Source organism: Alterinioella nitratireducens (genome assembly GCF_013155465.1).
GTDB classification, from domain to species: domain Bacteria; phylum Pseudomonadota; class Alphaproteobacteria; order Rhodobacterales; family Rhodobacteraceae; genus Alterinioella; species Alterinioella nitratireducens.
On record NZ_JABJVX010000004.1, the window covers coordinates 331,483 to 386,872 of the forward strand.

At 65.8% G+C, this 55,390-nt stretch carries 57 protein-coding genes (1 of these 57 cut by a window edge); 30 read left to right on the forward strand and 27 right to left on the reverse strand.

What is annotated here, in order from left to right; all coding sequences use genetic code 11:
• Window positions 1–669, reverse strand: the 5' portion of a protein-coding gene (gene lgt / locus HNS34_RS09400; RefSeq protein ID WP_172319795.1) for a prolipoprotein diacylglyceryl transferase. 246 nt of this gene lie to the left of the window's left edge; the window shows 669 of its 915 coding nt (coding positions 1–669); its start codon is at window positions 667–669; its stop codon lies off the left edge, out of view.
• 120 nt (window positions 670–789) lie between these two features.
• Between lgt and HNS34_RS09405 the strand changes: the two genes are divergently transcribed.
• From HNS34_RS09405 to HNS34_RS09430, 6 genes are all read left to right on the forward strand, one after another.
• Window positions 790–1,038 carry an accessory factor UbiK family protein gene (locus tag HNS34_RS09405; RefSeq protein ID WP_172319796.1) on the forward strand — a complete coding sequence of 83 codons (249 nt, stop codon included), beginning with the start codon at window positions 790–792 and terminating at the stop codon, window positions 1,036–1,038.
• Between the two features lie 151 nt (window positions 1,039–1,189).
• Window positions 1,190–1,378 carry a hypothetical protein gene (locus HNS34_RS09410; RefSeq protein ID WP_172319797.1) on the forward strand — a complete coding sequence of 63 codons (189 nt, stop codon included), beginning with the start codon at window positions 1,190–1,192 and terminating at the stop codon, window positions 1,376–1,378.
• A 247-nt stretch (window positions 1,379–1,625) separates the two neighbouring features.
• Window positions 1,626–2,129 (forward strand): type III secretion system chaperone family protein, encoded by a 504-nt coding sequence (locus HNS34_RS09415; RefSeq protein WP_172319798.1) that lies wholly within the window; start codon window positions 1,626–1,628, stop codon window positions 2,127–2,129.
• A 69-nt stretch (window positions 2,130–2,198) separates the two neighbouring features.
• On the forward strand, window positions 2,199–3,008 hold the full coding sequence (proC, locus tag HNS34_RS09420; RefSeq protein WP_172319799.1) for a pyrroline-5-carboxylate reductase: 810 nt from the start codon (window positions 2,199–2,201) through the stop codon (window positions 3,006–3,008).
• On the forward strand, window positions 3,005–3,346 hold the full coding sequence (locus HNS34_RS09425; RefSeq protein ID WP_172319800.1) for a tRNA-binding protein: 342 nt from the start codon (window positions 3,005–3,007) through the stop codon (window positions 3,344–3,346). Before proC ends, HNS34_RS09425 begins: the two co-directional genes overlap by 4 nt.
• On the forward strand, window positions 3,343–4,287 hold the full coding sequence (locus tag HNS34_RS09430; protein WP_172319801.1) for a 2-hydroxyacid dehydrogenase: 945 nt from the start codon (window positions 3,343–3,345) through the stop codon (window positions 4,285–4,287). Before HNS34_RS09425 ends, HNS34_RS09430 begins: the two co-directional genes overlap by 4 nt.
• Window positions 4,288–4,408: 121 nt before the next feature.
• Here HNS34_RS09430 and HNS34_RS09435 read toward each other — a convergent pair whose 3' ends face one another.
• Window positions 4,409–4,996: a thymidine kinase gene (locus HNS34_RS09435; protein ID WP_172319802.1), complete on the reverse strand. Its 588-nt coding sequence runs from the start codon at window positions 4,994–4,996 to the stop codon at window positions 4,409–4,411.
• 143 nt (window positions 4,997–5,139) lie between these two features.
• Here HNS34_RS09435 and HNS34_RS09440 point away from each other — a divergent pair, with 143 nt between their 5' ends.
• The 10 genes from HNS34_RS09440 (at window position 5,140) to HNS34_RS09485 (ending at window position 13,688) form a co-directional block, all read left to right on the forward strand.
• The gene (locus HNS34_RS09440; RefSeq protein ID WP_172319803.1) at window positions 5,140–6,309 is read left to right on the forward strand and encodes a cytochrome P450; all 1,170 of its coding nucleotides are present in this window, start codon (window positions 5,140–5,142) and stop codon (window positions 6,307–6,309) included.
• 160 nt (window positions 6,310–6,469) lie between these two features.
• Entirely contained in the window at window positions 6,470–7,222 is a 753-nt protein-coding gene (locus HNS34_RS09445) for a class II aldolase and adducin N-terminal domain-containing protein (protein ID WP_172319804.1), read from the forward strand.
• Window positions 7,194–8,279, forward strand: coding sequence for an FAD-dependent oxidoreductase (locus HNS34_RS09450; RefSeq protein ID WP_172319805.1), 1,086 nt, complete (start codon window positions 7,194–7,196; stop codon window positions 8,277–8,279). The genes HNS34_RS09445 and HNS34_RS09450 overlap by 29 nt, the downstream gene beginning before the upstream one ends.
• A 54-nt stretch (window positions 8,280–8,333) precedes the next feature.
• Complete coding sequence (locus HNS34_RS09455; protein ID WP_172319806.1) at window positions 8,334–9,305, forward strand: sterol desaturase family protein; 972 nt, start codon at window positions 8,334–8,336, stop codon at window positions 9,303–9,305.
• A gap of 84 nt (window positions 9,306–9,389) precedes the next feature.
• Window positions 9,390–9,941 (forward strand): RNA polymerase sigma factor, encoded by a 552-nt coding sequence (locus HNS34_RS09460; RefSeq protein ID WP_172319807.1) that lies wholly within the window; start codon window positions 9,390–9,392, stop codon window positions 9,939–9,941.
• The gene (locus tag HNS34_RS09465) at window positions 9,941–10,576 is read left to right on the forward strand and encodes a hypothetical protein (protein WP_172319808.1); all 636 of its coding nucleotides are present in this window, start codon (window positions 9,941–9,943) and stop codon (window positions 10,574–10,576) included. Before HNS34_RS09460 ends, HNS34_RS09465 begins: the two co-directional genes overlap by 1 nt.
• Before the next feature lie 26 nt (window positions 10,577–10,602).
• A complete protein-coding gene (locus HNS34_RS09470; RefSeq protein WP_172319809.1) occupies window positions 10,603–11,871 on the forward strand; it encodes a S8 family serine peptidase in 1,269 nt (422 codons plus the stop codon).
• 100 nt (window positions 11,872–11,971) lie between these two features.
• Entirely contained in the window at window positions 11,972–12,136 is a 165-nt protein-coding gene (locus HNS34_RS09475) for a hypothetical protein (RefSeq protein ID WP_172319810.1), read from the forward strand.
• Window positions 12,137–12,352: 216 nt separating this feature from the next.
• Window positions 12,353–12,535 (forward strand): hypothetical protein, encoded by a 183-nt coding sequence (locus tag HNS34_RS09480; protein WP_172319811.1) that lies wholly within the window; start codon window positions 12,353–12,355, stop codon window positions 12,533–12,535.
• A 112-nt stretch (window positions 12,536–12,647) separates the two neighbouring features.
• The gene (locus HNS34_RS09485) at window positions 12,648–13,688 is read left to right on the forward strand and encodes an AbrB family transcriptional regulator (protein ID WP_172319812.1); all 1,041 of its coding nucleotides are present in this window, start codon (window positions 12,648–12,650) and stop codon (window positions 13,686–13,688) included.
• Here HNS34_RS09485 and dtd read toward each other — a convergent pair.
• The 11 genes from dtd to HNS34_RS09540 all read right to left on the reverse strand — a co-directional run bounded on the left by dtd (window position 13,685) and on the right by HNS34_RS09540 (window position 23,636).
• Window positions 13,685–14,128 carry a D-aminoacyl-tRNA deacylase gene (dtd, locus tag HNS34_RS09490; RefSeq protein ID WP_172319813.1) on the reverse strand — a complete coding sequence of 148 codons (444 nt, stop codon included), beginning with the start codon at window positions 14,126–14,128 and terminating at the stop codon, window positions 13,685–13,687. The two genes, HNS34_RS09485 and dtd, sit on opposite strands and share 4 nt — an antisense overlap.
• Window positions 14,125–15,048, reverse strand: a complete 924-nt coding sequence (locus HNS34_RS09495) for a carbohydrate kinase family protein (RefSeq protein ID WP_172319814.1) — start codon at window positions 15,046–15,048, stop codon at window positions 14,125–14,127. Before HNS34_RS09495 ends, dtd begins: the two co-directional genes overlap by 4 nt.
• Window positions 15,049–15,120: 72 nt before the next feature.
• A complete protein-coding gene (locus tag HNS34_RS09500; RefSeq protein ID WP_172319815.1) occupies window positions 15,121–16,296 on the reverse strand; it encodes a TFIIB-type zinc finger domain-containing protein in 1,176 nt (391 codons plus the stop codon).
• A gap of 89 nt (window positions 16,297–16,385) precedes the next feature.
• Complete coding sequence (locus HNS34_RS09505; RefSeq protein WP_235952673.1) at window positions 16,386–16,784, reverse strand: RidA family protein; 399 nt, start codon at window positions 16,782–16,784, stop codon at window positions 16,386–16,388.
• 80 nt (window positions 16,785–16,864) lie between these two features.
• Window positions 16,865–17,416: a cytochrome b/b6 domain-containing protein gene (locus HNS34_RS09510; RefSeq protein WP_172319816.1), complete on the reverse strand. Its 552-nt coding sequence runs from the start codon at window positions 17,414–17,416 to the stop codon at window positions 16,865–16,867.
• 200 nt (window positions 17,417–17,616) lie between these two features.
• Entirely contained in the window at window positions 17,617–18,762 is a 1,146-nt protein-coding gene (locus HNS34_RS09515) for an SPFH domain-containing protein (RefSeq protein ID WP_172319817.1), read from the reverse strand.
• Between the two features lie 5 nt (window positions 18,763–18,767).
• Window positions 18,768–19,520 carry a DUF8453 domain-containing protein gene (locus tag HNS34_RS09520; protein WP_172319818.1) on the reverse strand — a complete coding sequence of 251 codons (753 nt, stop codon included), beginning with the start codon at window positions 19,518–19,520 and terminating at the stop codon, window positions 18,768–18,770.
• Window positions 19,521–19,579: 59 nt separating this feature from the next.
• A complete protein-coding gene (locus HNS34_RS09525; RefSeq protein ID WP_172319819.1) occupies window positions 19,580–20,521 on the reverse strand; it encodes a DUF2927 domain-containing protein in 942 nt (313 codons plus the stop codon).
• Between the two features lie 4 nt (window positions 20,522–20,525).
• Window positions 20,526–21,722, reverse strand: coding sequence for a toxic anion resistance protein (locus tag HNS34_RS09530; protein WP_172319820.1), 1,197 nt, complete (start codon window positions 21,720–21,722; stop codon window positions 20,526–20,528).
• A gap of 11 nt (window positions 21,723–21,733) precedes the next feature.
• Window positions 21,734–22,636: a 5-bromo-4-chloroindolyl phosphate hydrolysis family protein gene (locus HNS34_RS09535; protein ID WP_172319821.1), complete on the reverse strand. Its 903-nt coding sequence runs from the start codon at window positions 22,634–22,636 to the stop codon at window positions 21,734–21,736.
• Between the two features lie 148 nt (window positions 22,637–22,784).
• Complete coding sequence (locus HNS34_RS09540) at window positions 22,785–23,636, reverse strand: TerC family protein (RefSeq protein WP_172319822.1); 852 nt, start codon at window positions 23,634–23,636, stop codon at window positions 22,785–22,787.
• A gap of 398 nt (window positions 23,637–24,034) precedes the next feature.
• Here HNS34_RS09540 and metZ point away from each other — a divergent pair, with 398 nt between their 5' ends.
• The 3 genes from metZ (at window position 24,035) to HNS34_RS09555 (ending at window position 27,660) form a co-directional block, all read left to right on the forward strand.
• Entirely contained in the window at window positions 24,035–25,237 is a 1,203-nt protein-coding gene (gene metZ, locus HNS34_RS09545; protein WP_172319823.1) for an O-succinylhomoserine sulfhydrylase, read from the forward strand.
• 126 nt (window positions 25,238–25,363) lie between these two features.
• Window positions 25,364–26,101, forward strand: a complete 738-nt coding sequence (locus HNS34_RS09550; protein WP_172319824.1) for a glutamine amidotransferase — start codon at window positions 25,364–25,366, stop codon at window positions 26,099–26,101.
• Between the two features lie 110 nt (window positions 26,102–26,211).
• Window positions 26,212–27,660 (forward strand): TrkH family potassium uptake protein, encoded by a 1,449-nt coding sequence (locus tag HNS34_RS09555; protein WP_172319825.1) that lies wholly within the window; start codon window positions 26,212–26,214, stop codon window positions 27,658–27,660.
• Between the two features lie 109 nt (window positions 27,661–27,769).
• On the opposite strand, the gene glyS is transcribed toward HNS34_RS09555, so the two are convergent.
• Genes glyS through HNS34_RS09570 form a run of 3 tightly spaced genes read right to left on the reverse strand, consistent with a single transcriptional unit; the run spans window position 27,770 to window position 31,570 of the window.
• The gene (glyS, locus tag HNS34_RS09560; protein ID WP_172319826.1) at window positions 27,770–30,106 is read right to left on the reverse strand and encodes a glycine--tRNA ligase subunit beta; all 2,337 of its coding nucleotides are present in this window, start codon (window positions 30,104–30,106) and stop codon (window positions 27,770–27,772) included.
• A gap of 1 nt (window position 30,107) precedes the next feature.
• A complete protein-coding gene (locus HNS34_RS09565) occupies window positions 30,108–30,632 on the reverse strand; it encodes a DUF6446 family protein (RefSeq protein WP_172319827.1) in 525 nt (174 codons plus the stop codon).
• Window positions 30,629–31,570 carry a glycine--tRNA ligase subunit alpha gene (locus HNS34_RS09570; protein WP_172319828.1) on the reverse strand — a complete coding sequence of 314 codons (942 nt, stop codon included), beginning with the start codon at window positions 31,568–31,570 and terminating at the stop codon, window positions 30,629–30,631. Before HNS34_RS09570 ends, HNS34_RS09565 begins: the two co-directional genes overlap by 4 nt.
• Window positions 31,571–31,739: 169 nt before the next feature.
• On the opposite strand from HNS34_RS09570, the gene HNS34_RS09575 reads away from it, so the two are divergent.
• The 6 genes from HNS34_RS09575 to glmM all read left to right on the forward strand — a co-directional run bounded on the left by HNS34_RS09575 (window position 31,740) and on the right by glmM (window position 39,281).
• Window positions 31,740–33,503: a serine protease gene (locus tag HNS34_RS09575; protein WP_172319829.1), complete on the forward strand. Its 1,764-nt coding sequence runs from the start codon at window positions 31,740–31,742 to the stop codon at window positions 33,501–33,503.
• Window positions 33,504–33,638: 135 nt separating this feature from the next.
• On the forward strand, window positions 33,639–33,917 hold the full coding sequence (locus tag HNS34_RS09580) for a CopG family ribbon-helix-helix protein (protein ID WP_172319830.1): 279 nt from the start codon (window positions 33,639–33,641) through the stop codon (window positions 33,915–33,917).
• Complete coding sequence (locus HNS34_RS09585) at window positions 33,905–34,198, forward strand: type II toxin-antitoxin system RelE/ParE family toxin (protein ID WP_172319831.1); 294 nt, start codon at window positions 33,905–33,907, stop codon at window positions 34,196–34,198. The genes HNS34_RS09580 and HNS34_RS09585 overlap by 13 nt, the downstream gene beginning before the upstream one ends.
• A gap of 131 nt (window positions 34,199–34,329) precedes the next feature.
• Window positions 34,330–36,867 carry a putative PEP-binding protein gene (locus HNS34_RS09590; protein WP_172319832.1) on the forward strand — a complete coding sequence of 846 codons (2,538 nt, stop codon included), beginning with the start codon at window positions 34,330–34,332 and terminating at the stop codon, window positions 36,865–36,867.
• A 173-nt stretch (window positions 36,868–37,040) separates the two neighbouring features.
• Complete coding sequence (locus HNS34_RS09595; RefSeq protein ID WP_235952674.1) at window positions 37,041–37,730, forward strand: cell wall hydrolase; 690 nt, start codon at window positions 37,041–37,043, stop codon at window positions 37,728–37,730.
• Window positions 37,731–37,937: 207 nt separating this feature from the next.
• On the forward strand, window positions 37,938–39,281 hold the full coding sequence (glmM, locus tag HNS34_RS09600) for a phosphoglucosamine mutase (protein ID WP_172319833.1): 1,344 nt from the start codon (window positions 37,938–37,940) through the stop codon (window positions 39,279–39,281).
• Here glmM and HNS34_RS09605 read toward each other — a convergent pair whose 3' ends face one another.
• The 4 genes from HNS34_RS09605 to ilvC form a co-directional block, all read right to left on the reverse strand.
• Window positions 39,282–39,893: a secretin GspD/PilQ domain-containing protein gene (locus HNS34_RS09605; RefSeq protein WP_172319834.1), complete on the reverse strand. Its 612-nt coding sequence runs from the start codon at window positions 39,891–39,893 to the stop codon at window positions 39,282–39,284.
• Between the two features lie 62 nt (window positions 39,894–39,955).
• The gene (locus HNS34_RS09610; protein WP_235952675.1) at window positions 39,956–40,873 is read right to left on the reverse strand and encodes a DMT family transporter; all 918 of its coding nucleotides are present in this window, start codon (window positions 40,871–40,873) and stop codon (window positions 39,956–39,958) included.
• Between the two features lie 90 nt (window positions 40,874–40,963).
• Window positions 40,964–41,527, reverse strand: a complete 564-nt coding sequence (locus tag HNS34_RS09615; protein WP_235952676.1) for a hemerythrin domain-containing protein — start codon at window positions 41,525–41,527, stop codon at window positions 40,964–40,966.
• A gap of 224 nt (window positions 41,528–41,751) precedes the next feature.
• Window positions 41,752–42,774 (reverse strand): ketol-acid reductoisomerase, encoded by a 1,023-nt coding sequence (gene ilvC / locus HNS34_RS09620; protein WP_172319835.1) that lies wholly within the window; start codon window positions 42,772–42,774, stop codon window positions 41,752–41,754.
• Window positions 42,775–42,901: 127 nt separating this feature from the next.
• Here ilvC and HNS34_RS09625 point away from each other — a divergent pair, with 127 nt between their 5' ends.
• The 3 genes from HNS34_RS09625 (at window position 42,902) to HNS34_RS09635 (ending at window position 45,097) form a co-directional block, all read left to right on the forward strand.
• Window positions 42,902–43,357, forward strand: coding sequence for an Lrp/AsnC family transcriptional regulator (locus HNS34_RS09625; protein WP_172319836.1), 456 nt, complete (start codon window positions 42,902–42,904; stop codon window positions 43,355–43,357).
• Window positions 43,354–43,809: an Lrp/AsnC family transcriptional regulator gene (locus tag HNS34_RS09630; protein WP_172319837.1), complete on the forward strand. Its 456-nt coding sequence runs from the start codon at window positions 43,354–43,356 to the stop codon at window positions 43,807–43,809. The genes HNS34_RS09625 and HNS34_RS09630 overlap by 4 nt, the downstream gene beginning before the upstream one ends.
• Before the next feature lie 157 nt (window positions 43,810–43,966).
• Window positions 43,967–45,097 (forward strand): aminotransferase class V-fold PLP-dependent enzyme, encoded by a 1,131-nt coding sequence (locus HNS34_RS09635; protein ID WP_172319838.1) that lies wholly within the window; start codon window positions 43,967–43,969, stop codon window positions 45,095–45,097.
• Between the two features lie 10 nt (window positions 45,098–45,107).
• Here the strand turns inward: HNS34_RS09635 and HNS34_RS09640 are convergent, their stop codons facing one another.
• The 3 genes from HNS34_RS09640 to HNS34_RS09650 form a co-directional block, all read right to left on the reverse strand.
• A complete protein-coding gene (locus HNS34_RS09640) occupies window positions 45,108–46,079 on the reverse strand; it encodes a formate/nitrite transporter family protein (protein WP_172319839.1) in 972 nt (323 codons plus the stop codon).
• Window positions 46,080–46,151: 72 nt separating this feature from the next.
• Window positions 46,152–47,363: a UbiH/UbiF family hydroxylase gene (locus HNS34_RS09645; RefSeq protein WP_172319840.1), complete on the reverse strand. Its 1,212-nt coding sequence runs from the start codon at window positions 47,361–47,363 to the stop codon at window positions 46,152–46,154.
• Between the two features lie 79 nt (window positions 47,364–47,442).
• On the reverse strand, window positions 47,443–48,090 hold the full coding sequence (locus HNS34_RS09650) for a pyrimidine 5'-nucleotidase (protein WP_172319841.1): 648 nt from the start codon (window positions 48,088–48,090) through the stop codon (window positions 47,443–47,445).
• A gap of 71 nt (window positions 48,091–48,161) precedes the next feature.
• On the opposite strand from HNS34_RS09650, the gene HNS34_RS09655 reads away from it, so the two are divergent.
• Entirely contained in the window at window positions 48,162–48,803 is a 642-nt protein-coding gene (locus HNS34_RS09655) for a GntR family transcriptional regulator (protein ID WP_172319842.1), read from the forward strand.
• On the opposite strand, the gene HNS34_RS09660 is transcribed toward HNS34_RS09655, so the two are convergent.
• Window positions 48,749–50,695 carry a glycosyltransferase gene (locus HNS34_RS09660; protein ID WP_172319843.1) on the reverse strand — a complete coding sequence of 649 codons (1,947 nt, stop codon included), beginning with the start codon at window positions 50,693–50,695 and terminating at the stop codon, window positions 48,749–48,751. The two genes, HNS34_RS09655 and HNS34_RS09660, sit on opposite strands and share 55 nt — an antisense overlap.
• Before the next feature lie 115 nt (window positions 50,696–50,810).
• Window positions 50,811–51,965, reverse strand: a complete 1,155-nt coding sequence (gene carA / locus HNS34_RS09665) for a glutamine-hydrolyzing carbamoyl-phosphate synthase small subunit (protein ID WP_172319844.1) — start codon at window positions 51,963–51,965, stop codon at window positions 50,811–50,813.
• 143 nt (window positions 51,966–52,108) lie between these two features.
• On the opposite strand from carA, the gene HNS34_RS09670 reads away from it, so the two are divergent.
• Window positions 52,109–52,567 carry a GatB/YqeY domain-containing protein gene (locus HNS34_RS09670; protein ID WP_172319845.1) on the forward strand — a complete coding sequence of 153 codons (459 nt, stop codon included), beginning with the start codon at window positions 52,109–52,111 and terminating at the stop codon, window positions 52,565–52,567.
• A gap of 510 nt (window positions 52,568–53,077) precedes the next feature.
• On the opposite strand, the gene HNS34_RS09675 is transcribed toward HNS34_RS09670, so the two are convergent.
• Window positions 53,078–53,524: a DUF2244 domain-containing protein gene (locus tag HNS34_RS09675; protein WP_328700502.1), complete on the reverse strand. Its 447-nt coding sequence runs from the start codon at window positions 53,522–53,524 to the stop codon at window positions 53,078–53,080.
• An 86-nt stretch (window positions 53,525–53,610) separates the two neighbouring features.
• Window positions 53,611–55,284, reverse strand: coding sequence for a cytochrome c oxidase subunit I (locus HNS34_RS09680; RefSeq protein WP_172319847.1), 1,674 nt, complete (start codon window positions 55,282–55,284; stop codon window positions 53,611–53,613).
• Window positions 55,285–55,390 lie beyond the last annotated feature (106 nt).

The following is a 55,390-nucleotide window of genomic DNA, read 5'->3' on the forward strand; positions in this document are numbered from 1 at the left end:
TGCCAGCCACAGCAGAAGCGCGCCCAGGATCAGCCCCTCCAGGGCCGCCTCGTAAAGCTGCGAGGGATGGCGCGCGCAGACCAGTTGACCGGCCATTTCGACGATCCCCACCGGCCCTTCGCAATCCTGCGCCGCAAGTCCCGGAAACACCACGCCCCAGGGCGCATCGGTGGGCCGCCCCCACAGCTCGGCATTGATGAAATTCGCCACCCGGCCAAAGAACAGACCGAAAGGCGTGACCATCGCCATCGCGTCATGCACCTGCAACACCGGCAGCCGGTTGAGGCGGCAGAAGATGAGCCCCGCAACCATGACCCCGAGGAACCCGCCATGAAACGACATGCCGCCCTGCCAGATCTGCACGATCTCGGCAGGGTTTTGCCAGTAATAGGCCGGCTGGTAGAAGATCACGTAGCCAAGCCGCCCGCCCAGGATCACGCCCAGGATCACCCATGTCAGCAGGTTTTCGACCTGCGCGGGCGTCATCGGCGCGGTGTCACCTGGCCACAGCTCGGGCCGCTTCACCGCCCGCACGATCACCCGCCAGCCGAGGATCAGCCCCGCGATATAGGCCAGCGCATACCAGCGCAGCTCGAACATCATGAAGCCCAGGTCGAGCGAGAAGATCACCGGATCAATGGGCGGAAAGGGGAGCGCTGCGGGGAGCATGGGAAACCTTCCTTGGGAACGATTACGGCTTGGATGGCCCATGCCCTGCGGCGAAGTCAACCTTGATGCCCCGGCCCGGAAGGGCCATATGAAAGCCCAAGCCACCAGGAGGCACGCAAGATGCAGACCCGCAACAAGATCATGGAAGATATCGGCCAGCTGATGACCAACGCGATGGGCGTGGCGCAGGGGGCCAAGGACGAGGCCGAGACCGCGATCAAGTCGGCCATGGACCGCTGGCTCGCCGACCGCGATTTCGTCACGCGGGAGGAGTTCGACGCCGTGCGCGCCATGGCCCAGAAGGCGCGCGAGGAAAACGAGGCGCTCAAGGCCCGGATCGCGGCGCTGGAATCGGACGGTCAGGGCTGAGCCCGGCAAGGGTTCCCTCAACTGATTGTTTCCGGGGTCGGGAAATCGGTCCCTGAATCGTCAGATTTCGGCCCCCATTCCGCAGTTTTGATCTGTCACAACGGGGCTATGCCGCAGAGCGCAATCAATTCATTCCCCCGGATCGCCACCCATGTTCGGTTTCAGCCTCCCCGTCAATCTCCTGCTTCTGGTCGCCAGCCTGGCGTGCCTGATCGGCCTGCTTCAATGGCTGGCCCGCAGGGCGAAGCGGCGGCGCGACGAGGATGACCAGGATGTCGAACCCCTGACCACCAGCCTTGCCCGCACCCGCAGATTGCCCAGGGGCGGCGGCGGCACCTGATCCGGCGCATAAAGCCATCCACATGCCTGAAATTACTTGTGGATAGGTTGCATCGGCGGCCCGTTCCCCCCTGTCACAGGTAAAATTATCCTTTACAGGATGCCCCTGACCCTCCACCATATCTGGTATGGGGTCGGGCACGCTCCGGCGACCCATAGTACAAGACCCAGCTTCTAGTAGGGGCGGCGGATCTGTCGGGTCCGACACTCCTGCCGAGGCTGCCAACGAGAAAAAAGAGGCCTGGGCAATGTCACTCTCCGAGCAATATCTGGAGGTCGAAGACCTTCACCCCATCGACATCGTGGAAACGCTGGCGACGCATCACGACTGGGATTTCGACCGCGTCGCCGACGATCAGATCGCCATGGCGATCGAGGGCCAGTGGCGCACCTATTCCGTCACCCTGGCCTGGTCCTCCTATGACGAGACGCTGCGGATGATCTGCACCTTCGACATGGAGCCGCCCGAGGGCACGCTGCCCGCGCTTTACGAGACGCTGAACCTGACCAATGACAAATGTTGGGCGGGGGCCTTCAGCTACTGGCACGCGCAGCGGCTGATGGTCTATCGCTACGGCCTGGTCCTGGCCGGTGAACAGATGGCAAGCCCCGATCAGATCGCCTGCATGGTCGAAACAGCCGTCATGGCGGCCGAGCGCTACTACCCGGCCTTCCAGCTGGCCTGTTGGGGCAACAAGACCCCGGAACAGGCGATGCAGGTGGCCATCGCCCAGACCTACGGTCGCGCCTGACCCCCCATTGCAGCCGCCCCCGCCTGCGCATAGGCTCCGCGCCGATGCGCAGATAAAACGGGGGACGCGATGGGTTTCGATCAGATCAAGACGCGCGGGCTGGTGATGCTCGGCTGCGGCAAGATGGGGCAGGCGATGCTGGAGGGTTGGCTTGCCCGTGGCATCCCGGCTGACAGCGTCACCGTCATCGACCCGCGCCCCTCCGACTGGGTCAAGGCCAGGGGCATGCACGTCAACACGGAGCTGCCCGTTGACCCCGCCGTCGCGATCGTCGCCGTCAAACCGCAATTCATGGGTGAGGCGCTGCCGCAGCTGAAACCGCTTGGTGGCGGGGATTGCCTGATCGTCTCGGTCGCCGCCGGCACGCCGATTGCCACCTTCGAGACAACCCTCGGTGCAGGCACCCGCGTGATCCGCGCCATGCCCAACACCCCCGCCGCCGTGGGCCGCGGCATCACCGCGATCATCGGCAACGCGGCCTCCGGCCCCGCGGATGCCGACCTCGCCGAGGCGCTGCTCTGTGCCGTGGGGCAGGTGGTGCGGCTGGACAGCGAGGATCAGATCGACGCGGTCACCGGCGTCTCCGGCTCTGGTCCGGCCTATGTCTTCTACATGATCGACGCGCTTGCCGCCGCCGCGCGGGCGGAAGGATTGCCCGAGGAGATGGCGATGCGGCTTGCCAAGGCCACCGTTGCGGGCGCGGGCGCGCTGGCCGAGGCCGCCGACGACACCCCCGAACAGTTGCGCATCAACGTGACCAGCCCCAATGGCACCACGCAGGCGGGGCTTGAGGTGTTGATGGCCGAGGATGGCCTCATGCCGCTGATGCGCGCCACCGTGGCCGCCGCCGCGAACCGCAGCCGGGAGCTCAAGGCATGAGCGACGAGATCGGATTCGACGACTTCCTCAAGGTCGACATCCGCGTCGGCACCGTGACCCGCGCCGAACCCTTCCCCGAGGCGCGCAAACCCGCGATCAAGCTCTGGGTCGATTTCGGCGGCGAGATCGGCGAGCGGAAATCCTCGGCCCAGATCACCGCGCATTACACGCCCGAGGCGCTGATCGGGAGGCAGGTCATGGCAGTGGTGAATTTCCCAGCCCGCCAGATCGGCCCGATGCGGTCGGAAATCCTCGTGCTCGGCCTGCCCGACGCGGAGGGAGAGATCGTGCTGATCGGCCCCGACCACCCGGTGCCCACCGGGGGGCGGATGCATTGAAACTGCTGATCTCCCGCACCCTGACCGACGATGTCATGCGCCGCGCCCGCGCCGAATTCGACCTGCTGGAGCGCGACACCAGCACCTCGCTTGGACGGGCCGAGACAATCGAGGCTCTGCACAAAGCCGACATCCTCCTGCCCACGCTCGGCGATGCCCTGGGGGCGGAGGCTTTCACCGGCGACGGGCTGCGCTGCAAGCTGCTGGCCAATTTCGGCGTCGGCTATAACCATATCGACGTTGAGGCCGCCCGCGCGCACGGCATTGCCGTCACCAACACGCCGGGCGCCGTTACCGATGCCACCGCCGACATCGCCATGACGCTTCTGCTGATGACCGCGCGCCGCGCAGGCGAGGGGGAACGGCTGGTGCGTGCGGGCAAGTGGTCCGGCTGGCACCCGGTGCAGATGTTGGGCCAGCACGTCACGGGAAAGCGTCTCGGCATCGTCGGCATGGGCCGGATCGGGCAGGCCATCGCCAGACGCGCGCATTTCGGCTTTGGCATGCAGGTTGCCTATACCAGCCGCAGCCCCAAGGATATGCCCTTCCCGGCGGAGGCGCTGCCGCTGCCCGACCTTCTTGCCAGGTGCGATTTCGTGGCCCTCGCCGTGCCCGCCAGCCCCGAAACGCATCACCTGATCGGCGCGCGGGAACTGGCCCAGATGCAGCCCCACGCGGTGCTGGTCAATATCGCGCGCGGCGATGTGGTGGACGAATCCGCCCTGATCCATGCCCTGCAAAGCCACCGGATCGCAGGCGCGGGCCTCGATGTCTACGAGTTCGAACCGGACGTCCCCCCGGCCTTGCGCGCGCTGCAAAACGTCACCCTGCTGCCCCATCTCGGCACCGCCACCGAGGAGGTGCGCAGCGCCATGGGCCATATGGCCCTCGACAACGCCATCGCCTTCCGCGACGGCCACCCGCTGCCCAACCCGGTCTGACTGTCCCATCTTCTTGGTGGAAATACTCTGGGGGTTTGGGGGCGTCGTCCATTGGGCTTGAACCAATGGCGCACAATGAACGACCCCCAACCGGTCGGATTGCGAAGCAATTCGACCCCACTCAGCGCACCCGATCCCCGATCTCCTCGCGGAAATGCTTGCGGCAGAGCGACACATAACGGTCATTGCCGCCCACCTCGACCTGCGCCCCCTCGCGCATCGCGTGTCCGTCTGCATCCACCCGGATCACCATCGTCGCCTTGCGCCCGCAATGACAGATCGTGCGCACCTCGCGCATCTCGTCGGCCAGCGCCAGCAATGCCGCCGATCCCGGAAACAGCTCGCCCCGGAAATCGACGCGCAGCCCGTAGCACATCACCGGCACGCGCAGGTCATCGACCGCGCGGGCCAGTTGCCAGACCTGGTCGCGGGTCAGCCATTGCGCCTCGTCCAGCAGCACACAGGCGCAGGGTCCCGCCGTGAGCCGCGTCTCGATCATCTCGAAAAGGTCGGTCGAGGCGCCATAGGTATCGGCAGGCGCCGAGATGCCGATGCGGCTGGCGATCTGGCCCTTGCCTGCCCGGTCATCGAAATTCGCGGTCAGCAGATAGGTCTGCATCCCCCGCTCGTTATAGTTGTAGGAGGCCTGCAACAGCAGCGTCGATTTGCCCGCGTTCATGGTGGAGTAGTTGAAGAACAGTTTCGGCATGGTCAGGACGGGTCCGCTTGGGCGTGGATAAAGACAGCCCGGAGAGGGGCGAGAAAACCGATTCAATGTCAACCCGAAAGCCTCTAGGATGCGCGCGAAACGCCCTCATCGGGGGCCAGTGTTTGACGTCAATCGGGGGAAGAATGTCCGACGCGCCGATCTATGAAATTGACCCGGAGGCTTTCTGGTCCGATCCCTATCCGGACCTGAAACGCATGCGCGAGACCGTGCCCATCGCCTATGTGCCGCAGCTTGGCGCGACGCTGATCACCCGGCGAAACGACATCTTCGAGCAGGAAAAGCGCGTCGATGTGTTCTCCTCGGTGCAGCCCGACGGGCTGATGACGCTGCTGATGGGCCAGAACATGATGCGCAAGGACGGTGATCCGCATATGGCCGAGCGGCGCGCGATCTTCCCCGCGATCTCGCCCAAGACGGTCAAGGATGTCTGGCGCGCGCATTTCAAGGTGCGCACCATGGTGATCCTGGACGTGCTGGAGGAGCGCGGCGAATGCGACCTTGTCGCGGATTACGCGATGCCGGTCTCGGCCGAGGCGCTCAAGGTGCTGACGGGCCTGACCAACATGAGCTACCCCGAGATGGACCGCGTCAGCCAGGGGCTTATCGACGGCTGTTCGAACTACGCGGGCGACCTGGAGGTCGAGGCCTATTGCAAGGCCTGCACCACCTCCATCGACAACCATATCGACGCGCGGATGCCCGCGCTGCGGGCCAACCCCGACAGCTCGCTTCTGTCGGTGATGATGCAGGCGGGGCTCAGCTCCAGCCAGATCCGGGCCAATATCAAGCTGGCGATCTCGGGCGGGCAGAACGAACCGCGCGATGCCATCGCGGGCACCGCCTGGGCGCTGATGACCAACCCGGATCAGCGCTGGATGATCCGCGACGGCAAGGTCACCTGGCTCAAGGCGTTCGAGGAATATGCCCGCTGGATCTCGCCCATCGGCATGTCGCCGCGCCGGGTCGCGCGCGAGGAGGTGGTGAACGGCGTCACCTTCCACCCCGAGGATCGGGTGTTCCTGATGTTCGGCTCGGCCAATCGCGATGCCGATTGCTTCGCCCGCCCCGACGATTTCGACGTGACCCAGGACAGCAGCGCCGCGATCCCCTTCGGCGCCGGCCCGCATTTCTGCGCCGGGGCCTGGGCCGCGCGCTGCCTGATCGCCGATATTGCCCTGCCGATGCTGTTCGAGCGGCTCAAGGGCCTGCGCCCCGCCGACCCGAAACAGACGAGCTTCGGTGGATGGGCCTTCCGCGGGCCGCTCAAGATGCCGGTGGTCTGGGACAGCTGACCGATTGGTGCGCGCCGGGGCCGAAGAATTTTCCTTCAAAATTCTTCCGGTCCCAGAATTTTGAAGGAAAATTCTGCGCCCGCCTCCCCCGTCCGCGCATGGTCTTTCGCGCCGTTTCGGATCAGACTGGTGCAAACCCCACGAAAAGGAAGGAGCTGCCATGTCCCTCGACACCGCCCGCCCCAACATGACCCATATGCAGGAACGCATCGACCTCGCCGCCGCCTTCCGCTGGACCGCGCGGCTCAATCTGCATGAAGGCGTCGCCAACCATTTCTCGATGGCGATCAGCGACGATGGCTCCCGCTTCCTGATGAACCCCAACCAGATGCACTTCTCCCGCATCCGCGCCAGCGACCTGATCGAGATGGACGCCAACGACCCCGACGCGCTCATTGGCACCGATGCCGACATCACCGCCTGGGGCCTGCATGGCGGCATCCACCGGCATTGCCCGCATGCGCGCTGCGCGATGCATGTCCATTCGATCCACGCCACCGTGCTGGCCTGCCTCCAGGACAGCCGCCTGCCGCCGATCGACCAGAACTGCGCCACCTTCTACAACCGCATCGTCATCGACGACCATTACAACGGCTTGGCGATGGAGGACGAGGGCAACCGCTGCGCCGCGCTCTTCTCCGATCCGAAACACAAGGTGATGGTGATGGGCAATCACGGCGTCATGGTGATCGGCGCAACGGTGGCCGAGACCTTCAACCGCCTCTACTATTTCGAACGCGCCGCCGAGACCTATATCCGCGCGCTGCAAACCGGCCAGCCTTTGCGCGTCCTGTCGGACGAGGTGGCCGAGAAAACCGCGCGGATGCTGGAGGACTACCCCGAGCAGGACACCCGCCACCTGGCCGAGCTGAAGGCGATACTGGATGAAGAGGGCTCGACCTACGCGGACTGATCCGCGCGTCCTGATCGTGGGGGCGGGACCGACCGGCCTGACGGCGGGCGTCGAACTGGCGCGGCTTGGCATTATCCCGCGCCTGATCGAGAAACGCGAGATGGCCAGCGGCTTTTCCCGCGCTGTCGGCCTGCTGCCCGCCTCGATGGAGATCTTCGCCCGCTCCGGCACCGATGCGCCCATCCTGACGGAAGCGATCCGCTTTCGGGGCATCCTCTTTCACCGCGATGCGCGCCGCGTCGCCCGCATCCCGCTTCCCGATCCGCCCGCGCCCCCGCCGCTCCTCGGCCTGCCGCAGGACCGCACCGAGCATCACCTGGCCGAGACCTTCCGCCGCCTCGGAGGCGCGGTGGACCATGCCACCCCGCTGACCGGCCTGCGCCACGCCGACGACGGTGCAATCGCCGAGATCGACGGGCAGGACCACCGCTTCGACCACGTCATCGCCGCCGATGGTGTCCACTCCACGGCCCGCATGGCACTCGGGCTGGACTTCCCCGGCTTCGACCTCGATCAGGACTGGTCCATCGCCGATGTCGAGGCGCCGGACTGGCCCGATCCCGGCTGGTTCCAGGGCTTCCTGATGGACCAGGGCCGCATCGCCGTGGTCGTCCCGCTGGAAGCCGCGCGCTTTCGCATCATCGCCGACACGCCCGACGCGCTGGCGGCGCTGCCGGTGGATATGCCCGTGACGCGGATGCACAGGGCGGGGCGCTTTACCCTCTCGATCCGGCAGATGGCGCAATATACCCATGGCCGGGTCGCCTTCGCGGGCGACGCCGCGCATTGCCATTCGCCCATCGGCGGGCGCGGCATGAATATCGGTATCGCCGATGCCGCCGACCTCGCCGCCCGCATCACGCAGGGCGACATCTCCGGCTACCACGCCGCCCGCCATCCGGTCGCCAAGCGCACCATCGACCTGACCGAGGCCGCCCGCCGCCGTCTGACGGCAACCGGCGCGCTGTCGCGCATGACGATCACCGGCGCGCTGCGCATGGTCGCCCTGATCCCGCCGCTCAGACGCCGCCTGATCCGCACCCTGACCGATATCTGAGCCCTTGCCGCCACGCCGCCCGTGCGTAAACTGCAAGCGCGGGAGGGACGGTCCATGAGCGACACGAGACAGGAATGGAATCACGTGCCCGAGGTGCCGATCCGCGTCTCGCCGCTCTGGTCCTGGCCGCCGCAGCCCGTGGCCGCCCTGCGCTGGTATCTCGACAGCTGGTTCTTCCTGACGATCAACATGGCCATCGTCGCGATCTCCTTCGCCAGCCTCTATCTCGCCAGCCCGACGCTGGAGCAGACCGCACAACCCGCCCCCGGCTGGATCGCGCTGATCTTTCTGCGCAACGCCGTCATCGTCACCCTGGTCGCGGGCCTGCTGCACCTGTGGTTCCACAGCTATGCGCGCCAGGGAACGGCGCTCAAATACGACCCGCGCCCCTATCCGCGCCGGGGCCGCGTCTTCACCTTCGACCGCCAGCTTGCCGATAACGCCTTCTGGACGCTCGCCTCGGGCGTCACGGTCTGGTCGGCCTTTGAGTGCCTGATGTGGTGGGCCATGGCGAACGGGTATGCCGCCACGATCACGTTTCTGACCAACCCGATCTGGTTCATCGCCATCTTCTTCCTGATCCCGGTCTGGGAGAGCTTCTATTTCTACTGGATGCACCGCTTCCTGCACTTGGGGCCGATGTATCGCTTTCACGCGCTGCACCATCGCAACACCGATATCGGCCCGTGGTCGGGCCTCTCCATGCACCCGGTGGAACATCTGTTCTATTTCGGCTCGGTCCTCATTCATTTCGCCATCGCCAGCCATCCGGTGCATGTCATCTTTCACCTGATGTTCTACGGCCTTCTGGCCATCACCACCCATACCGGGTTCGAGGGCGTCCTCTTCCGCAACCGCAAGCGCCTGCATCTGGGCAATTTCCACCACCAGATCCACCACCGCTATTTCGAGTGCAATTACGGCAATCTCGATGTGCCCTGGGATCGGTTCTTCGGCTCCTGGCATGACGGCACGCCCGAGGCCAAGGCGCGGATGCGGGAACGTCTGGCGGCGCGGCGGCGCTGAAGCCCCGGGTCCGGTTTCCCCCACTTGGCGCAGCCCGGAAAACCGTCTAGACCTTTGCACCTGGGTTTGGACGGACCTTAACATATGGATAGCGATCACAAATTCCTGATGACGCGGATCGCGGGGGGCGACAGACAAGCCCTCGCCGCGCTTTACCGTGCGCTGGAACGGCCGGTCTACAAATTCATCGTCTCCAGATTGAACGATCCGCACGAAGCGAACGACATACTACATGAAGTCTTTATGGATGTCTGGCGTTCCGCCGATCGTTTCGAAGGGAGATCCAAAGTGCAGACCTGGATTTTTGGCATAGCCTACCGCAAGAGCATCGACGTGATGCGCAAGCGGGGCCGCGTGGATCTGACCGATGACAGTTTCGAGCAGGTCGATGACAGCCCCGATGCCGTCACCTGCCTGGCCGCGGGCCAGGAGGCGGACCATGTGCGCCACTGCATCGGGACGCTGAAGGACGACCACAGATCGGCCATCACATTGGCCTTCTACCAGGACATGACCTATGCCGAGATCGCCGAGGTCGCGGGCGTGCCCGAAGGCACCATCAAGACCCGCATCTTTCACGCCAAGAAACTGCTGATGCGCTGCCTCTCGGGCCGGGTCGAGCGGGGGGTGGCGTGATGAGCTATTCCCGTGACGATATCGAGGCCCTGCTGCCGTTCCACGCCAATGGCACGCTGGAGGGTGCGGACCGCGCCGCCGTCGAGGCCGCGCTTGAGACGGATGCCGAGTTGCGCGCCGATCTGGCCGCCTTGCAGGCCATCCGGCAGACCATGCAGGCCGAAGAGGTCGCCAGCCCCGGCGATTTCGGCCTTGCCCGCCTGATGCGCGATGTCGAGGCCGAGACGCCCGTGACCGCGCCTCCCGCCGCCGCCAATGACAACGTGGTCCCCGTGACCCGCCTGCGCCTCTGGCAGACCGCCGCCGCGGTGATCCTGGCCGTGGGGCTCGGGGTGAACCTGCTGCCCGGTCCGGGCGATGCGCCGGAGACCGGGCGCAGCATCGCCACCGATGAAGCCCCCACCACTGAGGAGGGCTTCTCCCTCGCCTCGGGCGGTGCCCCCGATTTCACCATCGCCTTCGCCCCCGACGCGCGTGAGGCCGAGATCCGCGCGCTGCTGCTGCAAGCGGGTGTCGAGATCACACAGGGCCCCTCGGCCCTTGGCCTCTACGGGCTAAGCCTGCTAGACTCGGTCTCGGACGAGACCGCGCGCCCCATTCTGGCCAATTCCGGGATCGTCGACGATTTGCAATAGACCCATAGTCGAAGGCCATCGCCCCCATGCCGCATATCGCCCGTCTCCTGACCCTGCTGTTCCTTGTCGTCGCCCTGCCGCAAATGGCGCTGGCCCAGACCAACCCCGATGACGGGCCGGGGGAGACGCAGGGTGACGATCAGACCAACCCGGAAACCCCGGCGGGCGCGGAAGGGGACCATGGCGGTTCGGAACCCGCCCTGCGCCATGTCGCGGATCCCTTCAACCGCTATGCCCGCGTCCGGTTCAATGCGCCTGAATATATCGTCTCGGGCCCCATCGCCCAGTTCGACGCCTCGCGCGCGGCGCTGACGGGGGGCGGCGCGACGCTGTTGCGCTACCGCGATCTGCCCGCGCTCGGGCTGCGCATCGCGATCTACGATTTCAACGGGTCGCTCAACCAGGTCACGGCGCAGGCCGTGCTGGACGCGAACGCCCCCGACAGCCATGTCGGCCTGCACAATCTCTACGCGTTGGCGCAGGGCCGCCCGCGTGTCTATGCCGCCTCGATGGTGGGAATATCCGATCCCGGCACCTGCACGCTTGGCCGCCGCCTGACCATCGGCCTGATCGACGGGCCGGTCGATGCGGGGCACCCGGCGCTGGCGGGCGCGACCGTGACCTCGGAAAGCGTGCTCTACCCCGATGACCGCGCGCCGACGGCCAGCCACGGCACCGCCGTCGCCGCCCTGATGGTGGGCGTAGACCCCGAAGGCGTTCTGGGCGGCCTCGCGCGCGGGGCCAACCTGCATGCAATCTCCGCGTTCAGCCGCTCGGGCAGCAATACCGATGCCGATGTCGAGCGGATCGCGGCGGCCATCGACCGCCTGCTGGCGCGCAATGTCCGGCTGATCAACATGTCCTTCGCCGGCCCCGAGAACCCGGTGATGGAGGAGGTGCTGACCCTCGCCGCCGCGCGCGGCGCGGTGATGATCGCGGCTGCCGGCAATGACGGGCGCGAACGCGCGGCCTATCCGGCGGCGCACCCGGATGTCATCGCCGTCACCGCCGTCGATGCCGCCTTCCGCCGCTACCGCGCCGCCAATTTCGGTGACCACATCGAATTTGCCGCCCCCGGTGTCGATCTCTACGTCGCCGACGGGCAGGGCGGCAGCTATGCCTCGGGCACCTCCTATGCCGCGCCCATCGTCACCGCGCTGGCCGCGCGTCTGGGTGCGGGCGGCGGTCTGTCCGTGGCGGCGCTGCGCGAGCGGATGCGCAGCTCGGCGGTCGATCTCGGCCCCTCGGGCTTCGATGCCGAATACGGCTGGGGCCTGGTGCGCGGCGGCTGCTGAGCGCGGCGCCCGATTTCCTAACAAAGCTGTCATTTTTTGAACCCCCGGCCCGGCGCGCGCGACCCATCATCAGACACATCCGATGATAAGCGAGACCGCCATGACCCGCCTTCTGCCCGTCCTCAAATCCTTCTTCACCGGCCCCGGGGAGGGCGCGGCCTTCGCCGACCTGACGCCCCACGCCGTCCACACCCGCCACGCCATCGGCACCGGCCCCGGCGCCCGCGCGGCACTCGCCAACCTGCGCGCCGCCAGCCGCCGCTGATACCCCTCTCTCCCCGGATCGGACCCTGCCTCCCGCCCGTCCGACCCGTCGCCTGGCCGGTGCCCTTCCCCATACGGATCGGCACCGGCCTTTTTTTGACCGCACCCCGCAAAAACCCGGAAAAAAGGCGAAACTCCTTTGAACCCGCGGGTGCCGTCACACGACCTACACATGTAACGCGCATGATGTCGCGCATGACCGAGGAAGCCCAAGACAATGTCCCGCACCGTTCGCTCGATCCTGACCTTCGCCACGGTCAGCCTGAACACCGCATCCTCGGCTTTTGCCCACGATCTCGGGCAATCGTCGGTCGCCTGTTATGGCCAGGTGGTCGATGGTTATGACGAAACAATTTTCCCCCATTGCGGCCGGGTCTTTTCCGTCCGACCCGCCGCATGAACGGCACTGACCGTCCCCCGTCCCAAACTTCAGTGCCTGCCCGGTCCTTCCCCCGAAGGACCGGGCCTTTTTTCCTGTCCGTGCCGTCTTTTCCCTCCCTCGCGAAGCGCGTATGGCTGATCGCATCATGCAAGGCCCTGTTCCGACCATCCTTCTGACCCTCGCGCTCGGTGCAGGCGGCGCGGTGCTGGCGCATCTGGCGGGCGTGCCAGCGCCCTACCTGACCGGGCCCGCCGCACTGGTGACGCTGGCCAGCGTCGCGGGGCTGCGCACGCATGTGCCTGATATCCTGCGCGATTTGTGCTTTCTGACCATCGGTATCGGCATGGGCGCGGGCCTCAACCCCGAGATGCTGCGCGCCGCCGCGACATGGCCATTGAGCCTCGTGGTGCTGAGCGTGGCGATGGTCGCGATCTTCCTGCCCGGCGCGGCCCTGCTGGAGCGGGTCTTTGTCTTCGACCGCCTGACCGCGCGGCTGGCGGCGTCACCGGGGCATCTGAGCTTCGTGCTGTCCCTCACCGCCGAGAGCCGGGCGGATATCGCCATCGTCACCGTCGTGCAATCGCTGCGGGTGCTGGCGCTGACGCTGCTGGTGCCCTTCGCGGTCGCCATGCTCAGCGGGGCCGACCTGAGCATCGGATTGCCGCCCGGTCCGATCCTGTCCATCGCATCGCTGGCCGGTCTCGCGGCGGTCTCGGCGGCGCTCGGGTGGGGGTTCAAGCGGCTGCGCCTGCCTGCGGCCTACCTGCTTGGCGGCTTCGTGGTCTCCTCGCTCGGCCATGCCAGCGACGTGACGCCGGGTCTGGTGCCGCTCTGGGTCTCGGTGCCGGGCTTCGCGATCATGGGCACGCTTATCGGCACGCGGTTCTCGGGCACCACGCCAAGCCTGATCGTGCGCGCTTTCGGGGCGGCGGCGGCGCTGGCGGTGCTGGCGCTTGCCGTGACCGTCCTGGCTGCCTTTGCCATGTATTGGGCGCTGGACATGCCGATGACCACACTGCTGATCGCCTACGCGCCGGGGGGGCTGGAAACCATGGCCGCGATCTCGGTGATGCTGGAGGCCGACCCCGCCTTCGTCGCCTTTCACCACACCTTCCGGGTGGTGTTCCTGACCTTCCTCGTGCCCGCCTGCCTGCCGCGCGTGAGGGCCTAATCCTCGGTGTCGATCCAGATCGTGACCGGTCCGTCATTGACCAGCGAGACCTGCATATCGGCCCCGAACACGCCCGTCTCGGTTGCCACGCCCAAACCCCGCATCGCATCCGCGAAACGCTCGTAAAGCGCGCGGGCCAGGTCGGGCGGCGCGGCGCGGGAATAGCCCGGTCGGTTGCCGCGCGATGTATCGGCGGCCAGCGTGAACTGGCTGACCACCAAGGCCCCGCCGCCGGTATCCAGAAGCGAGCGGTTCATCTTGCCCGCCTCATCGGTGAAGACGCGCAGCTTGGCGATCTTGGCGGCCAGCGCCTGCGCCACGGCCTCATCATCGCCCGGCATGGCACAGACCAGGATCATGAGGCCCGCGCCGCATTGCCCCACGACATCGCCCTCCACGCGGACGGCGGCCTCGCGCACCCTTTGGACGAGCGCCCTCATTCCAGCTCGGCGGCCCAGGGCGGGTTGGCCCCGGCGCGGCTCACGGTGATGGCTGCGGCTCGGGCGCCCAAGGTCAGCGCATCGCGCAGGTCCCCGTCGGACAGATCCGCCAGCGCCGCCTTGGTCAGCACACCGCCCCCGTGCAGCGACGCGAGGAAGCCCGCGTTGAACGTATCGCCCGCGCCGACGGTATCGACCACCTGCGCCTTTTGTGCCTCGACAAAGACCGACCCGCTGCCCGTGTAGCCCGTGACGCCGCTGGCCCCTTCCGTCAGGCAGAGCAGTTTTGGCCCGCGCGCCAGCACCTTTGCGGCGAGGTCGGGCAGGTCGCCGTCCCCCTCAAGCCACACAAGATCCTCATCCGACAGCTTGACGATATCGGCCACCGCCAGCATGCCGTTCAGCCGCTCGCGGTAGCGCGCCTCATCGGCGATGAAGCCGGGGCGGATATTGGGGTCGAGCATGACGGGCCGCGTCCCCGCCTCGCGCAGGCAGAGCGCGGCATAGGCTTCGGCGCAGGGCTCCACCGCAAGCGAAATGCCCCCGAAAAACAGCGCCGAGACACCCTCCAGCCGCCCCGGCATGTCCTCGGGCGCAAGCATCCGTCCGGCGGTGTTCTCGTCATAGAAGGCATATTGCGCCTGGCCGTCCTTGAGCGTCACGAAGGCCAGCGTGGTGGGCCGGTCGCTGCGGATCGCGAGGTCATACCCGACATGGCTGGCTTGCAGGGACCGCTCCAGCCGCTGGCCAAAGAGGTCGCGCGACAGCCCTGTCAGCAGGCCGACCGGCACGCCCAACCGGCCAAGCGCCACGCTGGTGTTGAAGACCGCGCCGCCGGGATAGGGGGCAAAGACGGCCTCGCCGCTCTCGGATTGCCGGGGCAGCATGTCGATCAGGGCCTCGCCGCAACACAGGATCATCTCGCCGGTCTCCAGTCAGGATATGTTTGCGCTAACAACTATCGTTTCCGCAGCGGCTTGACCAGTCCGACCTTACTGGTTCATCGCAACCAGATAGCCGACGCCCGCCGCCACGATCAGGCCCGCGATCACGGCCAGCGCGATCTTGATGGCGGAATAGGGCCGTTCGCCCTGCACCCGGCCGGTCTGGCCGTTGACCACGAAGCGGTAGCTCTTGCCGCGATACTTGTAGGCCGCCATCCAGACCGGCAGCAGGATATGCTTGAAGGTCACGTCCGACACGTCCGTCGCCACCTGGCTGATCCGTTGCCGGTCGCCGCCGATGTCGAACTTGATGTCGCGCCGGATCTGCGCGTCCATGATCTCGCGGGCCTCGTCAAAGCCTTCCTCAAGCTGGACCGTATAGCCCTCGGCCCGGAACCCGGCCAGGAAATGCGGCGTATAGGGCTCCAGCATGGTCAGGTTCCAGGGCGCTAGCCCGTCGGTGTAGCTTTTCGGCAGCGAACGCGACCCAAGCACCAGGACATCGTCGAAGAAGCGCTGCACCCGGCCCCGCACATTGGTCCAGCGGATCCTCTGCTCGCGCACGGTCCGGGTCTGGCCGTTCCGCGTCACGGTGCGGTTGACGTAGTAGACCGTGCCGCGCTGACCCTCGTAGCGGCTGCGCGTTTCGGCGTCATAGGTCCAGTAGGGCACATAGATGCCGTCCAGCTTGCGGCCCTTCCTGGAATATTCCTGCAAGCCGTTCGGCGCGAACCACAGCTTGCCGAGCCATTCATTCATCGCGTCATGCGCGCTGCGTTCGTCCAGTTGGAAGGGCAGCACGCCCTTGGGCTTGATATGGCGATGGGTGCCGGTATCGGCCACCACGGGGGTGGCGCAGAACGGGCATTCGGTGGCGTGATCGGCCTCGTTGAACTCCACCTGCGCGCCGCAATTGGGGCAGGAGGAGACGCGGATCTCCTCCATCTCTGCCTCGGGCAATTGCGCGCCGAGGGCGGCATGATAGTCCAGCTCGCGGATCGCGGGTGCGTCCTCGACCATGTCCATCGCGCGGGTATTGCCGCAATGGTCGCAGATCAGTTTGCCCTCTGCCGGCGCGAACCGCATGTCGGATCCGCATTGATCGCAGGGAAAGCGGTGTTCCTCGTTGCCCTGCGGGGCGTCGGTTTCGACCGCGTCATCCTCATCCTCCCACGGGCCGCGAGGGGGGGTGGCACCGGGGGGCAGGGGGGGAATATCGCTCATGATCGGGTCTCAAATATCTGGTGGTGCTATGAAACCGATCATGCGTGGGGGCCCGCGTCGATGCAAGCCCGATGGCCGCCAAGGGGGGCTTACTGCCATGCTTCGGCGGCGACGACCGCATCGACTTCGATCTCAACCAGCCATTCGGGGTTCACGAACCGGGTGACCGCCATGATCGTGTCCACGGGGCGTGCATCGACGCAATATGCCTTTCGCGCCTCGATCGCGTCCTTCCAGGTGTCGATATCCGTCAGGATGACCCGCGTCCGGACGATGTCATGCAGACCGGAGCCAGCCTGTTCCAGCGCCGCCTTGATGATTTCGAAACACCGCGTGGTTTGCGCGAAGACATCGCCGACGCCCACGGTCTTGCCGTCTGCGTCGACGGGCGCGGTCCCGCCTACGGAAATGCAGGGGCCAACGCGAACCGCGCGGCTGAATCCGACAATGTCCTCCATCGGATTGCCGTTTGAAATGAGCTGGCGCATGTGCTGATCCCCCCCCGTCCTGCGCCCAACATACAGGTATCGGGCTGGCGGGACAGCATTTCGGACCGACGCGCCCGGTCTTACAACCAGCGATGCAACACGCGCGGGGCCATGATGCGCAGCGCATTGTCCCTGAGCCGCAGGTGCCGCCAGATGTGAAAGCCTGCATGGATCACGACGATGCACGCGAGGATATAGAACTCGACGATATGGATCCGGCCCACGATCTCATTGGCGCGGTGCAGTCCCAGAGGCGGGGCAATGGGCAGGAACCCGCCCGCGCGCATCAGGGTCGACGAGGTCAGCCCAAGCAGGAACCCGGTGATCGCGACGCCGAACAGGCCATAGATCAGCACCTTGTGCAGCACCTGGTGAAACTGCCGCGCCCAGGGCGGCAGCTTCGGCCCCGGTCGGCCGGCCAGACCGCGGCGCAGGTAGGAGGCCGTCCACCACAGGGAAAGCGTCACGAAGACCAGCGCCACGTTGGAATGGATATGGAAAAAGGTCTCGCCGCCGATCCGCAGCACCACCTCGGGCGTCATGAACAGGAACCAGATCACCAGCGGCAGCATCAGCCAATGCACCGCCTTCAGGACAGTGCGGCGCTGCGGCAGGCGGATATGGCGGGTCATGCGCATGATCACAGGCACGGGAAAGGGGAGGGGAAAGTTTCACGGCTGAGGTCAGCGCAGCGGCGTCGGCACCGCGCTGCAAGGTTTTTCGAAAAACCTTGTCTCCCGCAAATTCGAATTTGCCGACAAAGCGCCTTCGAAGGCGCTTGGCCGCCCGCGAAACGAAAAGGGCCGGAAGGTATCCCCCCGGCCCCTGTGCCTCACACCCCCGGCGGCGGGGGCGGCGGCATGACGGTGAAGAGCTGTGCCAACTCATCGACCTCACCGGCCTTCTTCCAGCCATCCTGCCCGGCGGTCCAGACATGGGTTTCGCGGGTCAATTCACCGGCGCTGGCCATCTGCCCCATCGTGGCCTTGGAGAAGGGGCCTTTCGTCTGGCCGTTCTCGGCGACATGCCAGACATGTTCGACCGGCGGCGGCGGCGGGGCGGCGGCGGCGGGCTGCTGCTGGCCTTGCGGGTTCGCGCCCCAGGGGCCCGCGTTCTGGCCGCCAAGGGCGTTCGCCATCTGGCCCGCCATCGCCATGCCCATGCCAAGCCCCATGCCCGCGCCCATGCCGCCATCGCCGCCGGGATTGTTGGCCGCCGCCGTCATCGCCTCGGCCGCCGAATACTGGGTGTATTTCGAGAGGTCGCCCACAACGCCCATGGATGTCCGCTTGTCCATCGCGGCCTCGACCGCGGGCGGCAGGCTGATATTCTCGATATAGAGCTCGGGCAGCTCCAGCCCGTACTGGTCGATGGTGCCCGAGATCGCTTCGGCCATCAGGCGGCCCAGATCGCCGGTATTGCCCGCCATGTCGAGCACCGGAATCCCCGCGCTGCCGATGGTGCGCGAGAATTCCTGCACGATGATGTTGCGGATCTGGAAGGTGATCTCGTCGGTCGTGAACTCGCCATCCGTGCCGACGATCTCGGTCATGAACCGGCCGGCATCCTTCACTTTGACCGTATAGGTGCCATAGGCGCGGATGCGGGTCGGCCCGAACTCGGGGTCACGCAGCATGATCGGGTTCTTGGTGCCCCATTTCAGGTCGGTGAAGCGGTTGGTGTTGACGAAATAGATCTCGGATTTGAAGGGCGACTGGAAGCCGTGCGACCAATGCTGAAGCGTTGTCATGATCGGCATGTTGTTGGTTTCCAACATGTAGAGGCCGGGGCGGAACACATCCGCCAACTGCCCCTCATGGATGAACACCGCCGTCTGGCCCTCGCGCACAGTCAGCTTGGCACCGTACTTGATCTCGTGGCCGTGCCGCTCGAAGCGGTAGACCATGGTGTCGCGCGTGTCGTCGGTCCAGTGGATGACATCAATGAACTGGCCGGAGAGGAAATCGAAAATGGACATGGGGATCAATCCTTATGCTGTCTGGCTTCGTAGGCTGCCTTTTGTTCTTCGTACCTACGTTGCTCTTCTGAGCGAAAGTGGTCAATGTCTTGTGTAATTACATGGAATTTCCGGTCCTTCCGAGCCCTCTCTGATGAGTGCTTTTCGAGTTTCTTCAAGGATGCGGCGATGAGGGCGAGTGGGGCCTTGTCAGCGGTTTGAGCAGTCAATTCCTTTAGGTCGATCAGTTGATCTGAATGATAGCTCATCCCCTCGATGTCTTCATATTTCACGTGTATGTGTATTGGCGGAATCTGTGGGTCTTTGAGTAAGTTAGGCCCCGTACCAAAAAGGAAAGACACAGCCTGCCCTTGAGGAATGACCTTGATCGGGTAGAGGTCGTCTTCAAAATTAGTCATGATCCTATCAGGGGTGAACCTTGACAGATCGGTATTGAATTTCACATCCACATTGCATGCGGCACCGGCACCAACATTTGTGATTTCGGCGGTGACCAGAAGGGGTTCGTCTTCTCTACTTCCCAAGTGGACAAGGATTACAGGGTCAGTCCCCGCTTGTCTCATTCGATGTTGGATTTGAAGCGCTTGGTAGGAAAGCCACACGCTCAAAAACGCGACAGAAATTGCAATGATTGACGGAAAGAGGTCGATCCATTGATCTACTTCCAAAGCTGACCCCACCGAAGGCCAAAAAAGATAGATCAGTATTAATGCCAAGATACCAGCGATGAACCCAAACGCAAACTTTCCATCACCCAAGAATGAGCGCCTTGAGCGCGGCTTTCCGGTGTCTGGTTTGCTAGCTGTTTCAGTCATCGTCAGCTCGGCCCACCCACCAGCACATCGGCGAGCTCGCGCAGGATCGGGCGGGCCGTGTCGGGGGTCATGCCGGGCCGCAGGCGGCGGTCGTAGAGCATCGAAAGCAGCATCTCGTCATGCGTCGTCAAGAGCGCGAATTCCTCGTCATCGTTGAAGATCGAGGGGCGCGCGGTGGGGCTGTCATTGGGCAGGCCCAAACCTTGCGCGACCTCTTCATGGACGCAGGATTTGCGCAGCAGGTCGGGATGCTCGGTGCGAATGATTGCGATCGCGGCGACATAGACATTGGGGTTGCCCGCCTCGGAGACCGAGTAGACCGAGCAGAAATTGAACCGGGGCAGGCTGGTGATCTCGTTGATCGTGGCCTCGCCGATCCCCGGCATGATCCGGCGCAGAAGCGGCCCGGCCGCAACCTGTTCGTCGCGGTTGAGGTAGAGGACGTGGAAGTTTCCGCCCGACCCCACGGCGCGGATAGGGTGCCCCGTCACCCGCGCCAGCCGGTCGGCATAGCGCGACAGGAAGGCGCGGTCGGCGTTGCGCGTCTCTTCCGAAACCGAGGCCCCGAAATGCGCCTGCAGCCGCACCGGGCGTTCCCACCTGCGCAAGGCGGCCGGTGTCTGCTGCGCGATGAAACGCCCGCCGGAGAGGGTGTATTCGTCGTAAAGCGCGATGCGCTCGAAATTGGCCACAAGGTTGCGCGCGATGATGGGGGTGTCCGGCCCGCCGCCATCGGTGCGCAGCAAGCCTTGCGTCAACAGCCGCTGCTGCACGCCCGCGTAATAGCGTGCATAGGCCAGGCTTTCCTCGGAGGGCTCCACCGAGGGCGGGGCCACGACGGGCGGCGCGGGGCGCGGGGTGGGCGCGGGCGGGTCCGGCGCCTCACAACCCGCAAGACCCGCCAGGGCGATGCCTGCAAGTGCTGCCGGGACCCGGACCCGCATCGCCCTACCCTCGCGCGGGCACCGAGGTGCCCATGGTGTCGCCCACCCCGTCGCGGCGACCGGAGGCCGAGGCCAGCGTGTCGCGCAGCTCGGTCTCCATCTTCTCCATCTCGACCTCGGCGGCGGCGCGGCGGCGCTTGCCTTCATCGGCGATCTCCAGGCTTTCCTGGATGGTGGCGATCAGGTCGGCATTGGCCTGTTTCACGGCCTCGATGTCGAAGACGCCGCGCTCCATTTCCTCGCGCACCATCTTGTTCGATTCGCGCAGGTTCTTCGCGTTGGCGGTAAGCAGTTCATTGGTCAGGTCATTGGCCTCGCGCACGGCGGCTGCTGCCTCGGTCGAGCGCTGGATGGTCAGCGCCTGCGCCAGTTGGGTTTCCCAAAGCGGCACGGTGTTGACGAGGGTCGAGTTGATCTTGGTGACAAGGCTCTTGTCGTTCTCCTGCACCAGCCGGATCGAGGGCAGGCTCTGCATCGTCACCTGGCGGGTCAGCTTCAGGTCATGCACCCGGCGTTCCAGATCGTCGCGCGCCGCCCGCAGGTCGCGCAATTCCTGCGCCTTCATCACCTGGTCATCCTCGGGGGCCGCGTTGACCTCGGCCTCTTTCGCCGGGATCGCGTCTTCGTCCAACTCGCGGATCTTCTCCTCGCCCGCCGCGATATAGAGCGCCAGTTCGTCGTAGAAATTCAGCGTCTTGTCATAGAGCTGATCCAGCGACTTGATGTCCTTCATCAGTGTGTGTTCATGCGCCAGAAGGTTGTCGGTGATCTTGTCGATCTGGCCCTGCACATCCTCGTAGCGGGCCAGGAAATTGTGGATCGGCTTGGCCTTGCCAAAGAGACGCTCCCACCAAGACAGTTTTCGGTTGGGGTCCAGTTCGTCGACCGAGAAACCGCGGATGGTGCCGACGATCTCGCGCAAGGAGTTGCCCGCAGGGCCCACGTCCTTGTTGCGCACGCCGTCCAGCATGGCCTGGGAAATCTGCTGCAATTCCTCCTGCGCGGCGGAACCGAAGCGCACGATGGAATTGGTGTCGCTCATGTCCAGTTCGGCCATGCGCACACGGATTTCCTCGGCGGTCGGCGCGGGCGCCTCGGCCAGCGGCACCAGCTCGCCCGAGGGCTCGGGCAGCACCACGGCGTTGATCGCGTCCACTTCCTGCGCGACGGCCTCGGCCCGTTGGCGAATTTCTTCGGTCATGCGTTCGTTCCTTATCTGTCAATTACCAGGTTTTCGCGGTTCAATCGGTCCCGCAACACTTCAATTTCAACATCCAGGTCGCTTCGGTCGGTCAACAGCATCCGCTGTGTCCGGGCCGAGAAATTATGCTCAAGATCGTCCAGCAGCCGCACGTAATCGGCGCGCACGCCCGCGTCGCGGTTGCGGGCATAGAGATCGGCGAATTTCACCGTCGCATCGCGCGCGCCCTGCAAGTAGACGGTCAGGTACTTGCGCGCCTGCGTCAGGTCGCGGGGGTCTTCCTCGACGGTGCGGAACATGGTGCGGACCGTGTCCTGGAACGCCTCGACGCGGCCCTCCAGCATCCGGTCGCCCGCGCGCTTGATCGCGTCCTGCATGCCATCGAGCAGCTTTTCCGCCTCCTCCACTTTCCGCGCCACGCGGTCGGACTGGAAATGGTCGACACCCTCCAGCGATTTGTCCTTGAGCGGGTCCAGCCCGAAGGAAAACAGGTGCAGCCCGCCCGCGACGGCCCCGATCAGCGGCGCGGTCAGCGCGTTCCACTGGCCGCCAAAAACCAGCAGGCCGGTGCCGATTCCGGTCAGGACCGAGGAGAAGAACTTGCGCGGAATGGCAGGCCGCCGCGCCACCTTGCGTTCCTCATAGGCATCCTCGGCCCGGATCCCGTCGCGCAAGAGCCAGGCCGCCAGCAGCAGCGTCGCCGCGCCTGCCATATCGGTGAGCATGCCCGCGACGGGCTGGAAGAAGGACGCGGCCAGCGCGATCACCGGCAGCAGGAACAGGATATTGATCCGCGCGCCATAGCGCGCCGGGGCGCGGCCCTTGAAACTGGCCTCGACCAGTGGCGGGGCCTCGGCCTCCACCTCATTCGCCGCGGGATCGGGGCTGAACTTGCCGCCATAGCGCTGCGCCATCTCAGATCGCTCCGAATCCGCCGAAAATGGCGATCATGATGATTACCGTCAACGCCACGAAGGACACGCCCTGCAGGCCCTCTGAACTCATCTCGGTCTCCCTTGCTGCAGCATTAGGATAAGCACGCTGGTTCGCAAAAACCAGACGTTACACACCCTTGACCGGCAAAGGTCCGCGCGCGGCGGCCTCCTGCCGGGCACGGCGTTCCGCCTCCAGCTTGCGGTTGAAGCCCGATTGCAGCGCCTCGACCACGAAAAGCACCACGACCGCGAAGTAGAAGGTCGATTTCGACATCGGAATCAGGGCATAGCCGAAAATGTGGATCGCCATCGCCTCGTCCTGGGTGGCATGTTCGGCGGCAACGCCGGCCTCGCCAAGCAGCACTACGCCCACGATCAGCAGGATGAAGAGACCCAGAACCTCGTACATCCGGTTCTTCTCGATAAACCGCGTCACGCCATCGGCCAGAAGCAGCATCGCCGCGCCGGACAGCAGGATCGCGGCGGCGAGGATCGGGAAGACATCGGTGATCGCCAGCGCCGACAGGACGGAATCGAAGCTGAAGATCAGGTTCATGGCGACGATCAGCAACACCACCTGCGCCGCCGATTTCTTGTTCTTCTTGCCGACGCCATGGCCCAATTCGTCCAGTGACAGAAGATGCCCGATCTCCTTGACCGCCGTGTACATGATGAAGACGCCGCCGAAGACAAAGACCCCGGTGGCGAAGTTCACACCGCCCTCCAGCACGCCGGGCCAGTTGAAGACATAGAACGGCTCGGCCAGCGCGTCGATCAGGCGGACCATCGCGAACAGAAGCACCACCCGCAGCGCGACGGCCAGCACGATGCCCCAGAACCGCACCCGTTTCTGATGCTCCACCGGGGCGCGCTGGCTTTCGATCGAGATGTAGAGCAGGTTGTCGAACCCCAGGACCGCCTGCAAAAAGCAGAGCATGACGAGGTTGCCGAGATTTTCGAGGGTCAGAAGATCAGTCATCGTCAAAGGCCTTGATTTTTCAAAGTTTCCATCTGCCGCAGGGCGGTCGTCCGTGTCGCTGCGCGCAGTTTTTCCGGTTTTCCGCAGCGGGGCAACCCGGTTTCGATCCGTCTTGACGCCCCTCTGCCCGCCCGCTATGCGCTTGGGGCAGTGGCGATTTGTTTACCGGATTGCGGGCCACTATACACTTTGCGTTTACATGGGAAACGAAGGATCAGAATTCGCGTTCGCAATCAGCGGCAGCTGATGAAGAGGCAGAGAATTCTGATACGTCTCTAACGCAAAGTGTTGAAAACAAGCCGCTAAAGAGGTCGCGCATGGGGGCAGGGCCCCTCAAGCCCCGACCGTTCACCGGTGCGGGGCTGTTTCATGCCTCGCACCATCAGGAGACGAGAGACATGACAAAGGGCCCCAGACCCCTGCCCGAGACCCTCCACCCGCGCACCCGCGCCGTGCATGGCGGCACGCGGCGCAGCCAGTATGGCGAGGTCAGCGAAGCCATCTATCTGACGCAGGGTTTCGTCTATGACAGCGCCGAGGCCGCCGAGGCACGCTTCATCGAAAGCGGCCCGGACGAGTTCATCTATGCCCGCTACGGCAACCCCACCGTGCGCATGTTCGAGGACCGGATGGCGCAGCTTGAAGGCACCGAGGACGCCTTTGCGACCGCCAGCGGAATGGCCGCCGTCAACGGCGCGCTGACCGCGATGCTGCGCGCGGGCGATCACGTGGTGTCGGCCAAGGCGCTGTTCGGATCGTGCCTCTATATCCTGGAGGAGATCCTGACCCGCTTCGGGGTCGAGGTCACATTCGTCGATGGCACCGATCTGGACCAGTGGCGCAAGGCGATCCGCCCCGAGACCCGCGCGGTGTTCTTCGAAAGCCTCTCAAACCCCACGCTGGAAGTGATCGACATCAGGGGCGTATCCGACCTGGCCCATGCCGTCGGCGCTTTTGTCGTCGTGGACAATGTCTTCGCCACGCCGGTCCTGCAACGCTCGGCCGATCTGGGGGCGGATGTGGTGGTCTATTCCGCGACCAAGCATATCGACGGGCAGGGGCGCTGTCTTGGCGGTGTGATCTGCGCCAGCCGCGACTTCATCCGCAAGGTGGCGGAACCCTACCTCAAGCATACCGGCGGGTCGCTCTCGCCCTTCAACGCCTGGGTGATGCTGAAATCGCTGGAGACGATGGATTTGCGGGTCCGTGCGCAGGCCGAAACCGCGCAAAAGGTGGCCGAGGCGATGCAGGGCGCAGCGGGGCTGGCCCGCGTGATCTATCCGGGACTGGCCGACCACCCGCAGCACGATCTGAACGCGGCCCAGATGCAGGGCGGCGGCACGATGATGGCGCTGGAACTGGACGGCGGGAAAGAGGCCGCGTTCCGGTTCCTGAACGCGCTTCGGATCGTGTTGATCTCGAACAACCTGGGCGACGCGAAATCCATCATCACCCATCCCGCGACGACAACGCATCAGCGCCTGAGCGAGGATCAGCGCAAAGTGCTCGGCATCACGCCGGGGCTCTTGCGCCTGTCGATCGGGCTGGAGGATGCGGGCGATATCGTGGCCGATCTGAAAGGCGCGCTGGCGGCGGTTTAGCGGCAAGAATTTTGCCCGAAAAATCTTGCCGTCCGAAAAATCTTGCCCAAGATTTTTCGATCCGCTGGCCAAACCGTGGCCCTTGCCCCTAAAGAGGATCACCCGATTGCCGCGACGGACCCGCCCATGACGCCCTTTCTGATCCTGCAACTGCGCCCCGAGGATGAGGCCGCGGATGAGGAATATGCCAGCCTGCTGGCCCGCACCGGCCTGACGCCTTCGGACACGCATCGCATCCGCCTCGACAAACAGCCGCTGCCCGAGGATCTGGACCTCACCCGCTATTCCGGCGTCATCGTCGGCGGCGGCCCCGGCTGCGTCAGCGACCCGCCCGAAAAGAAGACCGCTGAGGAAGCCAGTATCGAGGCCGCGATCCTGGGGCTCATGCCCGAGGTCACCGCGCGCGACATTCCTTACCTGGGCTGCTGCTACGGGCTCGGTATCCTGGCCCATCATCTTGGCGGCGAGGTCAGTCAGGAGAGATACGGCGAGGCTATCGGCGGCGTCGATTGCACGCTCACGCCCGAGGGCGCGGCCGATCCGCTCTTTGCCGGCCTGCCGCGCCGCTTCCGTGCGCTCGTCGGCCACAAGGAGGCAGTGCAGGCCACCCCGCCGGGGGCCGTGCATCTGGCCGCCAGCGAGACCTGCCCGATGCAGGTGATCCGCTATGGCCGGAACGTCTATGCCACCCAGTTCCACCCCGAGGCGGACGGGCAGAGCTTTGCCACCCGCATCCGCATCTACCGCGCCAAGGGCTATTTCCCGCCCGACCAGGCCGAGGCCCTGACCGAGGCCTGCCTGGCCGAGGAGATCACCGTGCCGGAACGGATGCTGCGCAATTTCGTGACCCGTTACGCCCGCTGAAAGGGCCGCGAAATCTCTTCGCGAAGAGATTTGCGCGTTTCTTCGAAGAAACGCCGCCCCCCGCGAATGGACGTTGACAGCCCCGAGCCCACGGGCCAACGCTGCGCCCCATGATTGACCCGCGCCCCGTCGGATATGTGATTGGCCAGCTGGTGCTGGTGCTCGGGCTGACCATGCTGATCCCGATGGCGCTGGATTTCTATCTTGGCAATCCGCATTGGCAGGCGTTCTTCCAAAGCGCGGTGATGACGGCCTTCGCGGGGCTTTTGGTGGTGCTGGCCTGCGCCAACGGGGTCGAGCGGCAGTTGACCATCCAGCAGACCTTCCTCCTGACCACGCTCGTGTGGGTCGCGCTGCCGGTCTTCGGCGCGCTGCCCTTCGTCCTGGGCGCCACCGAGGCGCGCTATGTCGATGCGTTCTTCGAGGCGATGTCGGGCCTGACGACCACCGGGGCCACCGTCTTTACCGGGCTCGACGATCTGCCCGAGGGGCTGAACCTGTGGCGCGGGCTGATGCAGTGGTTCGGCGGCATCGGGATCATCGTCGTCGCCATGGTGTTCCTGCCCGAACTCAGGGTGGGGGGGATGCAGATATTCCGCTCCGAGGCGTTCGAGACCATGGGCAAGATCCTGCCCCGCGCCGCCGAGATCGCCAAGCAGATCTCGGTCATCTACCTGACCCTGACGGTGGTCAGCGCGTTGACCTACACGGCGCTCGGGATGCAGCCGTTCGAGGCCACGGTCCACGCCATGACCTCGATTTCGACGGGCGGGTTCTCCACCACCGACGATTCCTTCGGCGCCTTCCAGGGCCCGCTGGAATATGCCGCCGTGATCTTCATGATCCTCGCCAGCCTGCCCTTCGTGCGCTACGTGCAGATGGTCGCGGGCACGGCCAAACCCTTCTTCACCGACACCCAGACCCGCGCCTACCTGGCCACGATCGCGATCCTGACGCTGTTCTTCGTGATCTACCGCCTCGTCGTGAATGGCGACCAGCTGGAGCATGGGGTCCGCGAGGCGATCTTCAACGTCACCTCGATCATCAGCGGCACCGGCTATTCCAGCACCGACTACCAGCGATGGGGCCCCTCGGCGGTGGTGATCTTCTTCTTCATCGGCCTCATCGGCGGCTGCGCAGGGTCGACGTCATGCTCGATCAAGGTGTTCCGCTACCAACTCCTGATGACCTCGATCTCGACGCAGCTCAAGCGCCTCTACGCGCCGCATGGCATCTTCGAGCCGCGCTACGAGGGTCGCAAGGTCAGCGAGGAGGTGCTGTCCTCGGTCATGGCCTTCTTCGTGCTCTTCTTCGTCAGCCTCGGGGTGTTCTCGATCCTTCTGGGGCTGACCGGGCTGGACTTCATCACCTCGGTCTCCGGCGCGGCGAGCGCGCTGGCCAATATCGGGCCGGGGCTTGGCCCCATCATCGGGCCTGCCGGCACGTTCGAGCCGCTGGAGGACACAGCGAAATGGATCCTGGCCGTGGCGATGCTGGTCGGGCGGCTGGAGCTGATGGCGGTCTTCGTGCTGTTCACCGCCCGGTTCTGGCGCGGCTGAGGGGGGGGGCGGACCGCCCTGACGGGCGGTTGCCTTCGGCGAGGATATTTGAAGAACAAAGAAGGAGGGGGGCCGCGTTAAGGTTAACCGGGCGGGGATGGGGGCGGCGTCAGCCTTCTAGCCTGGAGAGGTCCGCGATCTTGCCGCAGGCGGCGGTGATCTCATGCAGCAGGTTCAGCCGGTTGCGGCGCAGGATCTCGTTTTCGGCATTGACCTGAACGGTGTCGAAAAACGCGTCGATCGGCGCGCGCAGGTCTGCCAGAGCCGTCATCGCGGCGGAGAAATCGTCTTGTTCCAGCGCGGGCGTCACGGTCGCATTGGCCCGCTCCAGCGCCGCGAACAGCGCGCGTTCCTCTTCGGTCTCGGCGAATTTCGCATCCGCCCCGAAGCGGTATTCCACCCCGTCCTTCTCCTCGGCCTGCGCCAGGATGTTGGCGGCGCGCTTGTAGCCCTGCACGAGGTTCTCGCCATCGCTCGTTGCAAAGAAGGCCGAGAGCGCCTCGGCCCGTTTCACCAGCAGCGTGAGGTCGTCATTGGCAGGCATGGCAAGGCAGGCGTCGATGATGTCGTGACGGATGTTTTGGTCGCGCAGATGGACCTTGAGGCGGTCGTGAAGGAAGGCGAGGAGGTCGTCTGTCAAATCCTTAGATTTGGCGCGAATCGTATCCAGTCTTGTCTTTATCGCAAACATGTCCTCTAGAGCTTGCCTGACGTCTGAGTCGGCTTTGCTTAGGCCCTCTAGTGTCCCTCGGAGAATATTTACAGATTGTTCCAATGCTTTAGCATCTGCAACGTCTTGTTTAGGCAATACGGAAAGTAAACTCCTGCCGAATTCCCCTTTTTCATTTAGCGCCTCGGTTTTGGCCCGGACTAACGCAGCGAGCCTTTTTAGTTCATCAACTGTCTCTAGTGCGCCCAAAGCAACTAGAGCTCTCGCTTCTACAATCGAGGTTATGCCTAGCCTAAGCCCATTCCCCAACACCAGCCGAATAACCCCAAGCGCCGCCCGCCTCAGCGCGAACGGATCCTTGCTGCCCGTGGGTTTCTCGTCAATCGCCCAGAACCCGGTCAGGGTGTCCAGCTTGTCGGCCAGCGCCACCGCCACCGAAACCGGGCTGGTCGGCACATCGTCAGTCGGCCCGAGCGGCGAATAATGCTCCTCTGCCGCCTTCGCCACTGCCTCGCCAAAGCCCGCGGCCTGCGCGTAATAGCGCCCCATCAGCCCCTGCAATTCGGGGAACTCATAGACCATTTCCGAATTCAGATCGGCTTTGGCGATGCGCGCCGCCTGTTCGGCCTCATCGGCATCCGCGCCGACCACCGGGGCCAGCTCGCGGGCCAGTGCGGCGATGCGGTCAATGCGCGCCGCCTGCGTGCCGAGCTTGCGATGGAAAGTCACGTTTTCAAGCGCTTGCGTCCACCGGCTCATGTTCGTTTTCGCCACGCGCAGGTCGTTTTCCCAGAAGAATTTCGCATCCGACAGCCGCGCGGTCAGCACCTTGGAATTGCCCGCCAGGATGGTCGCGCCGTGATCGGCGGTTTCGCGATTTGCAACGGTGATGAAGCGCTCGATCCGGCCCGTTTTCGGGTGCTTCACCGAAAAGAACTTCTGGTGCTCGCGCATCGAGGTTTGCAGCACCTCGGGCGGCAGTTCCATGAATTCCGCGCCGATCTCGCCCATCAGGACCACGGGCCATTCGACCAGCCCCGCGACCTCCGCCAGCAGCCCCTTGTCCTCGACCACTTCCAGCCCTGCGGCGAAGGCGGCGTTGGTGGCGTCGTTCCAGATCGTCGCGGCACGGTCCTCGGCGGACAGCACCACATGCGCGCGCTTCAATTTGCCAGCGTAATCGTCGAAGGAGGTGACGGAAAACGCCTCCGGCCCCATGAAGCGGTGGCCGCGTGTCGTGTCGCCCGAGGCGATGCCGTCGACGTCGAACGGCACCACAGAGGCCCCGTTCTCATCCGTCAGGATGCACAGGATCGAATGCAGCGGGCGCACCCATCTGAGGCTGCCCGCGCCCCACCGCATCGACTTGGGCCAGGGGAAATTGCGGATCACGGCCGGAATCAGCTCGGCGATGATCGCCTCGGCCTTGCGCCCCGGCCTGGTGAACTGCGCAAACCAGGTCTGGCCCTTCTTGTCGTCGCGGATCTCCAGATCCTCGCGGGTCAGGCCCGTGGCGCGCAGGAACCCCTCCAGCGCCTTCTCGGGCGCATCGGCGCGCGGGCCCTTGCGCTCCTCGGTCACGGTGGGGCTTTCGCCGGTCAGCCCCTCGACGGTCAGGCACAACCGGCGCGGGGTCGCGAAAGCCCCGGCGCTGGCATAGGTCAGCCCCGCCTCGACCAGCCCGTCGGTGACCAGCTTCTTGAGGTCGGCGGCGGCGCGGGTCTGCATCCTTGCGGGGATTTCCTCGGAGAAGAGTTCGAGCAGAAGATCGGGCATATCAGTTGCTTTCCGGCGGCGGCGGGCAGGTGTCCGGGACGGGATCGCCATCATAGACGGCCTCGCCGCAGGGGTTGATCTGGTGCCAGGCATAGCCCCGGCCATCCTGGCCGACCATCACGATGCGGTCGAAGCCGTAGATGAAATTGCCCTCGCCCAGAAAGGCCAGTGCGGTGCCATCCTCCAGCGCCTGCGTCAGCGCGCCCGCGTCATAGCAGTCGAACCATCCGGGCGTGTTGAGCGGCGTGGCATCGGGGTAGGGCCGGTAGGTCTCGGTCATTGTGGCCAGGCTGACCGGCGTGGTGAAACAGGCCCGGAAGCGCAGGGGCGAGCTGTCGGCGTCGATGGCCTCGACATCCGTGACCGGCAGCGGTTCGGCCACCCCGTCAAAGGTGGTCGCGGTGATGGTCACGGCGTCGGCGTTGACCGGCTCGTAAAAGGCGCGCGTCTCGGTGAACCAGAGCAGCCCCCCGGCCGTCGCGGCGGAGAGGACAAGCAGCGTTGCCACGATGCGACCGCTATTCATTGCGCGCCCTCCAGGTCGAACCCGCCCGCCTCGGTCTGCACGAAGGCATCGGCGCAGGCACGCGTCAGCGCGCGCACCCTTCCGATATAGGCCTGACGCTCGGTGACCGAAATCACCCCGCGCGCGTCCAGCAGGTTGAACAGATGCGACGCCTTGATCGCCTGGTCATAGGCGGGATGCGCCATGATGATGCGCTTGCCCGTCTTGGGGTCTTCCGCCGGGGCGGCCAGGATGGCCTGGCATTCGGCCTCGGCATCCTCGAAATGCTTCAGCAGTGCGTCGGTATTGGCGATATCGAAATTGTAGCGGCTGTGCTCTTCTTCCGTCTGGCGGAACACGTCGCCATAGCTCAGCGGAATGGGCGCGTCCGGGTCGTTGAACGGCATCTCCATGACGTGATCGACGCCCAGGATATACATCGCCAAGCGCTCCAGCCCATAGGTCAGCTCGCCCGAAACGGGCGCGCAGTCATGCCCGCCGACCTGCTGGAAATAGGTGAACTGGCTGACCTCCATGCCGTCGCACCAGACCTCCCAGCCCAGGCCCCAGGCGCCCAATGTGGGGCTTTCCCAGTCATCCTCGACAAAGCGGATGTCGTGGGTTTCCATGTCGATCCCGATGGCCTCAAGCGAGCCGAGATAGAGCGCCTGCAAATCCGGCGGCGAGGGTTTGATCAGCACCTGGTACTGGTAATAATGCTGCAACCGGTTCGGGTTCTCGCCATAGCGCCCATCGGTCGGACGGCGCGAGGGCTGGACATAGGCCGCGGCCCAGGGCGCGGTGCCGAGGCTGCGCAGCGTGGTCGCGGGATGGAACGTGCCGGCCCCCACCTCCATGTCATAGGGTTGCAGCATCGCGCAGCCCTGCCTAGCCCAGTAGGTCTGGAGCGCCAGGATGATCTCCTGAAAGCTGCGCGGCTTGCTTTGGGTCTTGGCCATGGCTCGGGGTTCCCGGAATTGACGCGAAAGGCAGGGGTTCCATACGTGCCACCCTTGGCAGGGTCAATTGGCGCCTGGGGCAATTTTCTGGTGCAGCGTCGGCGCGTTCTGCTACGCTGCCGCCGGAACAAGGCGGGCCAGGCCCGTGGGCATGAAGGGGTTTGCACCGATGAGATTGGCCGTGCGGCATTTATTTCTTTGCGTATTCATCATTCTGGGAACCATCGTTGCGCAGACCGGCAGCGCCACCGCGCAGGAGGGCCGTGTCTGGGTCCAGCTCGAGGCGCATCCCGACCTCGCCACCGCCGAGGCCCGCGTGCGCGCCTATAGCCGCGTGATGCAGAACGTGAACGGCTACCGGCTGCGCTCGGGCTGGTACGCCATCGCGCTCGGGCCGTTCGACCAGGGCGATGCCACCGCCGCATTGAGCGCGTTGCAGGGGCAGGGGCTGATCCCCGCCGATGCCTACCTGGCCGAGCCCGAGATCTACGCGCAGCAATTCTTTCCCATCGGCACCAACAACCTGACCGGGGGTGACACCGCGCCCGCAACCGTGACGCAAGCCCCCGAAACCCCCGCGACCCCGCCCGACCCCGTCGCCGCGCCCGAGGAAACCGTGGCCGAGGCGCGCAGCAGCGAGGCGCAGCTTGACCGTGAGGCGCGCGAGGCGCTTCAGATCGCGCTGCAATGGTTCGGCTACTACACCTCCGGCATCGACGGTGCTTTCGGCCCCGGCACCCGTGGCGCGATGCGCCAATGGCAGGCCGCGCAGGGGGTGGAGGAGACCGGCGTGCTGACCACCCGTCAGCGGGCCGACCTGCTGGCGCAATATCAGGGCGCGCTGGCCGAATTGGGGATGCAGACCGTGCGCGACGAACGCGCGGGGGTAGAGATCGACCTGCCGCTGGCCATGGTCGAGTTCGCCCGCTACGAATTTCCCTTCGCCCAGTTCGACAGCGTTGACAATTCCGGCGTTCGCGTCCTCTTGATCAGCCAGGAGGGCACCCGCGCCACGCTTGGCGGCCTTTACGAGATCATGCAGACGCTGGAAATCGTGCCGCTGGAGGGGGAACGCAACCGCTCGGCCGACAGCTTCGAGCTGACCGGCCTCAGCGAGACCCTGCGCAGCCACACCATCGCGCGGCTCCAGGATGGGCAGATCAAGGGCTTCACCCTGATCTGGACGCCCGAGCGCGACCAACAGATGGCCCGTGTCCTGCCGATGATGGAGGCGAGCTTTGCCACTTTCGGCGGCACGCTCGACCCCGGCGCGGTCGATCCCGGCCTCGATCAGGGCGTCGACCTGATGGCGGGGCTGGAGGTGCGGCGACCCGCCCTGGCGCGCACCGGCTTCTACGTCGATGGCAGTGGCACCGTCCTGACCACCTCCGAGGCCGTGGCCTCCTGCACGCAGGTCATCGTCGATCAGCAATACGAGATGAGCGTGGCCTATGATGACCCCGCCACCGGCATCGCGGTGCTGCGCCCGACGCAGGCGCTGGCCCCCTCGACCTTCGCGGGTTTCGCCCAGATCGCGCCGCGGCTGCGCTCGGACATCGCGGTGGCGGGCTATCCCTATGACGGCGCGCTTGGTGCGGCCTCGCTGAATTTCGGCACGCTGGAGGAATTGCAGGGCCTGGATGGCGACGAGAACCTGCAACGCCTGGCGCTGGCGATCGAACCCTCCGAGGCCGGGGCCCCGGTGCTGGACGCCAACGGGGCGGTCCTTGGCATGATCCTGCCCGAGCCATCAACGGGCCGCGCCCTGCCCGAAGGCGTCAGTTTCGCCCTGCGGGCCGACCGGTTGCAGGCGATGCTGGCCGAGGCCGGCATCCAGGTCAGCCCCGCTGCGGAACAGCCCGACCCCCTCAGCCGCAACGCGCTCGCCCGCTACGGCATGGACCTTGCGGTGCTGGTGACCTGCTGGAACTGAGGCGCGGTCCCATGTGACGCGTGAAAGGCGGTCCGGGAAGGGGCCGCCTTTCTCATGTCTATGGGCGGCGCATGGACAGACCGGGCGCAAACATCTAAGGTAGCGCAAGGTATTACCTCTTATCGGGAGTGGCCCATGGCATCGGCAACATCCGTCAAGCTCGACGACGACATGAAAGCGCGCGTCCGGCACCTGGCCGAGGCGCGGAAACGCACATCCCACTGGATCATGCGCGAAGCCATTTCCCAATATGTCGAGCGCGAGGAACGGCGCGAGGCCCTGCGCCACGAGACGCTCGAGGCATGGGAGGAGTTTCGCGAAACCGGGCAGGGCGCGACCGCGGATGAGGTCGATCGCTGGTTGCAAAGCTGGGGCCGCGACGATGAACGCCCCGCCCCCGAATGCGGCAAGTGACGGTCGCCCCGGCGGCGATCCGGGATTTGCAACGCATCCGCGATTTCCTTCGACCCAAGAACCCCGACGCGGCCAGACGGGCGGGCGAGGCGGTCCGGCAGGGCGTGCGGATCCTGGGCACGAAGCCGCGCCTTGGCCGGATGATCGACGACCTCCCCGAGGCGTATCGTGAATGGCTGATCGACTTCGGCGACAGCGGCTATGTCCTGCGCTATCGCATCGACGGTGACGCGGTGACGATCCTGGTGATCCGACACCGGAGGGAGGCGGGGATGCCCTGACCGTTACCCGTTCGCGCACGCAGCGGCGGGCCAGCCCCCGCCATTTCGCACCTGCAGCATGAAACACTGGACCCGGCGCATCAATTCTCTATGGTCGCAGCCAACGCCCCTTTTGCAGATGCAACACCCCCATGCCGCAGCCCCCCGACATGATCCAGATCACGCCGACCGCCGAGGTCACGGCGGGCCTGCATGGCAGCCGGGCCAAGTGCCTGCAACGCCTCGTGCGGCTCGATCTGCCGGTGCCCCTGTCGGTGGCATTGTCGTCGGACACGGTTCACGGGCTGGCCGAGGGGCATTTGCCCGACATCGCCCGGCTCTGCGCGATCTTCGACGAGGGGGACCTGCTGTCGGTGCGCGCCTCCAGCCAGTCGCCCGATTGGGGCGGGCCGGGGACGGTGCTCAATATCGGCATGAACGACGCCATCGCGCAGCGCATCGCGGCGGAGCATGGGCAAAGCGCGGCCGAGGCGCTCTACCTCTCCTTCATCCGCGCCTATGCCGTCGACGTGCTGCGCCTCGACGAAGACCTCTTCGCCGATCCCATGACCCCGCGCATCGCCAAGGCCCATTTCGAAGACGAGATGGAGGAGCCGTTTCCACAGGATATCGAGACCCAACTGACCGAGGTGCTGCGCTCGATGGCGCGCGCCTGGGAGGGGACATCGGCCCGCCTCCTGCGCCGGGCCAAGGGCGCGCCGCCCGATGCCGGCCTGGGGCTGGTCGTGCAACGCATGGCGCTTGGCCTCGGCAAGGGGGAAACCGGGGCGGGCGTGGTGCAATATGTCTCGTCCGATACCGGCGAGGCGCAGATCACCGGGCGTTACCTGCCGCAAAGCCAGGGCCGCGCCGCGCTGCGCGAGAACGACGCGCAATTCATCGAGAAAGACCCGCGCGGGCCCTCGCTGGAGGATCGCTGCCCGGAACAGGTCGCGGCCCTGCGCGCGGCGGGCGAATTGATGCGCACCCGCCTGCGCGAGGAGATGCAGATCGAGTTCACGCTGCTGGACGGCCAGCTTTCCATCCTCGACGCCGTGATGGTGCCGCGCACGGCCCGCGCCGAGGTGCGCATCGCGGTCGATCTGGCCAAGGACGGCGTGATCCCGAAACACGAGGCGCTGACCCGCATCGCGCCCTTTACCCTCAACCAGCTCATGCACCGCCAGGTCAGCCCCAATGGCCCGCGCGACGTGCTGACCCGTGGCATCGCCGCCGCACCGGGGGCGGCCACCGGCAAGATCGTGTTTTCCGCCGCCGCCGCACAGGCCGCCCAATCGCGGGATGAGCCCTGCATCCTGGTACGCCGCGAAACCAGCCCCGAGGATATAAGGGGCATGCACGCCGCCGATGCGATCCTGACCGAACGCGGCGGCACCACCAGCCACGCCGCCGTCATCGCGCGCGGGCTTGGTGTTCCCTGCGTCGCCGGGGCCACCGATCTGCAACTGAACATGCGCAAGAAGACCCTGACCGTGCCGGGGCGCAAGATCTTCCACGAGGGCGACATCATCACCGTCGATGGCAGTTCGGGCCAGATCCTGGCCGGTGCCGCCAAGATGATCGAGCCCAATATGGGCGGGGCTTTTGCCACGCTCCTCGAATGGGCCGACGAGGCGCGCGATATCGGCATCCGCGTCAATGCCGACACGCCCGAGGATGCCCGCCTGGCGCTGACTTTCGGCGTCGACGGCATTGGCCTGTGCCGCACCGAACACATGTTCTTCGACCCCATCCGCCTGACCGTGATGCGCGAGATGATCTTTGCCGAGAACGCGGGCGACCGCGCCGCCGCGCTCGACCGCCTGCTGCCGATGCAGCGCGACGATTTCACCGAGCTTTTCTCGCTGATGCAGGGGCGTCCGGTCTGCATCCGCCTCTTCGATCCGCCGCTGCATGAATTCCTGCCCGGCGACCGCGACGGCATCCGCGCGCTGGCCGAGGCGCTGGACCTGCCCGTCAGCCGCGTCGCCGCCCGGATCGAGCAGTTGCAGGAATTCAACCCGATGCTCGGCATGCGCGGCGTGCGTCTCGGCATCACCATGCCCGAGATCTACGAGATGCAGGCCCGCGCCATCTTCGAGGCGGTGGCGGCCACCATGCGCGCGGGCCATGCCGCCATGGCCGAGATCATGATCCCGCTGGTCAGCGCCAAGCGCGAGGTGGAACTGATCAAGGACCGCATCGACGCCATCGCGGCCTCGGTCCGGCGCGAAACCGGGCAGGACATCGCCTTTCGTCTCGGCGTCATGGTCGAAACCCCGCGCGCCGCCCTGCGCGCGGGCGAGATCGCGGAACATTCCGCCTTCCTCTCGTTCGGGACCAATGACCTGACACAGATGACCTATGGCCTGTCGCGCGACGACGCGGGCAAGTTCATGTCGGCCTATGTCAACCAGGGCGTCTTCGTCGAGGATCCGTTCCAGCGGCTGGACACGGACGGGGTGGGCGAATTGCTGCATCTGGGTGCGGCACGCGGGCGCGCGGTCAAGGCCGGCATCACGCTGTCGATCTGCGGCGAACATGGCGGCGACCCCGATTCGATCGCATTCAGCCGCGAGGCCGGGTTCACCTATGTCTCCTGCTCGCCCTTCCGGGTGCCGGTGGCGAAGCTGGCGGCGGCACAATTGGCCGTGAAAGCCCCGCAAACATTGTCCGATTCCGACACATAATCGCCCCGATCCCCCACCATTACCCTTCATCAAGAGACGAGTCCGGCCACTGCCCGCCCGTTCGGCGGCTGTTAACCCGGCATCGTTAAACAAGGCTGCAGCGCGGCTGATTGAGGATGAAGCAGGCCGGACCGACCGGCAGATAGGGGATACCCAGAATGGGACCTTCACGGATGAAACGCGCGATCTGCGCGGCGGGAACGTTTTTGCTGATGGCCACGACTCCGGCGGGGGCCGATGTGACCGCCTCCAGTTCCACCGACCCGACCCTGTCGCTCAATACGACCCTGGCCTCGGTCATGGGGTCTGAACATTCCGGCCTCGCCGCCCTCAGCCCCGGCCGCGTCCGCTCGCTCGGGGCGCCGTTCTCGGGCAACGGCGCGGCGACCGGGGGTAGCTTCAGCACCACCAGCGTGGGCCGCGCCCCCTACACGGCGGCCGAGCTTGACGCGATGGGCCGCGCGCGCGGCAGCCGGCAATGGGCCTGCCTGACCGAAGCGCTCTATTTCGAGGCGCGCGGCGAAAGCGTCGAAGGCCAGTTCGCCGTGGCCGAAGTCGTCCTGAACCGCGTCGACAGCCCCAACTACCCCGACAATATCTGCGATGTCGTCAACGAGGGCACCGGGCGGCGCAACGCCTGCCAGTTCTCCTATACCTGCGATGGCATCCCCGACGTCGTGACCGAGCCCGAGGTGCATCGCCGCCTCGGCCAGATCGCCCGCATCATGATGGATGGCGGATCCCGCAACCTGACCGCGGGGGCCACGCATTACCACGCCGATTGGGTCAACCCGGACTGGGCCAGCGCCTATCCCCAGACCGCGCAGATCGGGGTGCATCTGTTCTACCGGCAGCAATACTGACGCCCCCACGCGCGCCTCTGTAACAATCCTGAAACACGCGGCCACCCCAATGGCGCCGATCTTCACGCGCGCGGCCCGGTTTCGGCGGCATTTGGCCTGTTCTTGTGCAAGAGGGGTCGCGCAGCCCCCGCCCCATGCTAAGACAGCGCAAACGAAGATGATCGCGCGCGCATGCGCGGCATGACATGGGGCATCAAGAGGGGCATCATGACTCGCAAGCTGTTTGGAACCGACGGGGTGCGCGGGCGCGCCAATACCGATCCGATGACCGCCGAGATGGCGCTGAAACTGGGCGCCGCAGCGGGCCGCTATTTCCGGCGCGATCAATCCCCCGTCCACCGTGTGGTGATCGGCAAGGACACGCGCCTGTCGGGCTACATGATCGAGAACGCGCTGACCGCGGGCTTTACCTCGACGGGCATGAATGTCCTGCTGCTCGGTCCCGTGCCGACGCCCGCCGTGGGCCTGCTGACGCCCTCGATGCGCGCCGATGTCGGCGTGATGATCTCGGCCAGCCACAACCCCGCCACCGATAACGGCATCAAGTTCTTCGGCCCGGATGGCTTCAAGCTGTCCGATGAGGCCGAACAGGAGATCGAGCGCCTCGTCTTCTCCGAAATCACGCCCGCGCAATCCGAAAACATCGGCCGCGCCAAGCGCATCGACGATGGCCGGTTCCGCTATATCGAACGGGTCAAGGGCACCTTTCCGCAGGGCCGCACGCTGGAGGGGCTGAAGGTCGTGATCGACTGCGCCAACGGGGCCGCCTACCGCGCCGCGCCCGAGGTGCTGTGGGAACTGGGGGCCGAGGTGATCCCGCTCGGCGTCAGCCCCAATGGCTTCAACATCAATGACGGTGTCGGCTCCACCGCGCCGGGGGCGGCTGCCGCCAGGATCAGGGAAACCGGGGCCGATCTGGGCATCTGCCTCGATGGCGACGCCGACCGTGTCATCCTGATCGACGAGACCGGAGAGGTGGCCGATGGCGACCAGATCATGGCGCTCTTCGCCGACCGTTGGGCCGAGGAGGGGCGTCTCAAGGGGCACACGCTGGCCGCGACCGTCATGTCCAATCTGGGGCTGGAACGCTACCTCAACGACCGCTCCATCGTGCTGCACCGCACGCCCGTGGGCGACCGCCATGTCGTTGCCGCGATGCGCGAACACGGCCTGAACCTTGGTGGCGAGCAATCGGGCCATATCGTGATGACGGATTACGCCACCACCGGCGACGGCCTCATCGCGGGGCTGCAATTCCTGGCCGAGATGGTGCGCACCGGAAAACGCGCCAGCGAGTTGGCGCATAATTTCGAGCCGGTGCCGCAGCTTCTGCAAAACATCCGTTTCGATGCCGGCCAGACCCCGCTGGAGGCCGCCCCCGTGCAGGCCGCCATCGCCGAGGCCGAGGCGCAGCTTGACGGCACCGGGCGGCTCCTGATCCGCAAATCGGGGACCGAACCGCTGATCCGCGTCATGGCCGAATGCGAGGATGAGGGGCTTTTGCGCGATGTCGTGGGCGGTGTCGTCGCCGCCGTGCAGGACGCGGTCTGATCACTCGTCCACCTCGATGAAGCGCGCGGTGATGAGGATCATCAGCCGATTCTCGCGGCTGTCGGTCGCGCGCCTGCGGTAGAGGTTGCCGACCACCGGAAGGTTGCCCAGAAACGGCACCGGCACATCGACATCGCGGCTGTTGCGGGGCACCTGCTGCACCAACCCGCCCAGGACGATGGTGGCCCCGTCCTGCAGCGCCACATCGGTCTGAACGCTGCGCTCGATGACGAAGCCCGGATCGCCGGACAGGCGCACTGGGCCGAGGGACTCCAGCCGGGTCAAGTCGGCGCGGAATTCGCGGTCGTCGCCGAGGGTGATCAGTGGCCGGTCCAGATCGGTCACGCGGGCGGTGATATTGAGGGTGACGCGGTCCCCGGCATCGATCTCGGGCAGCACGATGAGGGAGAGCCGCGGCCTGCGGACCCCGTCCGGCAGGACGTTCGGCAGGTCGATCCCGATCCGGTCCATCCAACTGGCGCGGGGGCGCTGCAGGAACGGGATGGCATCGTCGTCGGACTCGTCCTGCGCGGTGATGATCGCCTGCGCCATGCGCGGAGACGCGGCCAGACCGGCGGCGGTCAACAACTGGGTGAACATACGTCTGTCCATGTCGCACCTCGGAGTTATGGAAAGACCCCCATTCTACCCCAAGTTGCGCGAATCCCCAAATCTCACCGCCTCCGCCCCGCGAACAGCCGCATCAGCGCCCCCCACTGGCTGACCATCACGCCCATCAGGATCAACGCCAGCGCCCATAACAGCGAGGGCGGCAACGGCTCGGACAGGATCAACGACCCCAACACCACCGACCAGATTGGCACCTGGTAATTGACCAGGCTCATGAAGACCGGCCCGGCGCTGCGCACCACGATGACGCGCAGGATATTGGCCGCCGCCGTGGGGATCAGGCCAAGCCCCGCCACCACCAGAAGCGTCTCGCGCGGCGGCAGGGGCGGCGGCCCCTCGACGGCCCAGGCCACCGGGATCACCAGCACCGCGCCAAAGACCAGCAGCATGGTGGCCAGCCCGATCGGGTCGGCGGGCGGCAGGCGGCGCATGAAGATCGAGCTCATCGCATAGCAGGTCGCGGTGCCGAGGCAGGCCAGCCGCCCCCAGGGCTCCATCGCCGATCCGCTGCTCTCGAAGGCCTGCCCCCCGATCAGCACCACGACCCCGGAAAAGCCGATCACGAAGCCCGCCAGCTTGCGCAGGGTCATCCGCTCACCGGGCACCAGCACATGCGCCATCGGCAGCACGATCAGCGCAACGGCGGCCATCGAGACACCGGCAAAGCCCGAGGTGACATATTGCTGGCCCCAACTGAGCAGGGTGAAGGGCAGGGCAGAGCTGAGCGCCGCGACCCCCACCAGCCCCGGCCAGTCGCGCGCCTCGCTGGTGAAGACGGGCTTGCCGCGCAGATGCCAGACCACGACCATCAGCGCCGCCGCGAACCCGATCCGGCCCGCCGCCAGCCAGAACGGCGTGATGCCGCGCAGCGCGACCTCGATGACCAGGAAGGTCGCCCCCCAGGTCAGCCCCAAAATGGCGATCATCAGCCAGCTTTTCGCGGTGATCTGCGGGGCGGTCATGCTGTCTCCGGGGTATCTTCCGGATCGGTAGACCCCGGCACCGGGCCGGGGTCAAGCCGATAGCAGGTCGCCCAGGATCACGGCACCGGATCAGCCGCGCAGGCGGTGATGCAGCAGGATCGGTACGGCCAGTTCCTCCTCATCGGTCAGGTGCCGATGCAGGAAGCGCCCGATATCCGCCGCCGTCGCCTCCAGCGGTCCGGCCTCGTCTTGCATCTGCGCAGGCTCCAGCGTGGCCAGTTGCACCACCCGGTTGGCTTGGGACGTGAAGCGCTCCAGCAACCCGTCCAGCGCCGCGTGATCGCCCTCCAGCATTGCCAGCCCGTCGGCGAAACGCGGGTCGGCGGCCTCAAGCTCGGGAAAGAAATTGCGGTCTTCCCAATGGTGATGCCCGTGCAGGTTGCGCACCAGCAGGTTGCCGAAATGCGCCAGGCGGCTTGCATAGGTCTGATCCTCCAGCCCCTTGTCGAGATAGCGTCGCGTATCCTTGGTGACGATCGCGGCCAGTTGGCGGAACATGGAATGGGCGGCCATCCAGTTCTGGGTGGACTGGGCGAGGTTCGGGTTCTCCGGCCATGTATCGCGCGGATAGTCCCGAAGCAGGAGCTGCATCTCAGGCGGCAGGCCCTGTCTGGTGTCGATGCTGTGTGTCATGCAAGGGCAGATGGTGTGGGCGTTATACTATAACAATCCTCCATCCGCGCACCGGTGCTGTGCGGGCAAAGAGACCGGTTTCCGGGGCGCAGAGGGCAAGGTCACGCAGCGCAGTCCCTGCGGTCTTGTGTCGGCGGTCAGGGTTGCCCACAAGGTTCGGGCAATGGGAAACGCCCCGGCAGACCGATCTGCCGGGGCGTTGTGAACGCGTCCGGATGGCGTGCTCAGTTCTTGGACTTGTCCACCATCTTGCCTGCCGAAATCCACGGCATCATGTCGCGCAGCTTCTCGCCGACCTGCTCGATCTGGTGCTCGTCGTTCAGGCGGCGCGTGCCCTTGAAGAACGGCTGTCCGGCCTGGTTTTCCTGCATGAAATCACGCACGAAGGCGCCGGTCTGGATGTCGCGCAGAACCGCCTTCATCCGGGCCTTGGTCTCGTCGTAAGGCAGGATGCGGGGGCCCGAGACATATTCGCCATATTCGGCGGTGTTGCTGATCGAATAGTTCATGTTGGCAATGCCGCCCTCATAGATCAGGTCGACGATCAGCTTCACCTCGTGCAGGCACTCGAAATAGGCCATTTCAGGCGCGTAACCCGCCTCGACGAGGGTTTCAAAGCCCATGCGGATCAGTTCGACCAGCCCGCCGCAGAGCACCGCCTGTTCCCCGAAGAGGTCGGTCTCGCATTCCTCGCGGAAATTGGTCTCGATGATGCCCGAGCGCCCGCCGCCGATGGCCGAGCAATAGCTGAGGCCGATCTCAAGCGCGCGACCGCTGGCGTCATTGTTCACGGCGACAAGGCAGGGCACGCCGCCGCCCTTGGTATATTCGCCGCGCACGGTGTGGCCGGGGCCTTTCGGGGCCATCATGATGACATCGACGCCGGGCTTGGGCTCGATCAGGCCGAAATGCACGTTCAGCCCGTGGGCAAAGGCAATCGCCGCGCCGTCGCGCAGGTTGTCATGGACGTATTTGCGGTAGGTCTCGGCCTGAAGCTCATCGGGCATGGTGAACATGATCAGGTCGCACCAGGCGGCGGCCTCGGCGATCTCCATCACCTTCAGCCCCTCGCCCTCGGCCTTCGCCTTGGAGCCCGAGCCTTCACGCAGCGCCACGACGACGTTCTTGGCACCGGAGTCGCGCAGGTTCAGCGCATGGGCATGGCCCTGGCTGCCATAGCCCAGGATGGCCACTTTCATGTCCTTGATCAGGTTGATGTCGCAATCGCGGTCGTAATAAACGCGCATGTCTTCGCTCCTTGGTTGATTTGGGGGCAATCTACGCGCCGCTTGCGGAAATGTCGTTTGATGCTTGGAAGATATTTCCTTGTTTGATAGAAATTCATTCAGGGAATCTGAAAACCGAGACAGAGTCATGCTCGACGACACAGACCGCCGCCTCCTGCGCCAGTTGCAGGCCGATCCCACCCTCTCGGTCGCGGACCTGTCCGAGGCCACGCGCATCGCGCCCGCCACCTGCTACAAGCGGCTCGACCGGCTGCATGAAACCGGCGTCATCCGCGCCACGCGAAGCGTGATCAACTGGGCCGCGCTTGGGTACACGGTCGAGGTCTCCTTGCGCATCACGCTGGACAAGACACAGGCCCGCGCCTTCGACGATTTCCTGGCGGCCGCGCGCGACATCGCGGAGGTGCTGGAGATCCAGACCTTCCTTGGCCGCACCGATGCCCGCCTCAGCCTGATCGCCCGCGACCTGGGCCATTACCAGCAGATCTACCGCGACCGGATCCTGGCCCTGCCGCATATCGCCGATATCGAGGCGCTGATGAATGTCGCCACGATCAAGGACAGCCCGAGCCTGCCGATATGATGGATCTCGACACCACCGACCGCGCCCTGCTGCGCGCGCTGCAAGAGGATGCGGGCGCGAAATCGGCGACACTCGGGCGGCGCCTGGGGCTCAGCCAGCCCGCCACCTGGCGGCGGATCAAGCGGCTGGTGGAGGCGGGCGTGATCGCGGGCCGCAGGCTGGACCTGGACGCGGGCAAACTGGGCTTCGGCGTCACCGTCTTCCTGGGCGTGAAACTGGCCACCAAGGGCCGCGTCAGCCTGGAGGATTTCGAGCGCGCCGTCAGTGCCATCCCCGAGGTGCAGACGGTGCAACACGTCCTTGGCCTCTACGATTACCGCCTGCGCGTCACCGCCCGCGATCTCGCCGATTTCGAGCGCGTGCTGCGCCGCCGGATCATGACCCTGCCGGGGGTGGGCAATGTCGAGGCCAATGTGCTCCTGAGCGAGGAACGCCGCCCCGGCCCGCTGTGACGGGCCGCTCCTCGCCCTGTCGGGCTCCTCGCTGTTTTTCTCTCTCTCCCCCCCAGTGCGACATATCGACGAAAGCTCTGGTCTTCGGCGGCGGGACAGGTGAGTATTTGGACCAAGAAGATGAACAGATTGCTTTGATTTTCAGGAGGTCCGCCCGATGTCTGCCCTGCTCGATACTGTCGATCCCGACGGGAAGCTGGAGTTTTCCGTGGTCTTCACCGACCGCTCTCTCAACCATATGAGCGCGAAGTTCCAGAAGGTGATGCTGGATATCAACGAGGGGCTGAAGGAAGTTTACAACGCAGGCGGCGTGGCCATCGTGCCGGGCGGCGGCACCTATGCCATGGAGGCCGTGGCGCGGCAGTTCGCCGCCGGGCAGCCTTGCGTGATCGTGCGCAACGGCTGGTTCTCGTTCCGCTGGACGCAGATCCTGGACGCGGGCGGCTTTGGCGGCGAGGCGACGGTGATGCGCGCGCGCCAGACCGGAAACGAGGCCAACGCCCCCTTCGCGCCCGCCCCCATCGAGGAGGTGACCGCCCGCATCCGCGCGGACAAGCCGGGTATCGTCTTCGCGCCGCATGTCGAGACCTCCTCGGGCATCATTCTGCCCGACGCCTATATCAAGGCGCTGGCGGCGGCGGCCCATGAGGTCGGCGCGCTGATGGTGCTGGACTGCATCGCCTCGGGCTGCGCCTGGGTGGACATGAAGGAAACCGGTGTCGATGTGCTGATCTCGGCCCCGCAAAAGGGCTGGTCCTCGACGCCCTGCGCAGGGCTGGTGATGATGTCCGAGCGCGCGCTGGCGCGGCTGGAGGAGACCACGTCCGACAGCTTCTCGGCCGACCTCGGGAAATGGCGCGCGATCATGGCGGCCTATGAAGGGGGCGGGCACGCCTATCACGCCACCATGCCCACCGACGGGCTGACCGCCTTCCGCGACACGATGGCCGAGACCCGCGATTACGGCTTCGAGCGCCTGCGCGACGCGCAATGGGAGCTTGGCACCAAGGTGCGCGCGGCGCTGAAATCGCGCGGCATCGCCTCGGTCGCCGCCGATGGCTATGGCGCGCCCGGTGTCGTGGTCAGCTATACCAACGATCCCGGCGTGCAGAACGGCTCCAAGTTCGGTGCATTGGGCGTGCAGATCGCGGCGGGCGTGCCGTTGCAAGTCGGTGAGCCCGAGGGTTTTTCCACCTTCCGCCTCGGTCTCTTCGGTCTCGACAAGCTGATCGACGTCGATGCCACCCTGGCGCGGCTGGAGGCCGCGCTGGACAAGGCAATCGGTTGACGCGCCCGCCTCACATCTCGCGGCGGATCTGGCCATAGGCCAGCATCGCGAAGAGGCCGGTTCCGCCGATGACATTGCCGACCAGGACCGGCAGGATGTGGTGGCTGAACGCCGTCAGCGGACCCAGTTCGCCGATCACCACCAGCGCGAAAATCTCGGTGGATCCCGCGATCACATGGGTGAAATCCCCCGCCGCGATCAGCCAGGTGAAGAGGATGATCACAAGGGCCTCGGACCTCTTGGCCGAAGGCAGCATCCAGACCACGGCGGCGATGAAAAAGCCCGCCGGAATGCCGCGCAACAGGGCCGCCGCCGGGTCGATCGCGGCGACATGGCGCGAGATGTCCAGGATGGCGGCCAGAATCTCATCGGTGACGATGCCGCCATGCACGGTGATGGCGGCGGTCAGCAGGGTGCCCACCATGTTGGCGACGAAAACGATCCCCCAAAGCCGCGCGGTGCGGGCGAAACGGTAGCGCGAGGGGCACGCCAGCACCGGCAGGACCACCGAGATCGTGTTCTCGGTGAAAAGCTGTAGGCGGCACATGATCACCAGCACGAAACCGAGGCTGTAGCCAAAGCTCTCGATCAGCCTGAGATAGGGATGCTCTGCCCCCAGGCCCGAGCGGATCGTGGCCTCGGCCAGCACCGAGGTGGAGATGCCGATGCCCGCCGCCACGCCCGACCACCAGAGCGAGGCCTGCGGGCGCTCCAACTCCTCCTCGCCCTCGCGCAGGATCACCGAATAGACCGTGATCGCCGACAATCTGCGATGATCGGTGACGTCCTCAAGTTCCAGGTCGGTCAGGGCTTCTTCGGCAATGGTGGGGGTCTTCTCGCGGGACTTGCGCTTGTCGACCTTGGGTTTGGCGCCGCCGTCGCGATCCGGATCGTCGCCCGGCGAATCGCTGGCGGAGGCCGGTTTTTCGGTGTCCTCGGAAATGGTCTGGTCCCCTGTCGCTGTGTCGGTGCCTGCGGACATCGACGATGTGTCGGCAGGCGGGCACGTGTCTGTCAACGCGCGCCTGCGTCGGAAAGTTCCGACAAGGGGCCGCTACCCCGTGCGCCCGGTGCCCAACCCCGCACGCATCAGCGCCACGCGCACCGGCTTGACCTTGTAGAACGCGCGCAACGCCCGCATCCGCATGTCGCGCAAGGTTTGGGCTTCCACCATCGAGGCGCGGTTGAGCGCGTCGATCCCCGCCACCCGCGCCCGGACCTCCGCGTGACGCGCCTTGTGATAGGCCGCAAGCATGTCCCGCTGCCCGAGCCCGCCTGGGTCCGCCTCGGCCAGGTCCAGCAGGGCGGCCAGATCGCCCAGGCTCATGTTCAGCCCCTGCGCGCCGATGGGGGGCACCACATGCGCGGCCTCGGCCACCAGCGCCAGCCGCGTGCCCTCCATCCGCTCGGCAACCTGGGAAATGATCGGCCAGACCGTGCGCGCCGAGGCCAGGTTCAGCGGCCCGTAGAGACCCGCCGAGCGCGCCGTCATCTCCGTCTCGAAGGCCGGGACGTCGAGATCGGCCAGCCGCGCCACCTCCGGCCCTGTCTCCATCCACACCACCGCCGAGCTTGGCCGCCCGTCGTGATCGGGCAGCGGCACCAGCGTGAAGGGCCCGCCCGTGCGGTGCACCTCGGTCGAAACGCCGCCATGCGGGGCGTCATGCGTCACCGCGAAGGCCAGCGCCTTCTGCCCGTAGCGCGTGGTCTTGACGTCGATCCCCGCGGCTTGCCGCATCGGCGAGCCGCGCCCGTCGGCGGCGATGACAAGGCGCGCGCGCAGGCGGGTGTCGTCGTTCAGACCCACCAGCGCCTCGCGCTCGCGCGCCAGAAGTGACATGGTGCCGGTGCCGGGGCGGAAATCGACGCGCGCCATCCCCTCCAGCGCCGCCACCATTTCCCGCCGCAAGAGCCAGTTGGGCAGGTTCCAGCCAAAGGGCAGGTCGGAGATGTCGGCGGCGTTGAAATCATGGATCACGCGCGGCTCGGGCGCTTCGCCGCCCGCGTCCACGATGCGCATGATCTGGAGCGCGCTGGCATGCGGTTCCAGCCGGTCCCAGAGGCCCGCGCGCTGAAGGAACCCGCGCGCCGGTTGCAGGAAGGCGGTGGTGCGCAGGTCCGAACCTTGCGCCTCGCGCGCGGTGACGGGTGGTGCGGGATCGACGCAGATGACGGAGAATCCCGCCGCGCCGAACGCCGCCGCCGCCGTCAGCCCGGCAATCCCGCCGCCCGAGACAAGCACATCACAATCGAATTGGTCGGACATCGCGGGGCCTCTTCATGCGTTCCCCCCCTGATCTAGGCCCTCGGCGCGGCAGGGGCCAAGCGGCAGATGCGCGCGGCCTTCACGCGACCAGCCGCGCGAGGAACCCGCCCAGATCATCGGTATGGTGGTGGATGTGATCGGCGGGGTCGGCGACGGGTGCCACTTGCACCGTGCGCATCCCCATCGCGTGGGGGGCGGCCAGGTTGCGCGGATCATCCTCGAACATCGCGGCGCGGGCGGGGGTCAACCCGTCGCGGGCAAAGACGGCATCAAAGGCGCGCCGCTCGGGCTTGGGGCGGAAGCCTGCATGTTCGACGCCATAGACCGCATCGAAGAGGCCCGCCAACCCGCGCGCCGCGATCACGTTCTCGGCGTAGGGCGCGGTGCCGTTGGTATAGACGATGCGCCGCCCCGGCAGCGCCCTGATCCGCGCGGCGAGGTCAGCGTCGGGCACCAGCACGGAAAAGTCGATCTCATGCACCTCGCTCAGGTAGGGGCCGGGATCGACCCCGTGAATATCCATCAGCCCGGCCAGCGTGGTGCCATGCTCGCGCCAGTATTTGGTGCGCAGGTGGTTGGCCTCGTCGCGGCCCACTTTGAGCGCCTCCATGACAAAGGCCGTCATCTTGACGTTGATCTGGTCGAACAGCGCCATTTCCGGCGGGTAGAGCGTGTGATCGAGGTCGAAAACCCAGGTCTCGACATGGGCGAAGTGCTGCGCGGGCATGAGGCGTCCTTGTCAGGGTTGCGCTTGGGGCGGGGCCGCCCTAGCCTTGCCCGAAATCGAAGGAGGAGCCAATGGCCAGCGGCAAAGCGCCCCAAAAAGATGCCTATGCGCTGATCCTTCAGGCGATCGACCGGGGGCTCTACCGGCCCGGCGACCGGCTGGTCGAATCGGAACTGGCCGAGCGCTTCGGCGTCTCGCGCACGCCCATTCGCGAGGCGCTGCAACGGCTTGAAACGCAAGGGCTTCTGGCGCGGGACGGGCGCAGCCTGATCGTGGCGTCGCTGGATCACGGCCAGATGGCGCAGCTTTACGTGGTGCGGGCAGAGCTTGAGGGGCTGGCCGCGCGTCTCGCCGCGCAGCATGCCAGCCCCGAGGAGATCCGCGTCATGCAGGAGATGGTGGCCGCCGATCAGGCGCTGGTCAACGATCCGGACGCGCTGGCGCTGGCCAACCGGCGCTTTCACCGGCAGATCCACCTGGCCTCGCATAACACCTACCTGGTGCAGCAACTGGACCTCGTGCATCGCTCGATGGCGCTGATGGCGACCACGTCGCTGGCCGCCGAGGGCCGCGGCCCCGTGGCGCTGGAGGAGCATTCCGAGATCGTCGCCGCGATTGCCGCGCGCGATGGTGACCGGGCGGCGCAGGCGCTGAAGGATCACCTCTCGACGGCGTTCGAGGTGCGGCTGAAGGAAGAGGCGGCCTCGATCTGAAGGCTCGCCGCCCTGCGCCCGGTCGAGAAGCGGCCATGTTCGGTCTTGCGCCAATGGAACGGGCGATGCGCCAGCTCGATCAGGCCGAGGATCGCGGCGGCGCTGGCCAGCAGGAAATACACATCCAGGAGCGGGATCCACCAGCGCAGGCTGCGGTGCCGCGCAAGCCGCGAGGCACGCCAGGCGGCGAGGAAGGTCAGCGCCTGACTGGCCAGGAAGAACAGCGCCAGCCCGAGGTAGCCGCGCGTGGTCAGGAACTGGTCCAGCGGATGCCAGAGCCCGAAGAGCTTGACCACCAGGGTCCACAGAAGCGGGGCCATCGCAAAGCCCAGGACCGCGCCCAGAAGCTGCGCCTGGAAGCCGATGAAACGCTTGGCCCCGAGGTCGCGCCACAGCTGCACCGGGTCGCGCATATGGGTGGCCCAGGTCATCGCGTAGCCCTTGAGCCAGCGCGAGCGCTGCTTGATCCAGGGCAGCACGGCGGCGTTGGCCTCCTCGAACGTGGTGGTCTCGACGATCTCGGTGCGGTAGCCGCGCCGCACCAGGCGCAGGCCCAGATCGGCATCCTCGGTTACGTTATGTGCGTCCCAGGCGCCCATATCCTCCAGCGCGTCGCGGCGGAAGAACAGCGTGGTGCCCCCGAGCGGCACGAAGAGGCCGAGGCGCTGCACACCGGGCAGCATCAGCCGGAACCAGGTGGCGTATTCCAGCGTGAAACAGCGGCTCAGCCAGTTATGCGTCGGGTTGTAGTAATCCAGCTGGCCTTGCAGGCAGACCACATCGGGCGGCATCTCGGCGAAGCGCCTGGCGACCTTGCGGATCTGGTCGGGCTCGGGCGCATCCTCGGCGTCATAGACCCCGACGATGGTGCCGCGCGCGAAATTCAACGCGTAATTCATCGCGCGTGGCTTGGTGCGCGGCTCGCCCGGCGGGACGATCACGGCGCGCATCCAGGCGGGCAGGGTCACGTCGCGCAGGGCGGCGCGGGTGGTGGTGTCGCCATGTTCGACGATCAGCAGCACGTCGAGCAATTCGCGCGGGTAATCCAGCCGCGAGACCCGCGCGATCAGTTGCCCCGCGATGTCGCGTTCGTGCAGGAGCGGCAGCAGGATGGTGACGACCGGCATCCGGCGGATCGGCGGCGGCTTGTCCCTCGCTGCCTGCATCGCGCGGTAGGGGCTGGAAAAGAACTCGGCCTGAAGGGCCAGCCATTTCACGCCCGTGTTGATGACGGAAATGCCAATCGCGGTTCCGAAAAGCAGCGCCACGACCGCGCCGGGGGCCACCAGCGCGAGCCCCACCAGAACCAGCAGCGCGGCCAGCCAGCGCCGCAGGGCGCGGTCGGCGGACCAGTCGCGGCAGCTGAACGTGCCGGGCGTGCGCGCCTCGGCGGCGCGGGCCAGCGCATCGCCATAGGCCTGGGTCAGGAGGGTGTGCATCCGCTCACGCCCCGCCAGCGCCAGCAGGATCGGCCCGTCATGGTCGATCGCGGCGCGAATCGCATCGGCGCGGTCGGGCCGGTTGGTCAGCACCACCAGCGCCGCCCCCGCCCGCCGCCAGGGCAGCGCATTCAGCGCGGCGGCGGTCTTGGCGGGCAGATGCGCGGCCAGGGCCGGGTCCGGCCCCGCGCCGCCGGTATCGGCCAGACGGGTGCCGAATTGCGTCGAGAGGGCGCGCAGAAGCTGCACCTCGGAGATCACGCCATGCGCCATCAGGATCTCGCCCAAGGGCAGGTTCTGGTGCCTTTGCAACGCCAGCGCGGTCAGCATGTCGTCTTGCGTGATCGCGCCCTGGTCGAGCAGAATCTCCGCCAGCCGGGGCCGTGCCGCCCCGCTTGCCGTCACCGCGCGCAGATGCGGGCGGCCTTGTCGTGACACAGGTCGGTCGGCCATTTCGGTGATCTGGCGCGTTTCAGCCAAAGTCAATTGTCCCCGGACGGTTCTGCCCGGAGATCACCAGAAGCCACAAGTCCTAATAAATGATTAAAACCCGGTCGGTTGGCACGGTTTATGCCGGTTCCGCCGCGCGGTCCTTCATGGCGGCGACGAAGCGTTCGAACAGGTAGTAGCTGTCCTGCGGGCCGGGGCTGGCCTCGGGGTGGTATTGCACCGAGAAGACCGGCTTGCCGGTGACGCGGATACCGCAATTCGAGCCATCGAAGAGCGAGACATGGGTTTCCTCGACACCCTCGGGCAGGGACTGGCTGTCGACCGTGAAGCCGTGATTCATCGAGGTGATCTCGACCTTGCCGGTGGTGTGATCCTTGACCGGGTGATTGGCACCGTGGTGGCCGTGGCTCATCTTGACGGTCTTGGCGCCAAGCGCCAGCGCCAGCATCTGGTGACCCAGGCAGATGCCGAAGACGGGAAGATCGGCGGCCAGCACGTCCTTGATCATCGGCACCGCGTAGGCACCGGTCGCCGCCGGATCGCCGGGGCCGTTCGACAGGAACACGCCGTCGGGCTGATGCGCCAGAACCTCCTCGGCGGTGGCGGTGGCGGGCAGGACGGTGACATCGCAACCGGCGCTGGCCAGGCAACGCAGGATGTTGCGTTTCGCGCCGTAGTCAATCGCCACGACCTTGTGCCCCGGCCCTTCGCGGCGCGGATGTCCGTCGGGCCAGGCCCACCGCATCTCGTCCCAGGAATAGCTCTGCGCGCAGGTGACATCCTTTGCCAGATCCACGCCCTCCAGCCCGGCGAAATCGCGGGCGGCCTTGACCAGCGCTTCGAGGTCGAAATTCCCCTCGGGGTCATGCGCAAGTGCCACATGCGGCGCGCCTTGCTGGCGGATCGCGCGCGTGAGCCGCCGTGTGTCGACGCCGCCGATGCAGATGCGCCCGCGTGCGGCCAGCCATGCCGTGAGCTCCTGCTCGGAGCGCCAGTTCGAGGGCGCGGTCGGATCCCATTTTACCACCATGCCCTCGGCCACGGGATCGGCGGTCTCGTCATCATCGGTGTTGACGCCGGTATTGCCGATATGGGGGAAGGTGAAGGTCACGATCTGGCCGGCATAGGAGGGATCGGTCATGATCTCCTGGTAGCCGGTCATCGCGGTGTTGAAGCACAGCTCGGCCACGGTCTGCCCGGTGGCCCCGAAGCCGCGACCGTAGAAGACTGTTCCGTCAGCAAGAACCAGGCAGGCGGTGGGGCGGTCGGTCATCGCGCGACTCCATATGTGGCGGGGCAAAATCCGGCGCAACCTAAGGGGGGCAGGGGGCGGGGTCAAGCGGGGCCGCGACGGGTTGTTGCAGGCTGCCCGATCCCTTATGTTCAGGGGCTGTTGCATAGCCAGGGACAAGCGAAATGCCACTGAGGGAACGGATCAACGAGGGCCTGAAAACGGCGATGCGGGAGAAGGACGTCACGCGCCTCTCGACCCTGCGCCTGATCAGCGCCGCCATCAAGGATCAGGACATCAACGCGCGCGCCAAGGGCAATTCCGAGGGTGTCAGCGAGGCCGAGGTGCTGGCGATCCTGGGCAAGATGGTCAAGCAGCGCCAGGAAAGCGCCCGCGCCTATGAGGAAGGCGGGCGGCTGGAACTGGCCGAGAAGGAGCGCGAGGAAATCGCGGTGATCGAGGATTACCTGCCGCGCCAGTTGAGCGAGGAGGAGGTCGCCAGGGCGGTGGATGATGCGATCGCCGCGACGGGCGCCGACAGCATCCGCGATATGGGACGCGTCATGGGCGTGCTGAAGTCGAAACATACCGGCCAGATGGATTTCGGCGCGGTCGGCCCGCGGGTGCGCGAACGTCTGTCCTGACCGGGAATACGGCGCGTCAACGCGCCGCGCGGGGCAGGGCGTCGACGCCCGGCAGCCCCCGGTCGGGTTTCGGTGCTCATATCGGGAACGGGGGGCCGGGATGTTGCGCGATCTGCGCCCCTCCTGACCCATGCGGAATTAGAGATTGGCGGGCCCGCCAAAAGGGCCGCGCGTCATCAAGGTCTTGGTGCGATATCTGGGGAAGGCCCCGCCTTGGCCCGTGTCAGGGGCTGTCTTCGGCTGGTGACCCGACCTCATGAAACGCTGCGGGCGAGGGGCAGGGAGGCGCCCCCCGGATCCGCGTTCGGTATACCGGGGACCGGGTATAGCGCGGTTTGACTAAGGATCGGTTAACGGCAGAGTTTTTTGGACTCACGCATCTTCTTTGTTCTAGAAATAACCTGGGGGGGGTCGCCATTGTTGCGCCATTGGTCCGAGCTACAATGGCGACGGGGCTGGCCCCCCGACCGGTCGGATTGCGAAGCAATTCGAAGCCATTGCAGGCGGACCCTACCGGTTCGGAAAAATCTCCCGCTCCAAGAGCGCGTGCAAGTCGCGCCGCTCGAAGGGGGCCAGGAAGGCGCCGATCTCGACCTCGCGGCCCTCGGCCTTCATCGTCACGTAATCGGGCACTTTCCCGCCCTCGGGAATGCGCCTGACGCGGACCCAGTAGGGGTTGGCCTCCCAGACCTGGGGGGGCTTGCGCGGGGCGTTATGGGCAAGCCGCATCCAGCCGTCCCAGATCACCAGTTCCTCGTGCAGTTCCATATCCGACCAGGAGCGTTTCAGCCCCCACCAGATCGCGGCGATGGCGATGAGGACAAAGGGCAGCACACCCCACAGGACCGAGCGCCCCAGGACCGCGATGAGCGGCAGCGCCATCAGCCCCGCGGTCAGCCCGATGAACCAGACGAAGCCCGGCGGGGTCAGGGATTTGTGCGGGCGGAGTGTCAGCACCAGGCGGGGCGTGCCGTGCTCTTCATGAAAAAGGGCCCCGAAATCCTCCGGGGCCCCCTTTGCGTATCTGGTGGTTTCGACCGGCATCAGTGGTGGGGTTGCCTGTCCCACATCTCCTGGGTCGGAAGCTCCTCGAAGGTGTGCTCGGGCGGCGGGTTGGGCAGCAGCCATTCCAGCGTCTCCGCGTGCTCGCCCCAATAGGCGTTCTCCTCGATCTTGCGGCCCGCGAAGATGGTGTAGAACACGATCCCGATGAACAGCAGGAAGGATGCGAAGGCGATGAAAGCCCCGATGGAGGACCACCAGTTCCACAGCGCGAAGGCGTCCGGGTAGTCGATATAGCGGCGCGGCATGCCCTGGCGGCCCAGGAAATGCTGCGGGAAGAAGGTGATGTTGGTGCCGATGAAGAACAGCCAGAAATGCACCTTGCCCCAGAATTCCGGGTACTGGCGACCGGACATCTTGCCGATCCAGTAATAGGTGCCCGCGAAGATGCAGAACACCGCGCCAAGCGACATCACATAGTGGAAATGGGCCACCACGTAATAGGTGTCGTGATAGGCCCGGTCGATGCCCGCCTGCGCCAGCACGATGCCGGTCACGCCGCCGACGGTGAAGACGAACAGGAACCCGATGGCGAAGAGCATGGGCGTCTTGAAGGTGATCGAGCCCTGCCACATCGTCGCGATCCAGGAGAAGATCTTGATGCCCGTGGGCACGGCGATGACCATGGTTGCGACCATGAAATAGGCCTGCTGGTTCAGCGTCATGCCGACCGTGTACATGTGGTGCGCCCACACGACGAAGCCGAGCGCGCCGATCGCGACCATGGCGTAGACCATCGGCAGGTAGCCGAAGATCGGCTTTTTCGAGAAGGTCGCGATGACGTGGCTGATGATGCCGAAGCCCGGCACGATGATCATGTAGACCTCGGGATGGCCGAAGAACCACAACAGGTGCTGATAGAGGACCGGATCGCCGCCATTGGCGGGCGTGAAGAAGCCGGTGTTGAAGTTGCGGTCGGTCAGCAGCATCGTGATCGCGCCCGCCAGAACCGGCAAGCTCAGCAGGATCAGCCAGGCGGTGATGAAGATCGACCACGGAAAGAGCGGCGTCTTGTGCAGGGTCATGCCCGGTGCGCGCATGTTGAGGAAGGTGGTGATGATGTTGATCGCGCCGAGGATCGAGGAGGCGCCCGAGACGTGCACCGCGAAGATCGCGAAATCCATCGACACGCCGGCCTCACGCGTGGAAAGCGGCGCGTAGAGCACCCAGCCCACGCCCGAGCCGAGCTGGCCGTTGCCGCCCGGTGCCAGCATGGATACGACGCCGAGCGAGACCCCGGCGACATACATCCAGTAGCTGAGGTTGTTGAGACGCGGGAAGGCCATGTCGGGCGCGCCGATCATCAGCGGCATGAAATAGTTGCCAAAGCCGCCAAAGAGCGCGGGAATCACCACGAAGAACATCATCAAGATGCCGTGATAGGTAATCATCACGTTCCAAAGATGCCCGTTGGGGGAACAATCCTCGGCCCCGATGCCGCCCAGGAACCGCGCGCCTTCGGCGCACATGTACTGCACGCCGGGCTCCATCAGCTCCATGCGCATATAGACCGTAAACGCCACCGAAATCAGGCCGACAAAGCCCGCGGTGAACAGATAGAGGATCCCGATATCCTTGTGGTTGGTCGACATGAACCAGCGGGTGAAGAAGCTCCGCTCGTCGTGGTCGTGTCCGGTGGTGGCAGCGTCAGCCATGGCCGTCTCCTGTTTCGCAACGCGCGCCGAAATCCGTGGTAAACGGCCACGCGCGCTCAATTCCCTTGGACCTGTTCTAGTTTGGGGATGGGGTCCGTGCAATGCG

Coding starts and splice junctions, on each gene's coding strand:
- HNS34_RS09480 (WP_172319811.1), top strand. CDS start 12,353: ATGTCCCGCACCGTTCGCTCGATCCTGACCTTCGCCACGGTCAGCCTG.
- HNS34_RS09640 (WP_172319839.1), bottom strand. CDS start 46,079: ATGTCCGCAGGCACCGACACAGCGACAGGGGACCAGACCATTTCCGAG.
- HNS34_RS09485 (WP_172319812.1), top strand. CDS start 12,648: ATGGCTGATCGCATCATGCAAGGCCCTGTTCCGACCATCCTTCTGACC.
- HNS34_RS09540 (WP_172319822.1), bottom strand. CDS start 23,636: ATGACTGATCTTCTGACCCTCGAAAATCTCGGCAACCTCGTCATGCTC.
- HNS34_RS09575 (WP_172319829.1), top strand. CDS start 31,740: ATGAGATTGGCCGTGCGGCATTTATTTCTTTGCGTATTCATCATTCTG.
- HNS34_RS09450 (WP_172319805.1), top strand. CDS start 7,194: ATGAAGAGGGCTCGACCTACGCGGACTGATCCGCGCGTCCTGATCGTG.
- HNS34_RS09470 (WP_172319809.1), top strand. CDS start 10,603: ATGCCGCATATCGCCCGTCTCCTGACCCTGCTGTTCCTTGTCGTCGCC.
- HNS34_RS09435 (WP_172319802.1), bottom strand. CDS start 4,996: ATGCCGAAACTGTTCTTCAACTACTCCACCATGAACGCGGGCAAATCG.
- HNS34_RS09415 (WP_172319798.1), top strand. CDS start 1,626: ATGTCACTCTCCGAGCAATATCTGGAGGTCGAAGACCTTCACCCCATC.
- HNS34_RS09405 (WP_172319796.1), top strand. CDS start 790: ATGCAGACCCGCAACAAGATCATGGAAGATATCGGCCAGCTGATGACC.
- HNS34_RS09445 (WP_172319804.1), top strand. CDS start 6,470: ATGTCCCTCGACACCGCCCGCCCCAACATGACCCATATGCAGGAACGC.
- glyS (WP_172319826.1), bottom strand. CDS start 30,106: ATGCCCGATCTTCTGCTCGAACTCTTCTCCGAGGAAATCCCCGCAAGG.
- HNS34_RS09530 (WP_172319820.1), bottom strand. CDS start 21,722: ATGACCGAAGAAATTCGCCAACGGGCCGAGGCCGTCGCGCAGGAAGTG.
- HNS34_RS09475 (WP_172319810.1), top strand. CDS start 11,972: ATGACCCGCCTTCTGCCCGTCCTCAAATCCTTCTTCACCGGCCCCGGG.
- HNS34_RS09505 (WP_235952673.1), bottom strand. CDS start 16,784: ATGCGCCAGCTCATTTCAAACGGCAATCCGATGGAGGACATTGTCGGA.
- HNS34_RS09535 (WP_172319821.1), bottom strand. CDS start 22,636: ATGGCGCAGCGCTATGGCGGCAAGTTCAGCCCCGATCCCGCGGCGAAT.
- HNS34_RS09495 (WP_172319814.1), bottom strand. CDS start 15,048: ATGATCCTGTGTTGCGGCGAGGCCCTGATCGACATGCTGCCCCGGCAA.
- HNS34_RS09550 (WP_172319824.1), top strand. CDS start 25,364: ATGACGCCCTTTCTGATCCTGCAACTGCGCCCCGAGGATGAGGCCGCG.
- HNS34_RS09650 (WP_172319841.1), bottom strand. CDS start 48,090: ATGCCCGCGCAGCACTTCGCCCATGTCGAGACCTGGGTTTTCGACCTC.
- HNS34_RS09460 (WP_172319807.1), top strand. CDS start 9,390: ATGGATAGCGATCACAAATTCCTGATGACGCGGATCGCGGGGGGCGAC.
- HNS34_RS09655 (WP_172319842.1), top strand. CDS start 48,162: ATGGCCAGCGGCAAAGCGCCCCAAAAAGATGCCTATGCGCTGATCCTT.
- HNS34_RS09615 (WP_235952676.1), bottom strand. CDS start 41,527: ATGACACACAGCATCGACACCAGACAGGGCCTGCCGCCTGAGATGCAG.
- metZ (WP_172319823.1), top strand. CDS start 24,035: ATGACAAAGGGCCCCAGACCCCTGCCCGAGACCCTCCACCCGCGCACC.
- HNS34_RS09510 (WP_172319816.1), bottom strand. CDS start 17,416: ATGACCCGCCATATCCGCCTGCCGCAGCGCCGCACTGTCCTGAAGGCG.
- HNS34_RS09565 (WP_172319827.1), bottom strand. CDS start 30,632: ATGAATAGCGGTCGCATCGTGGCAACGCTGCTTGTCCTCTCCGCCGCG.
- HNS34_RS09570 (WP_172319828.1), bottom strand. CDS start 31,570: ATGGCCAAGACCCAAAGCAAGCCGCGCAGCTTTCAGGAGATCATCCTG.
- HNS34_RS09635 (WP_172319838.1), top strand. CDS start 43,967: ATGTCTGCCCTGCTCGATACTGTCGATCCCGACGGGAAGCTGGAGTTT.
- carA (WP_172319844.1), bottom strand. CDS start 51,965: ATGACCGACCGCCCCACCGCCTGCCTGGTTCTTGCTGACGGAACAGTC.
- HNS34_RS09590 (WP_172319832.1), top strand. CDS start 34,330: ATGCCGCAGCCCCCCGACATGATCCAGATCACGCCGACCGCCGAGGTC.
- proC (WP_172319799.1), top strand. CDS start 2,199: ATGGGTTTCGATCAGATCAAGACGCGCGGGCTGGTGATGCTCGGCTGC.
- HNS34_RS09410 (WP_172319797.1), top strand. CDS start 1,190: ATGTTCGGTTTCAGCCTCCCCGTCAATCTCCTGCTTCTGGTCGCCAGC.
- HNS34_RS09630 (WP_172319837.1), top strand. CDS start 43,354: ATGATGGATCTCGACACCACCGACCGCGCCCTGCTGCGCGCGCTGCAA.
- HNS34_RS09625 (WP_172319836.1), top strand. CDS start 42,902: ATGCTCGACGACACAGACCGCCGCCTCCTGCGCCAGTTGCAGGCCGAT.
- HNS34_RS09555 (WP_172319825.1), top strand. CDS start 26,212: ATGATTGACCCGCGCCCCGTCGGATATGTGATTGGCCAGCTGGTGCTG.
- HNS34_RS09425 (WP_172319800.1), top strand. CDS start 3,005: ATGAGCGACGAGATCGGATTCGACGACTTCCTCAAGGTCGACATCCGC.
- HNS34_RS09585 (WP_172319831.1), top strand. CDS start 33,905: ATGCGGCAAGTGACGGTCGCCCCGGCGGCGATCCGGGATTTGCAACGC.
- glmM (WP_172319833.1), top strand. CDS start 37,938: ATGACTCGCAAGCTGTTTGGAACCGACGGGGTGCGCGGGCGCGCCAAT.
- HNS34_RS09525 (WP_172319819.1), bottom strand. CDS start 20,521: ATGCGGGTCCGGGTCCCGGCAGCACTTGCAGGCATCGCCCTGGCGGGT.
- HNS34_RS09465 (WP_172319808.1), top strand. CDS start 9,941: ATGAGCTATTCCCGTGACGATATCGAGGCCCTGCTGCCGTTCCACGCC.
- HNS34_RS09440 (WP_172319803.1), top strand. CDS start 5,140: ATGTCCGACGCGCCGATCTATGAAATTGACCCGGAGGCTTTCTGGTCC.
- HNS34_RS09610 (WP_235952675.1), bottom strand. CDS start 40,873: ATGACCGCCCCGCAGATCACCGCGAAAAGCTGGCTGATGATCGCCATT.
- HNS34_RS09680 (WP_172319847.1), bottom strand. CDS start 55,284: ATGGCTGACGCTGCCACCACCGGACACGACCACGACGAGCGGAGCTTC.
- HNS34_RS09670 (WP_172319845.1), top strand. CDS start 52,109: ATGCCACTGAGGGAACGGATCAACGAGGGCCTGAAAACGGCGATGCGG.
- HNS34_RS09605 (WP_172319834.1), bottom strand. CDS start 39,893: ATGGACAGACGTATGTTCACCCAGTTGTTGACCGCCGCCGGTCTGGCC.
- HNS34_RS09645 (WP_172319840.1), bottom strand. CDS start 47,363: ATGTCCGACCAATTCGATTGTGATGTGCTTGTCTCGGGCGGCGGGATT.
- HNS34_RS09580 (WP_172319830.1), top strand. CDS start 33,639: ATGGCATCGGCAACATCCGTCAAGCTCGACGACGACATGAAAGCGCGC.
- HNS34_RS09500 (WP_172319815.1), bottom strand. CDS start 16,296: ATGAGCGATATTCCCCCCCTGCCCCCCGGTGCCACCCCCCCTCGCGGC.
- ilvC (WP_172319835.1), bottom strand. CDS start 42,774: ATGCGCGTTTATTACGACCGCGATTGCGACATCAACCTGATCAAGGAC.
- HNS34_RS09660 (WP_172319843.1), bottom strand. CDS start 50,695: ATGGCCGACCGACCTGTGTCACGACAAGGCCGCCCGCATCTGCGCGCG.
- HNS34_RS09515 (WP_172319817.1), bottom strand. CDS start 18,762: ATGTCCATTTTCGATTTCCTCTCCGGCCAGTTCATTGATGTCATCCAC.
- HNS34_RS09455 (WP_172319806.1), top strand. CDS start 8,334: ATGAGCGACACGAGACAGGAATGGAATCACGTGCCCGAGGTGCCGATC.
- dtd (WP_172319813.1), bottom strand. CDS start 14,128: ATGAGGGCGCTCGTCCAAAGGGTGCGCGAGGCCGCCGTCCGCGTGGAG.
- HNS34_RS09595 (WP_235952674.1), top strand. CDS start 37,041: ATGAAACGCGCGATCTGCGCGGCGGGAACGTTTTTGCTGATGGCCACG.